Annotated in this window: 54 protein-coding genes and 1 pseudogene (2 of these 55 cut by a window edge); 24 read left to right on the top strand and 31 right to left on the bottom strand. The window is 66.6% G+C overall.

Annotated features, from left to right (window positions below; genetic code table 11):
- The 3 genes from AB4850_RS00525 to AB4850_RS00515 form a co-directional block, all read right to left on the bottom strand.
- Positions 1-598: the 5' portion of a 3-oxoacid CoA-transferase subunit B gene (locus AB4850_RS00525; protein ID WP_414440678.1), read on the bottom strand. It extends 59 nt beyond the left edge of the window; the window shows 598 of its 657 coding nt (coding positions 1-598); the start codon lies at positions 596-598; the stop codon falls past the left edge of the window.
- 17 nt (positions 599-615) lie between these two features.
- Complete coding sequence (locus AB4850_RS00520) at positions 616-1,317, bottom strand: 3-oxoacid CoA-transferase subunit A (protein ID WP_414440677.1); 702 nt, start codon at positions 1,315-1,317, stop codon at positions 616-618.
- A 146-nt stretch (positions 1,318-1,463) separates the two neighbouring features.
- Entirely contained in the window at positions 1,464-2,693 is a 1,230-nt protein-coding gene (locus AB4850_RS00515) for a 4-hydroxybenzoate 3-monooxygenase (RefSeq protein ID WP_414440676.1), read from the bottom strand.
- A 116-nt stretch (positions 2,694-2,809) separates the two neighbouring features.
- On the opposite strand from AB4850_RS00515, the gene AB4850_RS00510 reads away from it, so the two are divergent.
- The 3 genes from AB4850_RS00510 (at position 2,810) to AB4850_RS00500 (ending at position 5,326) form a co-directional block, all read left to right on the top strand.
- Positions 2,810-3,733: a LysR family transcriptional regulator gene (locus AB4850_RS00510; RefSeq protein ID WP_414440675.1), complete on the top strand. Its 924-nt coding sequence runs from the start codon at positions 2,810-2,812 to the stop codon at positions 3,731-3,733.
- A gap of 118 nt (positions 3,734-3,851) precedes the next feature.
- Complete coding sequence (folE, locus tag AB4850_RS00505) at positions 3,852-4,514, top strand: GTP cyclohydrolase I FolE (protein ID WP_414440674.1); 663 nt, start codon at positions 3,852-3,854, stop codon at positions 4,512-4,514.
- Positions 4,514-5,326 (top strand): SDR family oxidoreductase, encoded by an 813-nt coding sequence (locus AB4850_RS00500; RefSeq protein WP_414440673.1) that lies wholly within the window; start codon positions 4,514-4,516, stop codon positions 5,324-5,326. Before folE ends, AB4850_RS00500 begins: the two co-directional genes overlap by 1 nt.
- A gap of 103 nt (positions 5,327-5,429) precedes the next feature.
- On the opposite strand, the gene epsC is transcribed toward AB4850_RS00500, so the two are convergent.
- Both epsC and AB4850_RS00490 read right to left on the bottom strand, forming a co-directional pair.
- On the bottom strand, positions 5,430-6,362 hold the full coding sequence (gene epsC / locus AB4850_RS00495) for a serine O-acetyltransferase EpsC (protein ID WP_414440672.1): 933 nt from the start codon (positions 6,360-6,362) through the stop codon (positions 5,430-5,432).
- Between the two features lie 160 nt (positions 6,363-6,522).
- Entirely contained in the window at positions 6,523-6,759 is a 237-nt protein-coding gene (locus AB4850_RS00490) for a hypothetical protein (RefSeq protein ID WP_414440671.1), read from the bottom strand.
- Between the two features lie 437 nt (positions 6,760-7,196).
- Between AB4850_RS00490 and AB4850_RS00485 the strand changes: the two genes are divergently transcribed.
- Together AB4850_RS00485 and fnr are read left to right on the top strand one after the other, a co-directional pair.
- Complete coding sequence (locus AB4850_RS00485) at positions 7,197-7,661, top strand: universal stress protein (protein ID WP_414440670.1); 465 nt, start codon at positions 7,197-7,199, stop codon at positions 7,659-7,661.
- 133 nt (positions 7,662-7,794) lie between these two features.
- Positions 7,795-8,541 carry a fumarate/nitrate reduction transcriptional regulator Fnr gene (fnr, locus tag AB4850_RS00480; protein WP_414440669.1) on the top strand — a complete coding sequence of 249 codons (747 nt, stop codon included), beginning with the start codon at positions 7,795-7,797 and terminating at the stop codon, positions 8,539-8,541.
- Positions 8,542-8,646: 105 nt separating this feature from the next.
- On the opposite strand, the gene AB4850_RS00475 is transcribed toward fnr, so the two are convergent.
- Complete coding sequence (locus tag AB4850_RS00475) at positions 8,647-9,537, bottom strand: LysR family transcriptional regulator ArgP (protein WP_414440668.1); 891 nt, start codon at positions 9,535-9,537, stop codon at positions 8,647-8,649.
- Between the two features lie 101 nt (positions 9,538-9,638).
- Between AB4850_RS00475 and AB4850_RS00470 the strand changes: the two genes are divergently transcribed.
- Positions 9,639-10,262, top strand: a complete 624-nt coding sequence (locus AB4850_RS00470) for a LysE/ArgO family amino acid transporter (RefSeq protein ID WP_414440667.1) — start codon at positions 9,639-9,641, stop codon at positions 10,260-10,262.
- A 93-nt stretch (positions 10,263-10,355) separates the two neighbouring features.
- On the opposite strand, the gene AB4850_RS00465 is transcribed toward AB4850_RS00470, so the two are convergent.
- Together AB4850_RS00465 and AB4850_RS00460 are read right to left on the bottom strand one after the other, a co-directional pair.
- Positions 10,356-11,060 (bottom strand): SDR family oxidoreductase, encoded by a 705-nt coding sequence (locus AB4850_RS00465; RefSeq protein ID WP_414440666.1) that lies wholly within the window; start codon positions 11,058-11,060, stop codon positions 10,356-10,358.
- Between the two features lie 198 nt (positions 11,061-11,258).
- Positions 11,259-12,488, bottom strand: a complete 1,230-nt coding sequence (locus AB4850_RS00460) for an NADH:flavin oxidoreductase/NADH oxidase family protein (protein WP_414440665.1) — start codon at positions 12,486-12,488, stop codon at positions 11,259-11,261.
- A gap of 75 nt (positions 12,489-12,563) precedes the next feature.
- Here AB4850_RS00460 and AB4850_RS00455 point away from each other — a divergent pair, with 75 nt between their 5' ends.
- On the top strand, positions 12,564-13,004 hold the full coding sequence (locus AB4850_RS00455) for a MerR family transcriptional regulator (protein WP_414440664.1): 441 nt from the start codon (positions 12,564-12,566) through the stop codon (positions 13,002-13,004).
- Between the two features lie 326 nt (positions 13,005-13,330).
- Positions 13,331-14,212: a LysR substrate-binding domain-containing protein gene (locus tag AB4850_RS00450; RefSeq protein ID WP_414440663.1), complete on the top strand. Its 882-nt coding sequence runs from the start codon at positions 13,331-13,333 to the stop codon at positions 14,210-14,212.
- A gap of 12 nt (positions 14,213-14,224) precedes the next feature.
- Here the strand turns inward: AB4850_RS00450 and kdgR are convergent, their stop codons facing one another.
- From kdgR to AB4850_RS00425, 5 genes are all read right to left on the bottom strand, one after another.
- Positions 14,225-15,085, bottom strand: coding sequence for a DNA-binding transcriptional regulator KdgR (gene kdgR / locus AB4850_RS00445; protein ID WP_414440662.1), 861 nt, complete (start codon positions 15,083-15,085; stop codon positions 14,225-14,227).
- 86 nt (positions 15,086-15,171) lie between these two features.
- Entirely contained in the window at positions 15,172-16,209 is a 1,038-nt protein-coding gene (locus AB4850_RS00440; RefSeq protein ID WP_414440661.1) for an alpha/beta hydrolase, read from the bottom strand.
- A 69-nt stretch (positions 16,210-16,278) separates the two neighbouring features.
- A complete protein-coding gene (locus tag AB4850_RS00435) occupies positions 16,279-16,704 on the bottom strand; it encodes an organic hydroperoxide resistance protein (protein WP_414440660.1) in 426 nt (141 codons plus the stop codon).
- A 223-nt stretch (positions 16,705-16,927) separates the two neighbouring features.
- Positions 16,928-17,494 (bottom strand): TetR/AcrR family transcriptional regulator, encoded by a 567-nt coding sequence (locus AB4850_RS00430; protein ID WP_414440659.1) that lies wholly within the window; start codon positions 17,492-17,494, stop codon positions 16,928-16,930.
- A gap of 165 nt (positions 17,495-17,659) precedes the next feature.
- Positions 17,660-18,577, bottom strand: coding sequence for a LysR family transcriptional regulator (locus AB4850_RS00425; RefSeq protein ID WP_414440658.1), 918 nt, complete (start codon positions 18,575-18,577; stop codon positions 17,660-17,662).
- Positions 18,578-18,737: 160 nt separating this feature from the next.
- On the opposite strand from AB4850_RS00425, the gene AB4850_RS00420 reads away from it, so the two are divergent.
- Positions 18,738-19,685 carry a carbon-nitrogen hydrolase family protein gene (locus tag AB4850_RS00420; protein WP_414440657.1) on the top strand — a complete coding sequence of 316 codons (948 nt, stop codon included), beginning with the start codon at positions 18,738-18,740 and terminating at the stop codon, positions 19,683-19,685.
- Between the two features lie 166 nt (positions 19,686-19,851).
- Here the strand turns inward: AB4850_RS00420 and AB4850_RS00415 are convergent, their stop codons facing one another.
- The 4 genes from AB4850_RS00415 to AB4850_RS00400 all read right to left on the bottom strand — a co-directional run bounded on the left by AB4850_RS00415 (position 19,852) and on the right by AB4850_RS00400 (position 23,244).
- Positions 19,852-20,859: a S8 family serine peptidase gene (locus AB4850_RS00415; RefSeq protein WP_414440656.1), complete on the bottom strand. Its 1,008-nt coding sequence runs from the start codon at positions 20,857-20,859 to the stop codon at positions 19,852-19,854.
- On the bottom strand, positions 20,820-21,785 hold the full coding sequence (locus AB4850_RS00410) for a protease pro-enzyme activation domain-containing protein (RefSeq protein ID WP_414440655.1): 966 nt from the start codon (positions 21,783-21,785) through the stop codon (positions 20,820-20,822). Before AB4850_RS00410 ends, AB4850_RS00415 begins: the two co-directional genes overlap by 40 nt.
- A gap of 191 nt (positions 21,786-21,976) precedes the next feature.
- Positions 21,977-22,126 (bottom strand): hypothetical protein, encoded by a 150-nt coding sequence (locus AB4850_RS00405; protein WP_414440654.1) that lies wholly within the window; start codon positions 22,124-22,126, stop codon positions 21,977-21,979.
- A 248-nt stretch (positions 22,127-22,374) separates the two neighbouring features.
- The gene (locus AB4850_RS00400; RefSeq protein WP_414440653.1) at positions 22,375-23,244 is read right to left on the bottom strand and encodes a LysR substrate-binding domain-containing protein; all 870 of its coding nucleotides are present in this window, start codon (positions 23,242-23,244) and stop codon (positions 22,375-22,377) included.
- A gap of 131 nt (positions 23,245-23,375) precedes the next feature.
- Here AB4850_RS00400 and AB4850_RS00395 point away from each other — a divergent pair, with 131 nt between their 5' ends.
- A complete protein-coding gene (locus AB4850_RS00395) occupies positions 23,376-24,008 on the top strand; it encodes an FMN-dependent NADH-azoreductase (RefSeq protein ID WP_414440652.1) in 633 nt (210 codons plus the stop codon).
- Between the two features lie 82 nt (positions 24,009-24,090).
- On the opposite strand, the gene AB4850_RS00390 is transcribed toward AB4850_RS00395, so the two are convergent.
- The 3 genes from AB4850_RS00390 to AB4850_RS00380 all read right to left on the bottom strand — a co-directional run bounded on the left by AB4850_RS00390 (position 24,091) and on the right by AB4850_RS00380 (position 27,799).
- Complete coding sequence (locus AB4850_RS00390; protein WP_414440651.1) at positions 24,091-25,152, bottom strand: nickel/cobalt transporter; 1,062 nt, start codon at positions 25,150-25,152, stop codon at positions 24,091-24,093.
- A gap of 41 nt (positions 25,153-25,193) precedes the next feature.
- Positions 25,194-25,790 (bottom strand): DUF1007 family protein, encoded by a 597-nt coding sequence (locus tag AB4850_RS00385; RefSeq protein ID WP_414440650.1) that lies wholly within the window; start codon positions 25,788-25,790, stop codon positions 25,194-25,196.
- A 179-nt stretch (positions 25,791-25,969) separates the two neighbouring features.
- A complete protein-coding gene (locus AB4850_RS00380; protein ID WP_414440649.1) occupies positions 25,970-27,799 on the bottom strand; it encodes an amidohydrolase in 1,830 nt (609 codons plus the stop codon).
- Positions 27,800-28,249: 450 nt separating this feature from the next.
- On the opposite strand from AB4850_RS00380, the gene AB4850_RS00375 reads away from it, so the two are divergent.
- The 3 genes from AB4850_RS00375 to AB4850_RS00365 all read left to right on the top strand — a co-directional run bounded on the left by AB4850_RS00375 (position 28,250) and on the right by AB4850_RS00365 (position 34,828).
- Positions 28,250-29,959, top strand: coding sequence for a molecular chaperone HscC (locus AB4850_RS00375; protein ID WP_414440648.1), 1,710 nt, complete (start codon positions 28,250-28,252; stop codon positions 29,957-29,959).
- 10 nt (positions 29,960-29,969) lie between these two features.
- Positions 29,970-32,444: a TonB family protein gene (locus tag AB4850_RS00370; protein WP_414440647.1), complete on the top strand. Its 2,475-nt coding sequence runs from the start codon at positions 29,970-29,972 to the stop codon at positions 32,442-32,444.
- Between the two features lie 137 nt (positions 32,445-32,581).
- On the top strand, positions 32,582-34,828 hold the full coding sequence (locus tag AB4850_RS00365; RefSeq protein ID WP_414440646.1) for a hypothetical protein: 2,247 nt from the start codon (positions 32,582-32,584) through the stop codon (positions 34,826-34,828).
- A 43-nt stretch (positions 34,829-34,871) separates the two neighbouring features.
- On the opposite strand, the pseudogene AB4850_RS00360 reads toward AB4850_RS00365, so the two are convergent.
- Positions 34,872-35,023, bottom strand: a pseudogene (locus AB4850_RS00360) (S-(hydroxymethyl)glutathione dehydrogenase); the annotation flags it as partial.
- 206 nt (positions 35,024-35,229) lie between these two features.
- Between AB4850_RS00360 and AB4850_RS00355 the strand changes: the two are divergent.
- Entirely contained in the window at positions 35,230-36,144 is a 915-nt protein-coding gene (locus tag AB4850_RS00355) for a hypothetical protein (RefSeq protein ID WP_414440645.1), read from the top strand.
- A complete protein-coding gene (locus AB4850_RS00350) occupies positions 36,144-37,031 on the top strand; it encodes a nucleotidyl transferase AbiEii/AbiGii toxin family protein (protein ID WP_414440644.1) in 888 nt (295 codons plus the stop codon). The genes AB4850_RS00355 and AB4850_RS00350 overlap by 1 nt, the downstream gene beginning before the upstream one ends.
- 14 nt (positions 37,032-37,045) lie before the next feature.
- Here the strand turns inward: AB4850_RS00350 and AB4850_RS00345 are convergent, their stop codons facing one another.
- The 3 genes from AB4850_RS00345 to AB4850_RS00335 form a co-directional block, all read right to left on the bottom strand.
- Positions 37,046-38,302: a diaminopropionate ammonia-lyase gene (locus AB4850_RS00345; protein ID WP_414440643.1), complete on the bottom strand. Its 1,257-nt coding sequence runs from the start codon at positions 38,300-38,302 to the stop codon at positions 37,046-37,048.
- A gap of 166 nt (positions 38,303-38,468) precedes the next feature.
- On the bottom strand, positions 38,469-40,106 hold the full coding sequence (locus AB4850_RS00340) for a methyl-accepting chemotaxis protein (RefSeq protein ID WP_414440642.1): 1,638 nt from the start codon (positions 40,104-40,106) through the stop codon (positions 38,469-38,471).
- A gap of 224 nt (positions 40,107-40,330) precedes the next feature.
- Positions 40,331-40,468, bottom strand: coding sequence for a hypothetical protein (locus AB4850_RS00335; protein WP_414440641.1), 138 nt, complete (start codon positions 40,466-40,468; stop codon positions 40,331-40,333).
- 456 nt (positions 40,469-40,924) lie between these two features.
- On the opposite strand from AB4850_RS00335, the gene AB4850_RS00330 reads away from it, so the two are divergent.
- Positions 40,925-41,938, top strand: coding sequence for an alcohol dehydrogenase catalytic domain-containing protein (locus tag AB4850_RS00330; protein ID WP_414440640.1), 1,014 nt, complete (start codon positions 40,925-40,927; stop codon positions 41,936-41,938).
- A gap of 18 nt (positions 41,939-41,956) precedes the next feature.
- Here AB4850_RS00330 and AB4850_RS00325 read toward each other — a convergent pair whose 3' ends face one another.
- Positions 41,957-42,868 carry a LysR family transcriptional regulator gene (locus AB4850_RS00325; protein WP_414440639.1) on the bottom strand — a complete coding sequence of 304 codons (912 nt, stop codon included), beginning with the start codon at positions 42,866-42,868 and terminating at the stop codon, positions 41,957-41,959.
- A 96-nt stretch (positions 42,869-42,964) separates the two neighbouring features.
- Between AB4850_RS00325 and AB4850_RS00320 the strand changes: the two genes are divergently transcribed.
- Both AB4850_RS00320 and AB4850_RS00315 read left to right on the top strand, forming a co-directional pair.
- Positions 42,965-43,423 (top strand): ester cyclase, encoded by a 459-nt coding sequence (locus tag AB4850_RS00320; protein WP_414440638.1) that lies wholly within the window; start codon positions 42,965-42,967, stop codon positions 43,421-43,423.
- A gap of 26 nt (positions 43,424-43,449) precedes the next feature.
- Positions 43,450-44,370: an NADP-dependent oxidoreductase gene (locus AB4850_RS00315; protein WP_414440637.1), complete on the top strand. Its 921-nt coding sequence runs from the start codon at positions 43,450-43,452 to the stop codon at positions 44,368-44,370.
- A 251-nt stretch (positions 44,371-44,621) separates the two neighbouring features.
- Here the strand turns inward: AB4850_RS00315 and AB4850_RS00310 are convergent, their stop codons facing one another.
- Both AB4850_RS00310 and AB4850_RS00305 read right to left on the bottom strand, forming a co-directional pair.
- On the bottom strand, positions 44,622-45,335 hold the full coding sequence (locus AB4850_RS00310; RefSeq protein WP_414440636.1) for a pirin family protein: 714 nt from the start codon (positions 45,333-45,335) through the stop codon (positions 44,622-44,624).
- A 57-nt stretch (positions 45,336-45,392) separates the two neighbouring features.
- Positions 45,393-46,157, bottom strand: coding sequence for an SDR family NAD(P)-dependent oxidoreductase (locus AB4850_RS00305; protein ID WP_414440635.1), 765 nt, complete (start codon positions 46,155-46,157; stop codon positions 45,393-45,395).
- Between the two features lie 159 nt (positions 46,158-46,316).
- Here AB4850_RS00305 and AB4850_RS00300 point away from each other — a divergent pair, with 159 nt between their 5' ends.
- The gene (locus AB4850_RS00300; RefSeq protein WP_414440634.1) at positions 46,317-47,234 is read left to right on the top strand and encodes a LysR family transcriptional regulator; all 918 of its coding nucleotides are present in this window, start codon (positions 46,317-46,319) and stop codon (positions 47,232-47,234) included.
- A gap of 168 nt (positions 47,235-47,402) precedes the next feature.
- The gene (locus tag AB4850_RS00295) at positions 47,403-48,368 is read left to right on the top strand and encodes an alpha/beta hydrolase (RefSeq protein WP_414440633.1); all 966 of its coding nucleotides are present in this window, start codon (positions 47,403-47,405) and stop codon (positions 48,366-48,368) included.
- A gap of 91 nt (positions 48,369-48,459) precedes the next feature.
- Here the strand turns inward: AB4850_RS00295 and AB4850_RS00290 are convergent, their stop codons facing one another.
- Positions 48,460-49,419, bottom strand: coding sequence for a glycosyltransferase family 2 protein (locus AB4850_RS00290; RefSeq protein WP_414440632.1), 960 nt, complete (start codon positions 49,417-49,419; stop codon positions 48,460-48,462).
- Between the two features lie 403 nt (positions 49,420-49,822).
- Positions 49,823-50,008 (bottom strand): hypothetical protein, encoded by a 186-nt coding sequence (locus tag AB4850_RS00285; RefSeq protein ID WP_414440631.1) that lies wholly within the window; start codon positions 50,006-50,008, stop codon positions 49,823-49,825.
- Positions 50,009-50,416: 408 nt separating this feature from the next.
- Here AB4850_RS00285 and AB4850_RS00280 point away from each other — a divergent pair, with 408 nt between their 5' ends.
- The gene (locus AB4850_RS00280) at positions 50,417-50,935 is read left to right on the top strand and encodes a ferritin-like domain-containing protein (RefSeq protein ID WP_414440630.1); all 519 of its coding nucleotides are present in this window, start codon (positions 50,417-50,419) and stop codon (positions 50,933-50,935) included.
- Positions 50,936-51,010: 75 nt separating this feature from the next.
- Here the strand turns inward: AB4850_RS00280 and AB4850_RS00275 are convergent, their stop codons facing one another.
- Entirely contained in the window at positions 51,011-52,294 is a 1,284-nt protein-coding gene (locus AB4850_RS00275; RefSeq protein WP_414440629.1) for a sigma-54-dependent transcriptional regulator, read from the bottom strand.
- 123 nt (positions 52,295-52,417) lie between these two features.
- Between AB4850_RS00275 and AB4850_RS00270 the strand changes: the two genes are divergently transcribed.
- From AB4850_RS00270 to AB4850_RS00260, 3 genes are all read left to right on the top strand, one after another.
- Complete coding sequence (locus AB4850_RS00270) at positions 52,418-52,699, top strand: hypothetical protein (protein ID WP_414440628.1); 282 nt, start codon at positions 52,418-52,420, stop codon at positions 52,697-52,699.
- A 296-nt stretch (positions 52,700-52,995) separates the two neighbouring features.
- Complete coding sequence (locus AB4850_RS00265) at positions 52,996-53,481, top strand: PRC-barrel domain-containing protein (protein ID WP_414440627.1); 486 nt, start codon at positions 52,996-52,998, stop codon at positions 53,479-53,481.
- Positions 53,482-53,664: 183 nt separating this feature from the next.
- The gene (locus AB4850_RS00260) at positions 53,665-54,390 is read left to right on the top strand and encodes an MgtC/SapB family protein (protein ID WP_414440626.1); all 726 of its coding nucleotides are present in this window, start codon (positions 53,665-53,667) and stop codon (positions 54,388-54,390) included.
- A gap of 68 nt (positions 54,391-54,458) precedes the next feature.
- Here the strand turns inward: AB4850_RS00260 and AB4850_RS00255 are convergent, their stop codons facing one another.
- A protein-coding gene (locus AB4850_RS00255) for an efflux transporter outer membrane subunit (RefSeq protein WP_414440625.1) crosses the window boundary here: on the bottom strand, positions 54,459-55,625 show its 3' portion. 552 nt of this gene lie beyond the right edge of the window; 1,167 of the gene's 1,719 nt are visible here — the last part of the coding sequence; the start codon falls outside the window, past its right edge — the gene reads right to left on this strand; its stop codon occupies positions 54,459-54,461.

The following is a 55,625-nucleotide window of genomic DNA, read 5'->3' as shown; positions in this document are numbered from 1 at the left end:
CGTCGAACGACAGGTCGGTGAAGATCTCGCGCACGGCCAGGCCGTCGCGCGTCACGTCGAGCACCGCCAGATCGGTGTAGATGCGCGTCACGCAGCCGATCCCGGTGACGGGGTACGAGCACTCGGCGGCGATCTTGCTTTCGCCCTGCTTGGTCAGGTGATCCATCATCACGAACACCTGCTTCGCGCCGATCGCCAGATCCATCGCGCCGCCCACGGCCGGAATCGCGTCGGGCGCGCCGGTGTGCCAGTTCGCCAGGTCGCCCTTGGCGGACACCTGGAACGCGCCGAGCACGCAGTAGTCGAGATGGCCGCCGCGCATCATCGCGAACGAATCGGCGTGATGGAAATACGCGCCGCCCGTCAGCAGCGTGACGTGCTGCTTGCCGGCATTGATCAGTTCGTCGTCCTCATGGCCGGCCTCGGGCGCGGGGCCCATGCCGAGCACGCCGTTCTCGCTGTGCAGGAACACTTCCTTGTTGGCGTCGAGGTGGTTCGCCACCAGCGTCGGCACGCCGATGCCGAGGTTCACGTACGCGCCGTCGGGAATATCCTGCGCGACGCGCTGGGCCATTTCATCGCGGGTCAGTCGTTTCATCTTGATGTTCTCCGGGGTCAGGCGGCTTGCGCGGCGAGTTCGGCCGCATGCACGGCTTGCGGCACTTCGACGACGCGCTGCACGAAAATGCCCGGCGTCACGATATGTTCGGGATCGAGGCCGCCCAGCTCGACGACCTGCGACACCTGGACGATGCTGGTCTTGGCCGCGCTGGCCATCACCGGCCCGAAGTTGCGGGCCGTCTTGCGATAGACCAGGTTGCCCCAACGGTCGCCCTTGAACGCCTTGATCAGCGCGAAATCGGCGTGGATCGGCGTTTCGAACACATAGTGCTTGCCGTCGATCTCGCGCGTTTCCTTGCCTTCGGCCAGCTTGGTGCCGTAGCCGGTGCGCGTGAAGAAGCCGCCGATGCCGGCGCCCGCCGCGCGAATGCGCTCGGCCAGGTTGCCCTGCGGCACCAGTTCCAGCTCGATCTCGCCGGCGCGGTAAAGCGCGTCGAACACCTGCGAATCGGCCTGGCGCGGGAACGAGCAGATGATCTTGCGCACGCGCTTGGCCTTCAGCAGCGCGGCCAGGCCGGTTTCGCCGTTGCCGGCGTTGTTGTTGACGATTGTGAGATCACGCGCGCCGTGTTCGATCAGCGCGTCGATCAGCTCGGACGGCATGCCGGCCGTGCCGAAGCCGCCGATCATGACCGTCGCGCCGTCGTGGATGTCGGCAACCGCCGACTGGAGGGATTCGAAAATCTTGTTGACCATGGCTCATCCTGGGGGAATCCGCGTCGCAGCATGCGACGGTCGGACAGCGCGCCGGATTGTGCTCGGGCCGCGCCGCACCGGATCGTCTCCCGATCCGGTTTTGTTCGTTATTCGAACTCAGATTCGATTAGCGAACGATGCGGCGATCATAGAATCTCGCTCAATGCGTTGTCAAGGCGGGGTGGTACCAAGACGCGGGCATCGTCGAACGGCAAACCCACGTAGTTTTCGGCCAGCGCCTGCGCGGCGGCGGGCGAGCGCGTCACGTATTTGAGTTCGGCCAGCTTGAGGCGGTTGACGAACGGCGTGTCCTCGGCCGACGGATGCAGCATGTTCGTCATGAAGTACGAGAAATGCTCGGCGCGCCAGACGCGCTCCAGGCAGGTGGCCGAATACGCGTCGATCGGCACGTCGTCGCCGGCGTAGTGGGCCGCCAGCGCCCGCGACAGCGCGCGCACGTCGGCCACGGCCAGGTTCATGCCCTTCGCGCCGGTCGGCGGCACGATGTGCGCGGCGTCGCCGGCCAGGAACAGGCGGCCGTGGCGCATCGTCTCGCACACGAAGCTGCGCATCGGCGTGACGCTCTTCTGCGTGATCGTGCCCTCGGTGGGCGTCCAGCCGCTGCGGTTCGCGAAACGCGTATGCAGTTCGTCCCAGATCCGCGCGTCGGACCAGTCGGCCAGATCCTCGTCGGGGCGGCATTGCAGATACAGGCGCGTCACGCTCGGCGAGCGCATCGAGAACAGCGCGAAGCCGTTGTCGTGGTGCGCGTACACCAGCTCGTCGAGCGACGGCGCGGCGTCGGCCAGGATGCCGAGCCACGCGTACGGATACACGCGCTCGAAGCAGCGTTGCAGCGTTTCCGGGATGGTTTGCCGCGCGAGGCCGTGGAAGCCGTCGCACCCGGCGATGAAATCGCAATCGATGCGCTCGGCGCGGCCGTCCTGGCGCGTGAACGTCACGGCCGGGCGCTCGCCCGTCACGTCGTGCAGCGCCACGTCGCTGACCTCGAAATGCATCGCGTGGCCGTGTTCGACGCCGGCCGCGATCAGGTCGCGCACCACCTCGTGCTGGCTGTAGACGGTAATCGCGCGGCCGCCCGTCAGCGCCGACAGGTCGATACGGTGCCGCTCGCCCGAGAACAGCAGCTCGATGCCGTGGTGGACCAGCCCCTGGCGGCGCATCCGCTCGCCGAGGCCCGCCTCGTTCAGCGTATCGACGGTGCCCTGCTCCAGCACGCCGGCGCGAATCCGGTTCTCGCAGTATTCGCGTGAGCGCGCTTCGATCAGCACCGCGTCGATGCCTTGCAGGCGAAGCAGATGGGACAGCAGCAGCCCGGCGGGACCGGCGCCGACGATCGCGACTTGGGTACGCATTGTTCGTCTCCTGAACATTGATTCGATTAGTGAATCGGATGTTCGGGCTTCACCGACTATGCGGCAATCCCATTTTGGAGATATGTTTCATATCGATTTCCGATAGTGCGCCCCCCGTGTCCGAACTCGATCTGAACCTGATTCCCTACCTCGTCGCGCTCGACGACGCGCGCAACGTGAGCCGTGCGGGCGACCTGCTCGGCGTGAGCCAGCCGCGCGTGAGCGCCGCGCTCGGCCGGCTGCGCGAGCACTTCGGCGATCCGCTGTTCGTGCGCACCTCGCGCGGCATGGAGCCCACGCCGCGCGCGCTGGCGCTGGTGCCGGCCGCGCGCGACGCGCTCGCGCAAATCCGCCGCGGCCTCGACACGCCGCACGATTTCGATGCGGCCACCACTACCGGCACGTTCTCGATCGCGCTGTCCGACGTCGGCGAGATCGTGTTCCTGCCGCGCTTGCTGCAGGAGTTGGCGCGCCGCGCGCCGCATGCCAACTTGCGTTCGGTGTCGCTGCCGCACGCGGAGGTGGAGCGCGGGCTGGAGGCCGGCGCGGTCGATCTGGCGGTGGGCTATTTCCCCGATCTCGACGGCAGCAACTTCTTCCAGCAGCGTCTGTTCACGCATCGGTTCATCTGCCTGATGCGCCGCGAGCATCCGCTGGCCGGCGTGCCGCTGACGGTCGAGCAGTACCTCGCGTGCGGCCACGCCGTGGTGCGCGCCGAGGGGCGCAGCCAGGAAGTGCTGGAGCAGTATCTCGCGAAGGCGCGGCTGCAACGGCGCGCGGTGCTCGAAACCCCGCACTTCATGAGCCTGCCGTTCATCCTCGGCCGCACCGACCTGATCGCCACCGTGCCGCACGCAATCGGCTATGCCTATGCGGCCGAGCACGCGTCGATCACGCTGGTGGAGCCGCCGCTGCCGCTGCCGCGTTTCGATCTGCGTCAGCACTGGCATCGCAAATATCACAATGACGCGCGCGCCGCCTGGCTGCGCGGCGTGGTGGCCGGGCTGTTCAACGACGCGCTCGACGAATGGCCGAAATGAGCGGCCCGGCGTCCGATTTCGCCTGCTCGCGGCCGATGCGCCGGCCGGCGAACGCATCGAATCCATGAAACAATGCCCGGTCAGCCGCGCCAAGCGGCGCCAACCGGAGCCTTTCAGCATGTCCAAACGCAAGACCGCCAGCAAGGCGGCAGCCGAGCCGGTGGCCGTCGCGGCCGCCGAACCCGTCACGCGCCCGAGCCGCGCCGAAGCCGAAGATGCCGTGCGCGTCCTGCTGCGCTGGGCCGGCGACGATCCCGCACGCGAAGGCCTGCTCGATACGCCGGCGCGCGTGGCGCGCGCCTACGAGGAATTCTTCGCGGGCTACCAGCTCGAACCGCGCGACATCCTCGCGCGCACCTTCAGCGAAGTCGAAGGCTACGACGAGATGATCGTGCTGAAGGACATCCGCTTCGAAAGCTACTGCGAGCACCACATGGTGCCGATCATCGGCCGCGCGCACGTGGCCTATCTGCCGAACTCCCGCGTGGTCGGCATCTCGAAGCTGGCGCGCCTGGTCGACGCGTTCGCCAAGCGCCTGCAGATCCAGGAAAAGATGACGGTGCAGATCGCCGACACGCTGTTCGAGGTGCTGCAGCCCAAGGGCGTCGGCGTGATCCTCGAAGCGGCGCACCAGTGCATTTCCACGCGCGGCATCCACAAGCCCGGTGTGGAGATGGTCACGTCGCGGATGCTCGGCACGTTCCGCACCGATCCGGCGACGCGTCGCGAATTCCTCTCGATCGTGTCGAATTCGTCGGCGATCAACCTCGCCAATACGTGATGGCCGCGCCAGCGCCCACGCCGGATGGGCCGGACACCCCGGTCGTGCTCGTGACGGGCGCGGCGCGCCGCGCCGGCCGCGCGTTCGCCCGGCACTTCGGCGCGCACGGCTATCGCGTCGCGATCCACTACGACCGCTCGACCGACGCGGCCGCCGACGCCGCCGATGAAATCGGCGCGGCCGGCGGCGAGGCGGTGGCCTTGCAGGCCGATCTCGCCGACGCGAACGCCTGCGCCGCGCTGATCGATGCCGTCTACACGCGCTTCGGGCGGCTCGACGTGCTCGTCAACAACGCCTCGGTGTTCTGGCAGGATCACTTCCCCGGCTTCGACCTGGCCGCGCTCGACAGCGCGTGGACGATCAACTGCCGCGCGCCGATCCTGCTCGCGCGCACGTTCTACGCGCGCGCCAAGGCGCTCGGCCAGCAGGGCGTGGTGATCAACGTGATCGACCAGAAGATCAAGGAAAACTTCCACCGCGACCACTTCAGCTACACGGTCGCGAAGGCCGCGCTCGGCAACCTCACGCAGATGCTGGCGATGTCGGCCGCGCCGGTGCTGCGCGTGAACGCCGTGTTCCCGGGCCTGATGCTGCCGAGCGACGATCAGACCGCGGCCGATTTCGCGCACGCGAGCCGCGCCTCCACGCCGCTCGCGCGCATCGCCGGCCCCGACGACGTGGCGAACGCCATCCTGCTGCTCACGGGCAGCGCCTACAACGGCGTGGATTTCGTGGTGGATGCGGGGCAGAACCTGATCCGCGTGGATCAGGACGTGCTGTACAAGCATCGCTCGCCGGTGCGCGAGCACTGAGCCCTTCGCCGCATCGATCGATGCGGAATCCCAACGATTCGATGCCGGGCACCGGCCACGGCGCGGCTCCCGAAAACGCTCACCTTCGGGCGCCGCGCCGCGTTCAGTCCTGCCCGTTGTTCTCGGTCCGGCCGCCTTCGCGCACCTTGCCCTGCGCGACGCTGCTGCCCGGCGGCACGCTGTGCGTGAGCCACACGTTGCCGCCGATCACCGAGCCGCGCCCGATCGTGACGCGCCCGAGGATGGTTGCGCCGGCATAGATCACCACGTCGTCCTCGACGATCGGATGGCGCGCGTTGCCCTTCACGAGCGTGCCGTCGCCATCCGACGGGAAGCTCTTCGCGCCGAGCGTGACGGCCTGATAAACGCGCACGCGTTCGCCGATGATCGCCGTCTCGCCGATCACCACGCCCGTGCCGTGGTCGATGAAGAAGCTCGGCCCGATGGTCGCGCCGGGGTGGATGTCGATGCCGGTGGCCGAGTGCGCGATCTCGTTGACGAAGCGCGCCAGCAACGGCACGCCGAGCCGGTGCAGCGCATGCGCGAGGCGGTGATGCATCATCGCCAGCACGCCCGGGTAGCACAGCAGGATTTCGGTGATGTGCTGCGCGGCCGGGTCGCCCGCGTAGGCGGCATGGATGTCGCTGACCAGCAGCGCGCGAATCTCCGGCAACTGGCGGCCGAGCGTGTGAGCGATCGCGAACGAACGTTCGTCGAGTTGCGCGGCGGGCGCATCGGCGTATTCGGGCAGAAACGGCAGCACGCGGCGGATCTGCTCGTGCAGCACGCGCAGCGTCTTCTCGAGCGTGTGGCCGACGTAGAAATCGACGCTCTCGTCGGTCAGGTCCGGCGCGCCGTAATGCGTCGGAAACAGCGAGGCGCGCAGGCCGGTGACGATCTGGCAGATCGCGTCGCGCGAAGGCAGCTCGCGAATGCCGCGCGGGTGCCGCGTGCGGTGCAGCGTTTCGCGCGATTCGCGCAGTTCGGCGACGATCTGTTCGAGATCCCAGGTACGGACAGCAGACGAATTCGACATGGCACATGACACAGACAGCCGTGCCCGGCGCGCGAGGGGCCGGAGACAGCCGCGCTGGTGAAATAAGAGGGATGGCAGGATCGACAAGATTACCGCGTTTCGCCTGCGCCCGCGAAACCCGGCCCAGGCAGGCGAGCCGATGCGTATCCGCCTCGCCCGGCTAGACGGTCTTGTTGCTCGCGTCGATCCAGCGCACGGCCCAGTCGCGCGCATGCGCGATGGCGTCGCTTTCGTCGCCGAAATGGAGATCCGAAGGGAAAAAACGATTCGCGACCAATTCACCATCGCTCGATCGGGAGATCACCACATAGGGCTGGAACAAGCCGTCGCTGATTCGCGCCGGCGCGCAGTTCAACAGGTAACCGCGATGCGTGAATGCCGTTGTCGTCGAGTGCATGAGCTGCCCCACCTTAGGTCCCTTGCGTTCTTCTTCACTACACGTCGTTAGGGTGCCGCGGCGCCCGTTGCGGGCAGGATTCGCGCGGCCGGCGCGATCTCGCCGCGCCATCTCGAAAAAGCATCATACTCGGTCGCTCCGGCGTCATCCAACCGAAATAAAAGCGTTCGGATCGCCCGGCGGCGCACATGCCGCTACAGCCAAGCATTGCGACGCCGCAGCGCGGGTTTATCCCGATCGGGCAGCGCGATGTTGCGCCGTCGGCACGCAACACGGCCCAACCGCGCCGTCGCGCCGGCATCTCCACATCGTGAAAATGTCGCGGTCGCGGGCCGATGCAAGCGCCGGTGCGCTCGGTTATCCTCCAGACGGTCAGCCGCTTGCACGACACGTCCGGCGCAGGCCGGACGATTCCCTTACCGCACCCCGGAGCCATCATGTATCAGCGCATCTTCGTCGCCGTCGACGGCAGTGAAACCTCGCGTCACGCATTCGATTCCGCGCTTGCGCTCGCGCGCTCCGAACGCGCCACGCTGCGCGCGTTCTACGCGATCGAAAACGCCGCGCTCTATTACAACGTGCCGGGCTACGACCCGTCGGTGCTGCGCCAGCAACTGATCGCGCAGGGCGGCGACCTGACCCGGGAATTCGCGCGCCTGATCGCCGCGGCCGGCGTGCAGGGCGACGTGATCACCGGCGAGGCCACCACGCTGGCCGACGTCGCGTCGCTGATCCTCGACGCCACCAAGGAATACGGCGCCGACCTGCTGGTGCTCGGCACGCACGGCCGCCGCGGCTTCAAGCGGCTGGTGCTCGGCAGCATCGCCGAGCAATGCATCCGGCAGGCCACGTTGCCGGTTTTGCTGATCCCGACGGCCGCCGCGCATCAGGACGACGCATAAGACAATTCGGAAAACTGATTGCTTTGCCGTGGCGCAACGGGAATGCACGCTGCGTCGCGGCGTTTTGCCGCTCAGTTCGGGGAAACCCCGGTGGGAAAATGTTTCGGTTGCGATTCCTTGAGCGAGCACCACCATGCTGACCCCCATCACGCGTCAACCCGCCCGCCCCCGCGCCACCACTTCCTGGGCACCTCACCAGGCCGCCCATTGCTCGACCTGTTCGATGCGCCATCTCTGCATGCCACAGGGCCTCAGCAACGAGGCGGTCGAGCGCCTCGAATCGGTCATCGGCGCCGCGCGCCCGGTGCGTCGCGGCGAAACGCTGTTCCGTGAAGGCGATGTGTTCGACAGCCTCTATGCGGTGCGCTCCGGTGCACTGAAAACCGTCGCCACGCGCCAGGATGGCCGCGAGCAGGTGGCCGGCCTGCACCTCGCCGGCGAGGCGCTCGGCTTCGACGGCATCGCCGGCGATCAGCATCCGCGCACCGCCGTCGCGCTGGAAGACAGCACCGTCTGCGTGATCCCCTACTCGCCGTTGCGTTCGTTGTGCACCGAAGCCAGCACGCTGCAGGCGCGCGTGCTCAAGCTGATGAGCGAACAGATCGTGCGCGAAACGTCCCAATCCGTGCTGCTCGGCTCGCTGAACGCCGACGAGCGCGTGGCGGCCTTCCTGCTCGACATCTCCTCGCGCTACCGGGTGCGCGGTTATTCGTCGTCCGAATTCAACCTGCGCATGACGCGCGAGGAAATCGGCAGCTACCTCGGCATCACGCTCGAAACGGTCAGCCGCACGCTGTCGAAGTTCCAGCGCGCCGGCCTGCTGTCGATGCAAGGCCGCATCGTGCACGTGCTCGATCTCGACGGGCTGCGCGCCGTGTGAAGGCGGCAATGCATCACGGCTTCATCGGTTGTCCTCAGCAATACCGCGCGGCGCCCTTCGGGGCGCCGTGTCGTTGTATCACTACCTTCGCGCGCATCGATCGAATCAATCGAGCCAACGCGCCGCCTCGGTCTTCAAGGCCCGGCTGAATTCGTCGAGCCAGCCGATCGACAGCCGCCAGCTTTGCCAGTAAAGCTCCACGTCGATGCTGCGTCCTGCCGACAAATCGATCATCTCGCCTGCCGCCACCTGCCGCTCGATCATTCGATCGGGGCACATGCCCCAGCCCAGCCCCGTCTCACACGCGCGCAAATAACCGGCCACGTGCGGAATCCAGTGCTTCGGCGGATCGAGATCGGCGCGCGTGGCGCGGCGGATGAAGCGCGATTGCAGGCTGTCCTTCGGGCTGAACGTCACGCACGGCGCGCGGCGCAGCGCATCGCGCGTGAGGCCGTCCGAGAAATAGCGTGCATGGAATTCAGGCGAGCAAACCGCGTGATAGCGGATGCTGCCGAGCCGTGTCGAGCGGCAGCCCTGAATCGGCTCGGCCTGCGCGGTCACGGCGCCCTGCACGCTGCCGTCGCGAATCCGCTCCGCCGTGTAATCCTGATCGTCGATCACCAGATCGAGCAGCGTGCCGCTTTGCGAGCAGAACGGGCCGACCGCATCGATGAACCAGGTCGCCACGCTGTCGTCGTTCACCGCGATCCGCAAGGTCGGCCACGCGCCGCCGATACCGGGCAACTCGGGCGCCTGGCCCGACAGCTCCGCCTCCAGCAACTGCACGCGCTCGGTATGGCGGCACAGCAGCGCGCCCGAGGTGGTCGCCACGCACGGCTGCCCGCGCTTGACCAACACTGCGCCGACGCGCTCCTCCAGCAGCTTGATGCGCTGCGAGACGGCCGACGGCGACACGTTCAGGTCCTTCGCCGCGCGTTCGAACGATCCGTGCCGGATCACCGCCGCCAGCGCGTCGAGCAACGCATAGTCGAGCATCAGTTTTCCTTCATCCGCATTAGGGAAATTAGCTTTTCTTAGCCATACCGAAGCCGCAGACTAGCGCCATCCGAAGCCCAAGTCTACTGTCCCTTATCTATATGAACTGGATCGCCTTCTCCCACGGCGTGGCGCTGTGCGCCTCGCTGATCGTCACCATCGGCGCGCAGAACGCCTATGTCTTGCGCCAGGGTATTCAGCGCGCGCACGTCGGCAAGATCGTCGTGCTCTGCACGCTCTCCGACATGCTGCTGATCGCGGCCGGCGTCGGCGGCGCCTCGGCGCTGGTGGTGCGTTACCCGACCTTCATCCACGGCGTGCTCTACGCCGGGCTCGCCTATCTGGCGTGGTTCGGCCTGAGCGCGCTACGGCGCGCGCTGAAGCCCGGCCATGCCACGCTCGACACCGGCGCGGCCGGCGGCGTCGCGCCGCCGCCGCAACGCGCGTGGACGGTGATCGTCGCGACGCTCGCGCTGACCTGGCTCAATCCGCACGTCTATCTCGACACGTTCCTGCTGATCGGCACGGCCGGCGCGCGCGAAGCCGAAGGCACGCGCTCGGCCTTCGCGGTGGGCGCGATGGTGGTCAGCCTGGTGTGGTTCGTCGGCCTGGGCTACGGTGCGCGCCTGCTGGCGCCGTGGTTCAAGAAGGCGATCGCGTGGCGCCTGCTCGACGGCGCGATCGGCGGGATGGTGCTGTGCCTGGCAGCCGTGCAGTTGCGTTGATGTTCTCTTGCGGCGCGACGTACGCAGCCCCAAACGACCACGCCGGCGCGCGCACGAGGCGCCGCCGGCGTGGTCGATGCGACACGAGCTGGTTTATTGCGAGCGGACGATCCCGCCATCCACGCGAATGTTCTGCCCGGTGATGTAACCGGCGCCTTCCGACAGCAGGAACGCCACCGTCTTCGCGATTTCCTGGGTCTTGCCGAAGCGGCCGGCCGGAATTCGCGCGACGATTTCCGGCGTTTCCGGCCAACTGTCGATGAAGCCCGGCAGCACCGAGTTGATGCGGATGTTCTCGCTGGCGTAGCGGTCCGCGTAGAGCTTGGTGAACGAACTGAGCGCGGCGCGCAGCGCCGACGACACCGGCATCGACTGCTCGGGCGCATCGGCCGCGAAACTCGAGATGTTGACCACCGCGCCGCCGCCCTGCTTCTGGAACACCGGCGTCACGCGGCGCAGCACGCGCGCCACGTTCAGCACGATCAGATCGAGGCCGAGATGCCACTGCGCATCCTCGACGGCCAGCAGGTCGCCCTTGGGCGGATGGCCGGTGTTGTTGACCACGGCGTCGATGCGGCCGTACTTCTCGAGCGTGCCGGCAACCAGCCGCTCGATGTCGGCGTCCTCGGTCACCGAGCCGGCCAGCCCGAAGCCGCCCAGTTCCTCGGCCAGACGCACGGCGCTGCCCGACGGCGACATCAACGCCACGCGATAGCCTTGCGCGGCCAGTTCGCGGGCGATTTCGGCCCCCATGCCCTTGCCGGCGGCCGTGACGAGCGCAACTTTCTGTGCAGACATGATTTCTCCCGAGATTCCGAATGAATGGGAGGCGGCCGGTACGCCCGCCTCGTGCATTCGGCACTGTAGGACGGCACGGCACGCGTGTCGAATCATCAAATCTGCATTGATTCAGTAGATTTTCTACTGCCTTGCCGATTTTCGATCCTGCCAATTCGCGCTGAATCAGCCATCTCGTCGACAATTTTTCTACAGCCTTCAACCGCCCTTGGCCGACCAGCGGCGATACCGGCGCGTCAGGCAGGCATCCGCAAGCTGCTGGCGGATCAGCGCGCCGACCGGCCAGACCTGCGGATCGGTGCGCCGCCCGCGACTCAAGCGCACCAGTTGGTGCTTGACCATCGCCATATTGGCCATCGCGCCGAGCACCTTGTTCTTCAGCGTGACCGGGCGCAGCACCGGCGCGACGTCCTCGCCGGCCCGCCAGCGGCGCGGCAGGGCCGGATCGATCGACAGCGCGGTGGCGATGCCGGCCATCGCCACGCCGCTGGCCACCACCTGCTCGGCCACCGCGCGCCGCCGAATCCCGCCCGTCACCATCAGCGGCACGCGCGACACCGCCGCGATGTCGCGCGCGAATTCGAGGAAATAGGCTTCGCGCGCCAGCGTGCGCCCGTCGCGCGCCTGGCCCTGCATGGCCGGCGCCTCGTAGCTGCCGCCCGACAGCTCGATCAGATCGACCGCGTGCGCGCCGAGCATCTCGACCACCTGCCTGGCGTCGTCGGCATCGAAACCGCCGCGCTGGAAATCGGCCGAATTGAGCTTGACTGCCACCGCGAAGCCGGAGCTCACGCGCTCGCGCACGGCGCGCACCACCTCGATCAGCAGCCGCGCACGGTTCTCGATCGAGCCGCCCCAGCGGTCGGTGCGCCGGTTCGCCAGCGGCGACAGGAACTGGCTCAACAGGTAGCCGTGCGCCGCGTGGATCTGCACGCCCGTGAAACCGGCCGCCTCGGCCAGTTGCGCGGCGCGCGCGAAGCGTTGCACGACATCGGCGATGCGCGCCTCGCTCATCGCCTCCGGCACCGGAAAGCGGTTCGAGAACGCACCCATGTCCAGCGGCACGGCGGACGGCGCGACGGTCGGCTGGCCGAGCGCCGCCGGCATCTGCCGCCCCGGGTGGTTGATCTGCATCCAGACCTGCGCGCCGCCCGCCCGCGCGGCGTCGGACCAGCGCGTGAAGCGCGCCAGATGCACGTCGTTTTCGAGCACCACGCCGCCCGGCCCCGTCATCGCGCGGCGGTCCACCATCACGTTGCCGGTCAGGATCAGCCCCGCGCCGCCGTCCGCCCAGGCACGGTACAAGCGCACCAGCGCGGCCGAGGGCGCGTGATCGGCGTCGGCGAGGTTTTCCTCCATCGCCGCCTTGGCGAGGCGGTTCGGCACGACCGCGCCATTCGGTAAGGTTAACGAATCGAACAGTGACATGAGCGGCTCCCCGCATTGAATGAAGCCGACGATAAGATTAAAGTTCGCTTCAATGTCAAGCACGGGGGCATCACGATGAAAATCGGCGAACTGGCCAAACGCACCGGCCTGGCCGCGTCGCGCATCCGCTTCTACGAAGCCCGCGGGCTGCTGCGCGCAGCCATGCGCCAGGCCAACGGCTACCGCGAATACACGGCCGAGGCGCAACTGGTGCTGGCCGTGATCGTGCGCGCCCAGCAGGCCGGCTTCTCGCTCGACGAAATCCGCAGCATGCTGCCCGACGACCTGTCGAACTGGCAGCACGGCGACCTGGTGCCGAAGCTGCGCGCCAAGATCGCCGACATCGAGGCCATGGAGCAGCAGCTCGCGCTCAGCAAGGCGCGGTTGCTCGCGCTGATCGGCCAGGTGGAAAACAAGCCCGATACGATCGATTGCCGCGACAACGCGCGGCGCCTGCTCGGCGAACTGGCCGGCGCGCCATTGGCAGGGCTGGATCGCAAAACCGGCACGGCCTGAGCGGGTTCGGACCTTACAAACCGCGCCGAGGCCAATTGCGGAACGAGACGATCGCGAAGCTCACGGCGATCGAGCCGCTTGCCGCCGGCTGCGACGCCTCGCTCTCGACCGTCGCGAATCGCCCTCGCGCACGCTTGCCGGCAGGTGATGCAGGCTGCACCGGCAGCGCATCCGGCAATGCTTCGTCGGCGGGACAATAGGGGTTCGGGCGTCGGGCACGCATCGCGGTTCCTTTCCGGCATGCCGGCATCGAGAGAGATGTCATTGAACGCGTTCGCCATCGATACGTAAAATGAATGTTTCGATCGATCCGATAACCCTGCGGAATGGAACTGAAACTACTGCGTGCCTTTCTGACCGTCGCCGAACTGCGCCATTTCGGGCGCGCCGCCGACGCGCTGCACCTGAGCCAGCCGGCACTGAGCAAACAGATCGGCGCGCTCGAAACGAGCGTGGGCGGCCGGCTGTTCGAGCGCGGCCGCCACGGCGCGGAGCTGACGACGTTCGGCGAAACCTTCGTGACCGACGCGCAATCGCTGGTGCGCGATGCCGACGAGATCCTCGCGCGCGCCCGCGAAACCAGCGGCGGCAAGCGCGGGCATCTGCGCATCGGCATCTGTTTGTCGGTGCTGACGCTGGTGCCGCCGCTGATCGCCGAATTCCGGCGCCAGCATCCGCTGGTATCGATCACGCTCAGCGATCTGTCGTCGGCGGAGCAGACGCGGCGCATGCTGGCCGGCAAGCTGGAGGCGGGGTTCCTGCGGCTGCCGTCGGCGCCGGGCCTGGCTTCGTTCGGTGTCCTGGACGAACGGCTCGCGCTGGCGCTGCCACCGCAATGGCAGCAAGTGAAGGTGCCCGCGCAACTCGACGCACTCAACGATCTCGGTTTCGTGATGCTGCAGCGCTCGCGCGGCGCGGGCCTCGCGGCGCAGGTAGACCGCTGGTGCCGCGCGCGCGGCTTCGTGCCGAACGTAAGCCAGCAGGCGGAGGATGTGCAATCGGTGTTGGCGTCGGTGGCCGCGGGAGCCGGCGTGGCGTTCATCCCGTCGGGCGCACGGCATTTGCTGCGTGACGCCACCGTGCAGGAGCTGCGGGATCGCGATGCGAAATGGCGCGTGGGCCTCGGCTGGCCCGAGGCGCGTCACGATGCCGTGACGGCGCGCTTCGTGTCGTTCATGCGCGGTGCGCTGCGTAAAACAGCGGCCTGACGACGCGCGCGTTCAGCGCGGTGCGCCCGGTTTCGGCCCCGGCCACTCGCCGCGATAGCCGATCCGCGCCGAGATCGCCTGCCCCGCCTCGCGCAGCAGCGCGACGTAATGCGTGGTGGTGTTCGCGCCGCAGCGGATCGTCGGAAACGAAATCGACAAGCCCGCCACCGCATTGCCGAAGCGGTTGAAGATCGGCGCCGCGAGGCAGCGCAGCCCCTCTTCCTGTTCTTCGTCATCCTCGCCATAGCCTTGCCGGCGCACCTGCGGCAGCACCGCCAGCAAGGCCTCGGCCGAGGCCAGCGTGCGCGGCGTGGACAGCTTGAACTCCACGCGCGCGAGCGTTTCGCGTTGCTCGTCCTCGGGCATCCAGGCCAGCAGCACCTTGCCGATCGCCGTGCTGTGCAATGGATTGCGGCGGCCCACGCGCGACTGCATGCGCAGGCCGTAATCGGCGTCGATCTTGTGGATGTAGATGATGGCGTCCTCGTCGAGCGCGCCCAGATGGATCGCCTCGCGCGTGGTGGCCGCGATGCGCCGCATCTCCAGATCGGCCTCGCGCACCAGATCCACGCTCTCCAGCGCCTTCGCGCCGAGTTCGAACAGGCGGATGCCGAGGCGGTAACGTTCGGTGCCGGCCTCGCGCACCACGTAACCGAGCGTGTCGAGCGTGTGCAGCAGCCGCTGCACGGCCGTGCGCGACATGCCCAGTTGCAGCGACAGCTCGGCCGCGTCGCACGCGCCGCGCGCGCCGACGGCCGACAGGATCGTGAAGACCTTGCCGACCGCCGCGACCGATTCCGTGCGCTCGCCGCCGGCCTCTGCAGGCGCGGCGGCGTCGGGGCCGGCGCCGCGCGATTCAGGCGTTGATTTCATGGCGGGCATCCGTGAGATTCGAAACCGCCAAGGATAGCCTGTCGCGCGGCCCCTGCGTCAAGGTGCAGGGGGCAATGCGATACCGCTCAGTTCAGGCGCGCCTTCAACTGGTCCGCCATCGCCTTCATCGCCGAGCGGGTCGCCGGGTCTTCGGCCAGGGCGTTCAGCAATCCGAAATCATGGATCGTGCCGTTGTAGCGGGTGGTGGTCGCTTCCACGCCGGCCGCGTCGAGCTTGCGGCCGTAGGCTTCGCCTTCGTCGCGCAGCACGTCGAATTGCGCGACTTCGATCAGTGCCGGCGGCAAGCCCTTGAGCTCATCCGTCGAGGCGCGCAGCGGCGAGGCGTAGATCTCGTTGCGCTGGGCTTCCTGCTTCGTATAGGCATCCCAGAACCATTTCATCATCGGCCGCGTCAGGAAGTGATCCTTCTGATACGCGAGATACGAGCCGTCGTTGAAGTTGTGATCCGTCACCGGCCAGAGCAGGCCCTGGAAGCGGATCGCCGGGCCGCTCTTGTCCTTTGCCATCAACGCCACCACCGCCGCCATGTTGCCGCCCACGCTATTGCCCACCACCGCCAGGCGGCTGCCGTCCACGCCGATTTCGTCGCCGTGCGCGGCCACCCACTTCGTTGCTGCGTACGCCTGATTGATCGCCACCGGATAGCGCGCTTCCGGCGACGGCGTGTAGTTGACGAACACCGCCACCGCACCCGATTGCACCACGAGATCGCGCACCAGGCGTTCATGCGTCGGGAAGTCGCCGAGAATCCAGCCGCCGCCGTGGAAGAACATGAACACCGGCAGCGTGCCCTTCACGCCTTCCGGACGCACGATCGTAACCGGTACGCTGAGGCCGTCCTGCTCGATCGTGCGGTTCGTCACCTCGATGCCCGACAGATCCACCTTCACGCTGTTCTGCGCACCCACCAGCACCTGCCGCGCCTTTTCGGGCGACAGCGTTTCGAGGCCCGGCCCTTTCGAGCCGTTCAGTGCCGCGAGGAAGCGGCTCGTGACCGCATCCGGTTGATTGGCCGGCACGGCCGGGTTGGCCGGGCCGGCTGCGAAGGCGGAGGTGGCGGCGGCGATCGCGGTGGCGATCAGGGCGAACTTGACGATCTTCATGATGGATTTCTCAGCAATATGGGTGACGATGGCGATGGCGTAATGGTGAACAGCGTGTGCGGACGGCGCTCAGACCAGCGTGAGCGTGACGTCGATGTTGCCGCGCGTGGCGTTCGAGTACGGGCAGACGATGTGCGCCTTCTCGATCAGCGCCTGGGCGGCTTCGCGCTCCATGCCCGGCAACGCGATCTTCAGTTCCACCTCGATGCCGAAGCCATTCGGGATCGCGCCGATACCCACGCTGCCGTCGATCGCCACGTCGGCCGGGATCTTGATCTTGTCGCGCGCCGCGACGAACTTCATCGCGCCGAGGAAACATGCGCTGTAGCCGGCGGCGAACAGTTGTTCCGGGTTCGCGCCTTCGCCGCCCGCGCCGCCGAGCTCGCGCGGCGTGACCAGCTTGAAATCGAGCTTGCCTTCGGGCACCACGGCACGGCCGTCGCGGCCGCCGGTTGCGTGAGCGTGGGCACGGTAGAGAACGTTTTCGATCGACATGATGGGCTCCTGATTCCTGATGAGTAAGTGAACGGTTTTAAACCTATCTACTACAAGGTAGGCAATGCGACTCAAAAAATGCAGACCGGGTGGCCTGCGCTGGGTGTTGCGAACGACGTGTCCTGCTGGTGTTGCCTGTCAATTTTATCTACTCATAGATAGATAACCGGCTTCAATAAAAAGGCGGTGGACCGCCTTGTGTCTTCTTGTGTGACCTCCGCCGTCAGGCGCGTGCTTTCCACGCCTTTTCGACTTCATCCAGCCGTGCCTTCTGCTGGAACAACCGGCTTGCCAGCACCGCGCCCTGATAGGCCGCGTACAGCGTGCGGGCCGCGTGCTCCGGCTTGCCGCTGAATGCCAGCGTGCCTTCCTTCGCCCCTTGCGCCAGCAGTGCCGCCAACCAGCGCTCGTTCGCGCTGAAGAAGGCCTGCACGGCGTGCCGCACCGTTTCCGGCAAGGATTCGATGTCGGCTGCCAGCATGCCGCACAGGCAGATGAGGTTGCCATCGCCGAGCGTCTTGCCGAACAGCCTGGTGTAGCGGCTCAGCTTTGCGTCCGCGGCCAGCGAAGCATCGATCGTATCGATGCCGGCCATCACGCGCTCGCTGTACTGCTGCACCGCTTCGAGCACCAGGTCGTCCTTCGCGGGGAAGTAGTAGTGGATGCTCGAGGTCTTCACACCCACCCGCTCGGACAGATCGCGGTAGCTGAAACCGTTGAAGCCGCGCAGCATGATCAGCTCGATCGCGTGCTCCAGCAGTTGGTCTCGGACGGGTGTTTTCGTTTCCATGGGTCGTAATTTATCTACTAGAAGGTAGATAGTCAAGGGGATGTTGGAAATTTTTTTGGGGGGCGTCGCAGCCATGGGGGACAGAGTATGTGCGACTGGCGACACAGTTCTGCACCTGGATACTGCGAAAACGAGTTTCACCGTCTCACCCGTCGCTTGCTGAACTTACGAACCAGACAGCCTTTCCGTCAACCAATCGATCATGACCCGCACCTTCAGCGGCAGGAAGCGGTTACGCGGATACAGCAGCCAGACCGGACCGCTGTAGACGCGCGGTTCGAACGACCAGTCGGACAGCACTTGCCGCAACGAGCCCTCACGCAGGAAATCCTTGACGGCATAATCCGGCAGGCTGGCTATGCCCCAGCCCGACAAGGTGGCGTCGGTTCGCGCGCTCACGTCGTTGACGATGTAGCGCCCGTGAACTTCCACGGTATGCATTTGCGTGCCGCGCCGAAAAATCCATTTGCCGTCGTTGGCGTGATCGCCAAGCTGCAAGCAATCGTGCTGACGCAGCGCCTCGGGTTCTTCCGGTATCCCTCGCTCACGCAAGTAAGCAGGCGATGCGCAGAGCAACCAACGTACGGTGCCGAGCTGGCGCGCGATTAAACCCGGCGGCGGCGTGGGTGTGGGCCGAAGCACGAGATCGATCGGATCGCGCACCGGATCGACCTCGCGATCCTCGAAAAACAGCTGGACCTGAACCCGGGGGTGTGCCCGCAGAAACCCATCGATCAACGGATGCACCACGCTCTTGGCGTAGGCAATCGGCGCGCTGACACTGACCCGGCCGTGTGCCTCGGCGCTGAGATGCCCGGCGGTATCGACCGCATCGGCGGCCGAGTGAACCATGTTGTGGCAGTAGTGATAAACCTGCGTGCCGGATTCGGTCAGGCGGAGGCTGCGCGTCGAGCGTTCGAGCAGCTTGACGCCGAGCGCCCGCTCGAGCCGCTGCATTTGGCGGCTTACCGTCGAGGGCGTGGTACCCAGCAGCCGCGCGGCCGATGAGAAATTGCCGGCCTCGACCACGGAAGCGAAGGTGGCCAGATCGGGCAACAGAGAATGCAGCTCACTTGGGGTCATCGGTAGGCGGCCGTGTCATGGGTGCTCGTTTGTGCATTTCAAACATAAATCCTGTTCCGGCTCGGGGGATTATCGCGACACAAATCGATGATGACAATGCAAGTCAGTCAAAACGTGCATAAGTCAAAGGAGGGAAATTGCGATGTCGGATAGAGATAGCTTGACCGTCGGCTTGGCGCAGATCGCGCCGATCTGGCTCCAGCGCGAAGCCACCCTGGCCAAGGTAGAGGATTGGATCGGCCGCGCAGCACAGGCGGGCTGCGGCTTCGTGGCCTTCGGTGAAGCCTTGGCGCCCGGCTATCCTTTTTGGATCGAACATACGGATGGCGCGCGCTTCGAGTCGCCGCTTCAGAAGGAAATTCATGCGCATTATCTGGACCAAGCCGTTCAAGTGGAGGCAGGACATTTAGCCGGTGTCTGCGCCGCCGCCGCGCGGCATAAGATTGCCGTCATGCTCGGCGTGATCGAACGCCCCTTGGATCGGGGCGGCCACAGCGTTTATTGCTCGCGCGTGCATATCGGCGCCGATGGCCGGATCGCCTCGGTGCATCGAAAATTGTTGCCGACTTACGAAGAACGCCTAAGCTGGGCGCCGGGTGACGGCCACGGGCTGCAAACCCACCCGGTCGGGCCGTTCATGGTGGGCGGCCTGAATTGCTTCGAGAATTGGATGCCGCTCTCGCGTGCGGCGCTCTACGCGCAAGGCGAGGATCTGCACGTTGCCCTCTGGCCGGGCAATGTGCGCAATACGGAGAGCACGACACGCTTTCTGGCGCGAGAAGGACGCAGCTACGTGCTTGCCGTAAGCGGTCTGCTCAGGCGCGAGGATGTGCCGTTGGACAGCCCCGTGGCGGCCATGCTGAACAACGAGCATTGCCCCGAAATGCCGGCCAATGGCGGGTCGTGCATCGCGGGACCGGACGGCGCCTGGGTGGTGGAACCGGTCCAGGGACGAGAGGAGCTGATCGTCGCCACGCTGGATCATCGCGCGGTACGGCGTGAAAGGCAGAACTTCGATCTGGCTGGGCATTATGCACGCCCCGATGTCACGCGGCTGATCGTGGACCGCCGGCGCCAGAGCTTAGCGACCTTCGAGGATATGACCTGAGTCGAATCGTGCAGCCAAACGGCAAGTGAGTTCTCTTCTCCTATCGACCAAGGAGAACTCGACGAAGAAGCGGCACATCGACAAATCATCGATCAGCGGCGTTCAGCATTCCCTGCGCGGCTCACCCCGAGGCCACCTCAATGCGTACCCTCGGGGAATTACCGGCTTACTTGAATAAGGCTGGATTGGCGTTGATATAGTTCGCCAAATTGCCCACATTGATGCTGCCCAAGCCGGAGACGGAATTAAAGCCCGTCGTCAAGGGGTAGCCGTAGTTAACGCCGTTCCAAGTCACACCGTTACCAGTGCCGTTTGCTCCCGCAAGCTTTACCTCGTTAAGCAGCGCGAACCTGTCGAGCCCTGAGAACGCCGTATAAAGCCCACGCGCGGGGAAACCGAGCCGATTTTTGTTCTGAGTCTGCAAGCGTGCGAGAAACCCTGCGAGGATCGGTGCAGACAGGCTGGTGCCGCCGTATTGTATCCGCTTGCCTTGCTCGATTACGAACACACCCGACTGCGGATCACCATCGAGCGAGACATCGGGTACCGTTCGCATACGAGAACCGCCATTAACATGCTGTTGCCACGCGGGCGCGTTCTCGAAGTGGCTGATACCACCACCGCTTGCCCATACCGTATCCCAAATCTGGCTGCTTTCATTCCTCTGCAATCGGGGCGCCGTATTGCGGCCCAAGTACGTGTAGTTGTACCACCAGTTCATCGGCACTTCTTCCACATACTGGCTGTTAAAACGTGTATAGAGCGTAGTGGCCCCCACCGAAATCACATAAGGCGAGCTTGCCGGGTACTGGACGCTGTAGTTGGCGAGTTGGGCCGCTTCGACGTTGGTGTCGAGTATCGGCTGCTCGCCTTGATCTTGATGGAACAGTTTGTTGGCATTTGCACGCGAATAGACGCCATTGTCACCGGAAGAAATGACGAAAGTTTGGCCCTGTGCAATGCCTTCCTGGAAGATTTCGTCCATCAGCTGCTTCGCGGCCACGCCAAAAGTAAGTTCGTTGCCGCCGATCGACATGCTGATGATCTTGGCAGTGTTGTCCGAGACCGCACGGTTGAGAGCGACCGAGAGATCTTGCGGGGTCAATGAAGGGGCGTCATAGAGCAACAGGTTACTCACACCGCCAGAGACGCCGACAATGGTTTGGCTGTCCATGGCGTATTCATCGAGATCGTTGTTGCCGTTATAGTCCGACCGAAACGAGTCGGTCTGGATGATCTTCGTGTTGACGGGGGAAGATCGCTCAAGTTCGTGTAGGCACTCAAGTCGCTGACGACCTGTTGGATGTTGTCGCCAGCGCAAATCACGCCAACTGTCGTATCCGCACCGCTTGGCAGGTTGCCGGCGTGATAGATACCGACGAAGTCGCTCGGCCAATGGCCGGTCACGGAAGGAATAGCCCCCGCTGTCTCGGCCGACCGGCGCAGTTCCGCTGGTGACGGCACCGAATCATTGATGGGGTTGGGCGATCGCCGACCGTTTGTGTGCAGCAACGTGACATTGTCCAGCCCGATCACGCCGTCGACGATGGACGAGATCGAGGGCGGAAGCAGTGCTGCCGACGTATTCGCATAGACGGAGCGCCCATCATCCATGGCGAACACATGCATTCCAGTCTGAAAGGCGCTTTGAATGCTGGAGGAATTTCCTCGGGCGGAAACAAACAGCCTGTTTGGCGCGACTTCGATGCGCGTAAATCCGTGACGATTCAGATAATCCACAACGCGCCGCACTTGATCGTCGCTTGGTGCATAAATGGAGCGAAATTCTTCGACACTGAGATGGCGAGGCTTGCCATATCCAGAATCAGAAGTTAACGCATTTATCAGCTCATCAAATTGAGCCTTGTTGCGCAGCTTGAGCGGGAAAATAATTGGAAACGTATCGGCAGATTTCGGCTCTGCGCCGTGGGCGAAGGCGAGTGCTTCGCGCATCGACAGGTTATGCTCCGCCGGGAAGCGCAGGGTTTGAGATGTCGAATTATAAACTTCAGCAACCGATTGGTCCGCGTGTGCAAACACCGGAAGCATAACGAGAGCCGCCATCTGCAGGACGCGCAGGGGGAATTTTTTAACTTTCAATTAACTTCCTACAATCAATAAAATTGTCTGGATTGGTGAATCAGTTGGACGATCGGCCGTATTTTGGGCGAGAAGAATGAGCAAAGAATGAGCCGCCAGACGACCAACATCGATTCAATCGATGATCGCCCGAGGGGCTCGTCAGGATTTCCTGTCGATTGCCGGTGCCCGGACCACCCGGCCGCCTCGATTCAGGGGATGCGGGGGCCGATCGGCAACAACGCGCCCAGGGCCTGCGCGGTCAGTTCCGCCTCGCGGCGCACCCAATCCAGGAATGCTCGGATGCTTTCACGTCCGGCCGCGCGTTCGGCCACGACCGCGTGATAGGCGGCGCCCGGCATGGGACAACTGGGCCTGATGGTCGGGATGCGCCATTCGTTCTGATGAGGTGCGACTGGCCACCTGGTTTTGCGGCTCGATGACACGGTTGGAACCCCCGCGGTCGGAGTGGCCTCGTTGCCGGAATGTATCCGGCAGTCCTGATTACCGCGGCGTGGTGTGCGGAAGCGAGAGACCTCTCTGCCGATACCGGCGCATCGGCCTGCCAGTTCGCAATCCTTGCGCCGGATATCGGCTGATCCGGGAGCGTTCAGCGTTTGACGCTGCCCGTGCGACGTGCGATTTCGTCGAAAATCGTCTCGGCGAATTCCACCGCAGCCGGAATCTCGGCGTCGTACATCATGACGAATTCGATATCCGGCAGCACCGGCAAGCCGTCTGCCGGGCCGAGTTCGCGCAGCTCGCCGTCGATCGCGCTGCGCGGCACCGGTGCCACGGCAATGCCGGCTCGCGCGAACGCCCTGATACCCGTGACACTCGGGCTTTCGCACGCAATTCGATAAGGGGTGTCGGCCAACGCGAGCGCCTTGACGGCCGCCTCTCGAAACGGGCACGGGTCCGGAAAACACGCCAACGCCAGCTCGCCTTCGGGGAGCGGCTCATGACGCGCAAACGCCCAGGCGAGCGGTTCTCGCCACAAGGTCGCGCCCTTGTTCGAGGCGGAACACCGGCTGCCGATCACGAGATCGAAATCGCCCTTGGCGTGTCGTCGAAACAAGCTGTCGCCGATGTCGACCGTCAGTTCCAGTTGCAACCCACGGCGCGCGGCGCGAAAGCGGCGCATCGCGTCAGGCAGCCAATCCCCGGCGATGTCCTCCGAAGCGGCGATCCGAAGCTTGCCGCTGTAGATATTGCCCGTTCCCAATCGCGCTCTGGCTTCCTCGCTGAGATTGAGCATGGCGCGCGCGTATCCGAGCAGCGTCTGGCCATGCTCGGTGAGCGCGACGCTGCGCGTGTTGCGGACGAAAAGCGTGCGCGCGATTTGCTGTTCCAGCCGAACCACCTGGGCACTGACCGCCGACTGACTCAGATGCAGCCGACGACCGGCCCCGGTAAAACTCCGAGCCTCCGCAACGGCGACGAACGTGTGGAGGAGCGCGGTATCGAGCGGATGGCTCATTGATCACCAAATCAGGTTAATTCGACAAATTAATAGCGTTTCCGAATTATATCGTCGCCCGGTACGCTGCGAATCACGGTGAGCGACCGCGCATTCCGCCCGTCGCCACCACCCTGACAAGGACCGGTTGCATGACTCGCGTGCTCTATATCGAAGGTTCACCCAACAAGGCCCATTCGGCGTCGATCGAAGTGTGCAATGCCTTTCTGGATGCGTACCGGCTGGCGCATCCCGATCATGTAATAGAGAAGCTCGACATCTGGAATCTGAGGATTCCTGAGTTCGACGCCGACGCCCTGGCCGCGAAATACGCCGGGCTGAAGGGGGTGGCCCTGACGCCGGCACAAGCCGAGGCATGGCAAGGCATCAAGGAACTCGCCGCCCCCTTTCTCGCGGCGGACAAGCTGCTGTTCGGGGTGCCCCTGTGGAACTTCAGCATTCCCTACAAGCTGAAACATCTGATCGATGCCATCTCGCAGAAGGACGTGCTGTTCTCGTTCGACAGCTCGGGTTTTACCGGCATGTTGCGCGGGAAAAAGGCGGCGGTCGTCTACGCGCGCGGGCTCAACTTTACGTCTCCCGGTTCATTCACGCCGGCCAGCGAGTTCGACCTCCAGCGGCCCTACATGGAAACCTGGCTCAAGTTCGTGGGGGTGGAGGACGTCGTCGGGATTGTCGTCGAGCGCACGTTGCTCGGCGCGGAAGGGAAGGCCGATCGAATCGGTGCGATTGAAGAGGCGCGTGCGATCGCGCTCGAGTTCTAGTCGCACAGAGCTTCGGTGCGGCTTTGTAGCGGTGGGACGAAACGGCCGTGATGATTTGCGACGGCGCGCAATCGTAAAAAATTCAGGTCAACTCGGGTTGCACATAACCCGTCAAAATCAACGCCGCCTGCACCGCCCCGAACAACACGATCGCCACTGCCCCCGTAATCCCCACCACGCGCTGCGCCGTCTGCAGCCGCGCCCGCAAGCGAATGCCGCGCCCCATGATGAAGCGGTTCGCGCCGATCGCGCCGAGGCCGAACAGCGTCACCGTCACGGCCACGCCAGCAGCAATCGCGAACGCGGCCGCGATGCCGATCCACGGCGCGCGCGCCGCCACCGACGCGATCAACACGAAGATCGAGCCGACGCAGGGCCGCACGCCCGATGCGAAACCGGTCGCGAGGATCTGCAGTGTCACCGTCCACCTCGACGGGTTGGCCACCATCGCGCGGCGCGACGAACGGGCATGCACCCGCAGCTTCGCGCCGAGATAGGCGGGCGCGTCGTCCGAGGTGTCGCGCGCGTCGGGCACCAGCTTGATCGCGACCGGGTCCACGCAGCAATCGCGGCGCGTCAGCGTGTTGTAAAGCGTGAAGATGCCGGCCACGCACAGCAGCAGGTAGCTGACGACATCAAGCGAGGCCGCGTTGGACAGCACGTTCGACATGCCCTCCTGCGCGAACCACGCCGCACCGAACACCAGCACGATGGCGCTCATCGCCTGCACGGCCGCGCCCCAGCTTGCCAGGCCGATGGCCTGCGCCACGCGCGTGCGCCGCGAGCCCAGGTAAGCGCCGGCCACGAGCTTGCCGTGTCCCGGCCCGACCGCATGAAGCATGCCGTAGGCGAACGACACGGCGAGCAGCGTCAGCCAGGCCAACGGCGACGCGTCACGCCGCAATTGCGCGGCGACGTCGGCGATATGCGCATTGAGCTTGCCCTGCCAGATCAGCGTGGTGACCAGCAGCGTGCGCGCGAATTCCGGCAACACCACCGTGTGCTGCGGCTCCGGAACCGGAGCCGGCGCGGCAGCTTGCGTGGAGGGCGCCGACGACGCCGGCCGGATCGGCTGGCCGAATACATCGACGGTGGGCGCAGCGGCGTAACACGGCACGGCCAAACCGAAGCCCGCCAACGCCATGCAACACGCCAGGAAAAAGGCCATCGCGGGCCGTGAGAATCTCAGCATGACAAAGCAAATGCCTGCGGCAGATAGAGGCCGTTGAAGATGGGGTGCGTGCGATCCTGAAACGCCTTCGCGGTGCAACTGGCGGCGGGATGGCCTTCGAGCGTCACGGGCGTCGCGCCATTCGGTTCGTAGTCCACGAAAAACGATTCGTCCCAGATGCCGAGCGATACCTTGCGCGCGCTGCCGGCATCCACCGGCGCCTTGAGCGGCAGCATGAAGGTGTAGACCAGCTTGCCGTGATCGATCGACACGCGGAACCCGGTCGGCTCGCCGAACGGCTGCGCTTCGCCGTTGACGTAAAGGTGACTGAAATATTGCGCGCCCGCGAGCGAGGAAAACGCCTGCTTACGGAAGATTTCAGTTTGCTTGGCATCGAGCGGCCCGTTCTCGGGCAGGGAATCGATGCCGACGATCTGCACCGGGAACCCTTCCGAGAAGCGCCAGCTTTCGGCAATGGCGGTGACGGCCGTGCCCTGCATCTGCACGCGCGCCGCATAGCGAATCCACACATGCGGGTGCGCGGCGGCCACGCCCGATACGACCAAGGCGGCGGCCCCGGCGAGCCGCCTGACGACAGTAAGATTCCACATCGCTTTCGATTGTTGGTTCCGGCGGGCCGAGGCACGGTGCCTCGCAGCGCGCGACGACGCGAGTATAGCGGGGCTTCGGCCGGACGCGCCCGCTGAGATTCGATACGGCGGGGGCGGCCGGCCCGGCGCATTTCGCACGCCGCGCCGGCCGCTCGTTCGATTGGCGGCCGCCGTCGCGCTTACTGCGCGGCCGGATACACGCGCCGCCCGCTCACCCAGGTTTCCCGCACCACGATGTCGCGCATGCCTGCCGCGTCGAGCGCCTGCCACGTCAGCGGGTCCTGGTCGAGGATCACCAGGTCGGCCTGCTTGCCCGGCAGCAGCGAACCGATCTGCGTGTCGAGGTGACATTGCCAGGCCGCGTCGATCGTGACGGCGCGCAGCGCCTGCGCGATGCTCAGGCGCTCCGACGGGTTCAGCACTTCCACCGGCCCGGTCGCGGCGTCGCCGGTGGGCGGCACGCGCGTGGCTTCCATCACGCGGCCGACCGCCTGCTCCATGTATCGCAGCGGCCCGAACGGCGAGACGAAGTGATCGCTGTGCAGGCTGATGCGCATGCCGGCCGCCAGCGCGGACGCGCAGCGGTCCAGCAATTGCGCGCGCTCGTAGCCCAGGATCGTGTCGCAGAACGCCTTGCCCCAATAGCCGACGTGGCCGATCAGGAAGCTCGGTGAAATCGACATGCGCTTCATGGTCTGCAACGCGTTGTCGTGCAGCAGCGAGGCATGTTCGATCCGGTGGCGCGCCTTGATGGGCGCCGGGTCGCGATCGACGCCCGGCGGCGGCACCTTGTCGAGCGCCAGTTGATAGGCGGCCAGCACATTGACGATCCCGTCGTCGCCGTTGGCGTGGGTGAGGATCGGCCATCCCGCATCGGCCGCCCGCGCCATCTGTTTCGCCAGGCCCCGCATGGGCGTGAAATTGAACAGGCCGTACTTGCCGACGCCCGGCACCGCATGCTCGTTGCAGCATCGGTACGGGGCGCTCTGCAGCCCCGTCAAACCCTGATTCGACCCGTCGGCGATCAGCTTGATCGCGCGCAGGCTGAACAGCACGTTCGGATCGCTGTTGAGCTCCGGCCGGTAGAACGCGAGCCATCCACCAAGCGCGTCCGGATCGTTGCCGTACAACGCGGCGCCCACCCGCACCGTCAGCGCGGTCGTCTTGGCCAGCGCGCGCATCGTATCGACCTCGGCAGGCCCGCTCAACATGCCGAGGCCCGCGTCGAAGATCGTGGTGATGCCGCGCTCGTTGGCTTCCGCGAACACCTTCAGCAGATTCGCCAGCATGACGTTCTGATCGACCGGCAGCAGATTCGACACGAGCTTGGAATGTTCTTCGGTCAGGACGCCTGATTGGTAGATCTTCTCGATGCCCGCCCGCTTCAGCGCGACCGTGTTGACATAGCTGATGTGGCCGGACGCGTTGAGCAGGAAGATGCCGACGTCGTCGGGCGAACCGGTATCCGGCGCGAAGCCGTCGAGCCATTTTGCATCGGGCTCCTCCCACGTCTGCATCAGCGACGGATCCACGCCGAAGCCGCACACCCAGCGCTGGACATTGGGCGGCGAGGTCACCTCCTTCGCGGCCTTCACCGCCTCGACAAGCCGCGTGCCGATGACGTCCTTGTTGTACGGGTGCAGCAGTTCCTGGCCCTTGAACGGGCTCAGGTCGGTCCACGATTTGACGAGCGCACTCGTCATCAGGTGCGCATGCGGATCGATCAGGCCCGGCAGCAGGGCCTGGCCGACGGCGAGTGCGTACTCGGTCACCGGCTCGGCGAACTGCTGATCGTGCATCTGCGCGCGCACAGCCTCGAGGCTGTCGACCGCAATGACCTTGTGGTCGGCGATGCCGATCGCCTCGACACGCCATTCCGGCCGCTCGGGGTCCGGATAAATGGCGCCGCCGTAAAAGATAACCGGCTCCCGGCCATCGCCATCACGCAATGGCGGCAAACCGGCGATATGCGTTTTCCATTCCGGAGAGGCGTGATCGAACGACGGCATGATATGCGGACTGCAGCATGCGCAGCCAAAATGAACGGTTTCCGACATGATTCGTTTCCTTTTACGTTCTGTTTTATAACGATCGAATAAAATCCCATCGAATCAGGCAAACGACGATCGATGCGCCCCGGCCCACGGTGCGCATGTGTCCATGCCTGCCGATACGCGGAGCCGCCGTGACGGCCGTCGGTGCATCCCCGTAGACGGCACGACGTCGGCCCGCGCGCGTTCGACTATAAATGACCGGAATGACACGCGACACGCTTCGTCTTAATGACAGGCAGAGAATATTTTTACAAACGGCTTCAACCTAGTTTGAATCGCGAAACAATCGATCAAATTGAAGATCGAGCATTTCGCATTCCATGGTAGCCTCGCGCGTCAGGCCGAATACACGCGTGCCGCCACAGGCCATGCCGTGAATGAGAGAACATCGTGCGAGGGAATGGGGTGAATACGATTATCGGTATCGATCTCGGTACGACGCATAGTTTGGCCGCCGTATGGAAAGACGGCGCGCCGGTTCTGATTCCCAATGCGCTCGGCGAGTTTCTCACGCCGTCCTGCGTCGGCATCGACGACGACGGCAGCGTGCTGGTCGGCCGCGCCGCCTTGCACCGGCTGCATACGCACCCCGACCTGACCGCCGCCAACTTCAAGCGCTACATGGGCACGGCCCGCAAGCTGCGGCTCGGGCAGGCCAGCTACCGGCCCGAGGAATTGTCCTCATTCGTGCTGCGCGCCCTGAAGGCCGACGCGCAGGCGTATCTCGGCCACCCCGTCGAGCAGGCCGTGATCACCGTGCCGGCCTATTTCAACGACACCCAGCGCAAGGCCACGCGCGCGGCCGGCGACCTGGCCGGCCTGAACGTCGCACGGCTCATCAACGAGCCGACCGCCGCCGCGCTGGCCTACGGCGTGCACGAGCGCGCCGCCGAGCGCAAATTCCTGATCTTCGACCTGGGCGGCGGCACGTTCGACGTCTCGATCATCGACATCTTCGAAGGCGTGATGGAGATCCGCGCCAGCGCCGGCGACAACATGCTCGGCGGCGAGGATTTCACCGGCGTGCTGGTGGACGCGTTCCTCGCGCGGCACCGGCTCGACGCGGAACGGCTGCGCGCGCACCCCGTCGAACTGCAACGCCTGCTGCACGAAGCCGAAAGCGCCAAGCGCGCGCTCACGGCGGGCGGCAGCGCGCAGATGCGCGCGACGCTCGACGGCACCGCCTACGAGATGGCCGTCACGTCGGCCGAATTCGAAACGCTGTGCACGTCGCTGCTTGACCGGCTGCGCCAACCAGTGACGCGCGCCCTGCGCGACGCCCGGATTCCGCTGGCCGAACTCAAGGACGTGATCCTGGTGGGCGGCGCCACGCGCATGCCGGTGGTGCGGCGCATGGCGAGCCTGCTGTTCGGCCGGCTGCCGGCGGGGTCGCTGAATCCGGACGAGGCCGTGGCGCTGGGCGCAGCGGTGCAGGCCGGGCTCAAGCAACGCGACGCGGCGCTGGAGGAAATCGTGATGACCGACGTGGCGCCGTACAGCCTCGGCGTCGAGGTCGCCACACAGGTCACGCCGAATCACGTCAGCGAAGGCAGCTTCCTGCCGCTCATCGAGCGCAACACCACCGTGCCGGCGAGCCGCGCGAAGACGGTCTACACGATGCACGACAACCAGACGCGCGTGAACCTGAAGGTGTATCAGGGCGAATCGCACGCGGTGGCCGACAACATCCTGCTGGGCCGCCTGCCGATCGATGTGCCGGCCGCCCCGGCGGGCTCGGTGAAGATCGAGGTGCGCTTCACGTACGACGTCAACGGGCTGCTCGAAGTGATCGCCCGGCAATTGCCCGACGGCCAGGCGCACACGCTGGTGATCGAGGAAAACCCGGGCGTGTTGAGCCCGGACGAGATCGCGGCGCGCTTGCAGGCGTTGAACAAGATGAAGATTCATCCGCGCGAAACCACCGAGAACCGCACGCTGCTGGCGCGCGCCGATCGCCTGTTCCAGGAATTGCTGGGCGATCCGCGCCATTTCATCGGGCAGCAGATCGTGACGTTCCAGTCCGTGCTCGAAACCCAGGACCCCGAAACGATCGTCCAGGCACAGGCCGCGCTGAAGCGGGTGCTGGAGCACTTCGAAACCCGCCAGATCTTCTGACCCGGCGCGCATGAATTCTTCCGTACCATCGATCTGGGACACGCTCGGCGTATCCGCCAACGCGACCGAAACCGACATCCGGCGCGCCTACGCCCAACGGCTCAAGACCACGCGGCCCGACGACGATCCGGTCGCGTTCCAGGCGCTGCGCGAAGCCTACGAGCGGGCGCGGCAGATCGCTCAGGCGCGGGAAGCGCGCGATGAACCGCATCGGGATGACGCCGTGGTTCGGGCGGCTGCGAAGCCGGTACGGCCGGCAGGCCCGGATGAGGTTCAAGCGCCTGACGTGGCGGACGATCCCGAAGCAACTCGGCCGCCCGTGGCACCGGTCGTGCCGGAGGCGGTTCAGCCGCCTGCGGCATCGGTCGTTCCAGAGGCGATTCAACCGCCGGCGGCTCCGATCATCCCGGCAGTACCACACCCGCCCTCGCCGCCCCGGTTCGCGCCGCCGGAGTCGCCACCCACGCCCCCGGCCTCCCCCACCGAGATCGCCACGGCCGCGTGGCAGCGCTTCATCGCCTCGCGACGCGGTCCGCCAGCGCAACCCATCGCGCTGGCCGCCATGCTCCGCGACGACGCGCTGGCCCATCTGGCGGCCCGCGACGCGTTCGAACTGTTGTGCGCGCAGTACTGCGCCCGCGACAACGCCGACCCCGCGCTGCGCATCGAAATCGCCGACATCATGCAATGGGAGCGCGATTCGAGCTTCATCCTGCGCGCGCTGCAGACTGTCGGTCACCTCGCGATGGCGCGCGTGCAGGCCGATCGCCTGTCCCGCCGCATCGAACACGATCTGCCCAAGGCATTCGCACTCCTGAGCAATGCGCCCGTGTCGCCGCAACGCGCCCGGCTCATGCTGCTGTCGAGCCGACGCGCCACCCAGTTGAACAAGGCACTCGCGGCACTGCGCGGCCATCCGCGGCATGTCGTGGCGCATCGCTTCGATCTGGCCACGCTCGCGTTCTGGGAAGCGCAATACGACTCGCGCCTGAAGGCACCCGCCTGGCAGGCCGGCGTCGTATTGGCCGGCTGGTTTGCGGCGATCGTGTGGGTGGCCGCCGGCCCGTTCCGGCTGCTGATGTGGGCGCCGCCCTGGGTGACCTTCGCCGCGCTGCCGATTTTCGCCGCCACGGCGCTCGTGGTGCCGGCCCTCGCCCTGCTGTTCTGGCCCGACCGTGCCCGTCGATGGTATCGGCGCGTCGAGGATCGCCCGCCGTTCCGCTATGGATGGATAGGACTCTGGACGATCACCTCGATCACGCTCATGGAAGGGCGGCTGCACGACCTGCAGGGCATCCAGCTTGGCGGCCTGTTCGGCCTGATCGCCGCGCTCGGTTGGGCGATGGCCGCCGTGCCCGCTTCGCTCTATTCGATGTCGCTCGTCTGCAGCCTGATGCTGGCGCCGGTGCTGGGCACGCAGGCCTTTCATGCAGAGGTGTTCGGCGCGCGCAGCCTGCTCTGGAGCCTGATCAACGGCCCGTTGATCCTCGCGCTCCTGCCGGTGCAAACCTCGCTGTCCCTCGCGCTCAGGACCAACCGCCACAGCATGAAACTGGCGGCTGCAGCGTGGTGGATCGTGGCCGGGCTGCTGGGCGCGGCCGCATCGATGCTGGGCATCGCTGCGGTGGTTCACGCCGCCGCGCCGTTCGCCCTGCCGCTCCTCGTGGCGGCCGCGCTGACCAGCATCTCCATCGTGGAGTGGGGCCGGCCCCGCAAGCAGTGGTTGCTGTTCGCGGCGCTGATTCCGTTGAACCTGCTGGGTCCGGTCGAATTCGGCGTGCTGTTCGCGTGGCCCATCGTGGCGGCCATCAGCGTGACGTATGCGCTTGCACGCGGCTCGGCCGCGCACGCCGCCGAACTCCGCGCCCAATGGCTGGCCGGCCGCCCCTACCGGTATCGGATACGCAGCGGCTGGCATCGCCCCGTCACCTCGATGCGGCTGCGCCTCGGGGTGACCCTGCTGACCTTCATCGTGCTCTGGACGCTGACCGCCTTCGTCTCGTTCAATCTCGGCTACGCGTCGTTCAAGCCCGATGCCAACGCTCACCGGCCCGCACGCCTCGACACATCGGATGTGACGCAGCCCACGCAGAAGCTCGACATGCTGTTGCTGCATCCGGCCGCGACGGACGCCGCGAACACCCTCACGAGCCGCGCCTCGCCGGCTGGCGCATCGAGCGTGATCGACCTGCCCGCCGCCGCCGCGCTGAACCGCCCCGACTGCCACGTTCCGGCGCCCGAGTATCCGGCCTCCGCGCGCCGCCACGGCCTGAGCGGCCGCGTGGTGATTCGCGCGGTGCTGTCGCCCCAGGGCCTGCCGGAATCCGTCTCGATCGTGCAGAGCAGCCAGCACGACGACCTCGACGAGGCCGCGCGCCAGGCCGTGCTGGCCATGACCTGCAAGCCGTATCTCGTGAACGGCCGGGCGATGCGGGAGAAAGTCAGTATTCCTTTCATATTTTCACTGCGCAACGATCAGGGATGAGGCACCTGCCCGCCCGATCCTGACCAATCCTCAACACTTCGCAAACCCACCTCTCGTTTCGCCCCCTCGCCGCGCACCGCGGCGAGGCGCGCGTAGTGTTCGGGCCACGTTCGTCCTTCGCTTAACGCGCATTCACCATGCCCTCATCGATTCGTTCCGGCTCTCTCGCCCCGTCCACCCACGCCGCCCAAACCGATGCCCCCTCGCCCGACACCGCGTCCACGCCCGATGCCGGTCGCCCCACGGGCAAGCACGCGGAAGCCGCATCGGCTCAGTTTTCGGCCCTGAAATCGCGCCGCCCGAGCGACAGCGCCGGCTCCGATGCCGCCTCCACCGCAAGCAAGACCGCCTCGCGCCTGCGCAAGGGCCCGCTGCCGCCGCACCGCCCCGGCTCGCCGACCAGCTCGCGCGCGCACGGCGACAACTCATCGATCGAAATGGCGCGCCTGTCGCGCACGCACTCGGCGGCCGGCACGCATGCCAGCGCGGCGCCGAGCATCGCATCGAGCGACGATGAGGATGACGAAATCACGCTGAAGCTGCCGTCGCCGTGCGGCGGCGCACTGACCGTCGGCAGCGACGGCACACCCGTCTGCAAGGAAGATCACGGCGTGCAGAGCGTGCTGAACCTGATCGGTGAACTCGATCCCGAAGCGCTCGCGCATCTGAACATCGCGCCCGGCGCGCAGATTCATGTCGAGTGGGATGCGCAGTTGATGGAGAAGATGGGCAGCTTCCGCAAGCTTTGCGGCGGCAACATGCTGGTGGCCACCGATCTGCTGCGCGACGCGATCGCCAAGGGCGACAACGCGTTCACGCCCGAGGCGCGCATGCCGGGCACCGATCAGCATCCGAGCGCCTTCCTGCGCGAGGTCGGCATCCAGATCCGCGTGACGCCCGACAACGGCGCGAGCGCGCGCCTGCAGGCCGCACTCACGCACCAGCCGAACGATCCGGCCAAGCAGGCACGGCTCGCGAAATTCCGGGGCGATTTCGGCGCGATGTCGATGCTGTCGCTCGCCACCAACAAGGATTTCAACAAGGAGCTGGCCTACGGCCTCGGCGCGAGCCTGGTCGGCACCGGCGCGATCGGCGCGACGTTCGACTACGGCGTCTGGGCCAGCGTGAAGACGGCGATCGGCCCGGCCGCTGCCGCCAAGTACGGCCCGCTGCTCGATTCGCTCACGCCGCTGTTCGCCGAAACCTTCGACTCGATGGTCATCAAGCGGCTCATGGAAGTGATGAAGGGCGGCAGCTTCATGCCCGCTCAGTTGTCCGAAGCGCTCGGCGACCTCAAGGGCGCGGCGTTCTCCGGCTCGATCGCGGCGGTCGGCTCGCTGCCGAACAACTTCGTGCGCGAGCTGGCGAAGGCCGCAAAGGAAAGCGGCCACGACAAGCTGGCGGTCGGCCTGCTGGTGGCCAAGCAGGTCACCAACCTGCTCGCCACCTGGACCTCCGGCGCGATGGTGCCGCTCGAAGTGATGGAGGATCACCAGGCGCTGGTCGAGCAGAAGATGGCGATGATCGAGGCCGGCACCCTGCCGCGCCCGCAAGTGGACGACGTGCTCAAGCACGTCAGCGACGAAGCGCTCGCCACGTTGCGCGCCGGGCGCGGCACCGGCTCGGCGATCCGCTCGATGGCCACCGGCGGCGAGATCGCCGCGACGCTCGGCCTGATGCTCTCGCTGCTGTCGCACGCGGGCGTGCTGCCGGGCACGGTCGAGCAGTTGATCACGCTGATGTACTCCACGCCGACCGAAGTCATCAGCATGGTGTCGACGATGGCAGCCGAAAAATGGGTGGGCGCGGATTCGAGCCAGGAAGATGCGCGCATCACCACCGACGCCGCCAAGCAAAGCGGCATGCTCGGCCAGATCGCGAAATCGGACCAGACATCGCTGGCCGATCTCGACCATATCGCGCGGCCGTACGGCGAGCGCAACGCGCAACTCGGCTACGCCGTCACGGTGGCACTGGGCAGCGCGATGGGGCTGGTCGAGAAAAGCGCGGAATACGGCATGCATTACGCCGGCGCGGTCGGCCAGGGCGTGCAGGCGCTGCCGGGCGCGGCCTACGAACATGCGCTGAAGCCCGTGGGGCAGGGCATCGCGTGGACGGCGCAGAAGACGGGCGAGGCGCTCGCGCCGGTGCTCACGCCGGCCGGCCGAGCGATGCTGGCGGGCGCGGCGGCGGCCGGCACCTATGTGGTCAAGCCGACCGCCAACGCCACGGCGATGGCCGTCGACGGCGTGGTGCGCGCGCCGGGCGCCGGTGCGCGCCTGGTCGGCCAGGCGGTGGCGAGCGGCGCCGACGCGGTCAGCCGGCTCGCGCGGTCGCGCCATCGCGGCCCCGCAGCGGAGCCGACCGGCGACGAGATGGTGTGAGCGCGGCGTTCATGCCGCGAGACTGACGACGGTGCGGATCAACGCGGCCTTCGTGCATCAGCACGAAGGCCGCGTTGATGTCCGACAGCGGCAAGGAGGGGTGACGAACGGCGTGAGTTCGATCTTGCCGGGCAGCGCGTCCTCCACCGTGCCCGGCAGTTGCGAGCGGCCTTTGACGCCGCCGAATACGGGTCCAGTTACGGTCAGGACCAAATTTTTCTATCACGATGTTTACGATGCGTCCTTAGGACGCATCGTAAACATCGTGGTTAAATAAATCAACAAATTTCTCTCTATTTTTAACGTCTTATTTAGTTATTTTCTTGACGATTTGCGAAATTAATGATATTAAAGCACTGCTTGTCCTCAGGACAAGCAGTGCTTTTCTACATCCCATTCTCATGGAACCCACTCTCTCAGTCGTCGGTGCACTCACGTTGCGGCTCGGCAAAGAGCATCGCTCCGGTGTCGTGACGCTCTACGATCTTGGCGCGCTGCTCTGGCAGCTTCATGCCACGCGCGAGCATGCCGGGCACCGCATCAAGAATCCACGCAGCTCGCGACCGAGCCGTTCGAGCCTGTTCAAATACCGTGACGATCTGATCGAAAACGGTGTCCTCGAACACCGCAACGACCTGCCCGACGACACGTGGCTCATGACCTTGTCGCCGTTCAAGGACCCCTCCGACATCCTGTGTGGACTGGATCCATTCAGCTATCTCTCCCATCTGTCGGCCATGGAATATCACGGCCTGACCGAGCTGGTACCCCGGCTGATTTTCGCGACCACCTACCCGGCAACCGAGTGGCGCAAACAGGCAGCCGATCGAATGACTGCGGACCTGGGCGACAGCCTGGCCGATTACCAGGCGGCCCGCATGCCGCCCCTGCAAAGGCTTGCGTTCGATACGGCAGGCAAGCGCAAGCTCAACCTGTTTGCCAGCAAGGCAGCCGGCTCATTCATCTCGCTTCGCGATCGCCCGGTACGCGTCGCCAGCGTTGGCCGGACCTTTCTCGACATGCTGCGGCGCCCCGATCTGTGCGGCGGCATTCATCATGTAATCGACACGTTTGTCGAACATGCACGCGCTTATTTGCCCTTGATCATCGATGAGTTAGATCGGCACGGCGAACCGATCGAAAAAGTCCGCGGCGGATATATCTTGGAGGATCGATGCGAAATCCGAGGCAATCCGCGCATCGAGGCCTGGACGCAGTTCGCTCAACGTGGCGGCTCGCGCAAACTCGATCCCGCTGAAGCGTACTGGCCAGCGTTCTCGGAAAAATGGATGATTTCCCTTAACGTGAGCCGTTGATGACCACTGTAGAAGATTGGGTAACCGGCGCCGCCGACGCGCGCGAACAAGCCTTTCGCAACGTCGTCCACATCATGCTTTCCGCGATCGGCGCATCGCACGAATTGAAACCGGTGATGGTGATGAAAGGCGGCGTATTGATGGCGATCCGCTACGCCACGGGGCGCCACACGACCGACGTCGACTTCTCGACGCAGGCCCACTACCGCGAGTTCGCCGCTGGCCAGGACGCCTTCATCGAACGCCTGAACGCCGCCATCCGGCAAGCTGCGGAAGCGCTGAACTACGGCATCGCCTGCGGTATCCAGAGCACCGACCTGCAACCACGCGCCGAAGGCAATTTTCAAACGCTGAGAATTCGTATCGGCTACGCGCCCAAAGGCAACGCAAGCGCGATGAAGCGTCTGGCAGATCGGCAGTCTCCGCAAATTGTCCAGATCGACTACAGCTTCAATGAAATCATCGGCGACGTCGATTTCCTCGGAGTCGATGGCGAGCTCGAAATCCAGACATACAGCGAAACCACACTGCTCGCCGAGAAGCTCCGCGCAATCCTGCAACAGGAAGAACGGCAACGATCCCGGCGCCAGGATATCTACGACCTGCACTATTTTCTGACTCACTGGGGTGCCGATCGCGAACGTATCGAGCGGGTGCTGCGGTTGCTGATCGAAAAGGCGGAATCGCGCGGGCTTCGCATCGATCGCCAGTCGATGGCCGCTCCGGCGATCCGCGAGCGCTCGCAACGGGAGTATGCGGATCTCGCACCCACGATCGAAGGTGAGCTTCCGCCCTTCGACGTCGCGTTCACGACAGTGCGCCAGTATTACGAGTCGCTGCCGTGGCATCTCGTTGCAACGGCAGAAAGGTCGCACAGCAACACCTAGCCGGCGTGGCTCGATCAGCGGTCAGGCGCAGCGGGTGCCTCAGCCTCACAAGCCACCCGCGCCCAAGCCCCCTGCCGCCCCAACACATCCTCCGCCCGCTCCCCCACCAGTTCCCGGTACACCGTCGGCGCCGTCGCCCCCTCGGTGTTGATGACGAGAACCCGCGACGCGCGGCCGACACCCACCTTCGCCAGCGCACCGTCCGCCGCCAGCGCGCACAGCCCGGCCAGCCCCGCCGCCCCCGATTCGCCGGACACGATCGGGATATCGCGTCCCGAGCCGGCCGCCAGCACCTGCATCGCGGCGATGGCGTCGGCATCCCGAATCGTCATGAAGCAATCGGCGCCGGTCGCAAGAAAGCGCCACGCCAGCGGCGAGGTCTCCCCGCATGCGAGGCCCGCCATGATCGAATCGACCGAGCCGGTGGCCTTCTCTGCGACGCCGGTGAGAGCGCTCTGGTAAAGGCAATCGGCCTGCTCCGGCTCGACGATCACCACCGTGGGCCGCTGCTCGCCGAACACTTCCCAGAAGTAGCTGGAGATGCCGGCGGCCAGCCCGCCCACGCCGCCCTGCAGAAACACGTGGCTGAACGCGGGCGCCCCATCGCCCTGCGCGCGCGTGGCCTCGACGACTTCCGCCGCCACCGCGCCATAGCCCTGCATCACGTCGCGCGGAATGATCTCGTAGCCGGGGTAGGACGTGTCGGACACGACGTGCCAGCCGTTCACGTCGGCCAGCCGCGCCGCTTCCGCCACGGAGGCGTCGTAGTTGCCCGCGATGCGGACGATTCGTGCGCCCTGCTCCGCGATCGCCGCTTCACGCTCGACGCTGACGTTCGCATGCAGCACGATCACGCACCGGCAGCCAATGCTGCGCGCCGCCGCGGCGAGGCCCTTGCCGTGATTGCCGTCGGTCGCGCTCACCACCGTGAAGCCGTCGAGCCGGCTGCGGTAAGCACCCCGAAACAAGCCGGCCGGATCGAACTGCGCATCGGCGTTCAGCCGCATGACGAGCCTGACCAGCGCGATGGGCGCGCCGAGCGCCTTGAAGCTGCCGAGATCGGAGCGGACCGATTCGTCCTTCACCCACACCTGCGCCACGCCGATGCGCGCGGCCAGATCGGGCAGGTCGTACAACGGCGTCGCGTGGCACGACACACCGCTCCAGTCGGCGATCCAGTTGCGGCTCTCCTCGGCGCGTTCGACCGACATGAGCGCCTTCAGAGAGTCCGGGTAGGCGCGCCGTTCGGCGCGCGCGTTCACAACCAGCATGGTGAGGCTCCTTCACGATGAGTCGGCATCGCCGGCAACCCGGCGATTCACGACGCTCATGTTAAAAGCCCGGCCGATCAATTTTTGAGCGAAAGCGGCACGCGATTCGCAAGAAAAACTCGCTTTTATCGTTCTTTTGCCGCCGCTTTCGATACGCCGCTCGTGCTCAGGCGAACTGCGGCACGCCCGCCCGCATCCCGCCTCGCATCGCCGCCCCACCCTGCGCGAACGACGCCGCGCCGGCCTGCTGCTCGATCCGGAACACCGACACCGCATCGCCCAAGCGCTGCGCCTGATCGACCAGCGAAGCGGCGGCCGCCGCCGCCTCCTCGACGAGCGCGGCGTTCTGCTGCGTGACCTCGTCCATCTGCGACACGGCGATATTGATCTGGTCGATGCCATCGCTCTGCTCGCTCGACGCCACGGCGATCTCGTTCATGATGCCGCTCACGCGGCTGATCGCGGTGACGATCTCGTTCATCGTGGTGCCCGAGCGCTCCACGAGATCGGCGCCGGTCTGCACGCGCTGCGTCGATTCGACGATCAAGCCCTTGATCTCCTTGGCGGCGGTGGCGCTGCGCTGCGCGAGCGAGCGCACCTCGCTGGCGACCACCGCGAAGCCGCGGCCCTGCTCGCCGGCGCGGGCCGCTTCCACGGCGGCATTGAGCGCGAGGATGTTGGTCTGGAACGCGATGCCCTCGATCACGCCGACGATGTCGCCGATCCGGCGCGAGTCGCCGACGATTTCCTGCATGGTGCCCACCACGTCGCGCGCGAGCTGCCCGCCCTCGGCGGCCAGGCCCGATGCGCCCTCGGCCAGCGAACTGGCCTGGCGCACGTTGTCGGCGGTCTGCTTCACGGTGGAGGTCAGTTGCTCGATGCTGGCGGCGGTTTCCTCCAGCGAGGCGGCCTGCTCCTCGGTACGCTGCGACAGGTTGGTGTTGCCCGCCGCGATCTCGCCCACGCCCACGTTGATCGATTCGGTGCTGCTGCGCACCGCGCCCACCGTGGATGTCAGGGAGTCCTGCATATTGCGCAGCGCCTCGCTGAGCTTGCCCATTTCGTTACGGCTCGTGACCTCGACCTTGCCGGTCAGATCGCCGTCGGCGATGCGGCCGAAGCTCTCGACGGCGGCATCCACCGGCTTGACGATCGCCTTGACGAGCCAGATCCGCACGAACAGCGACAGCGCGAGCGCCAGCACCAGGCCCACCGCCACCGCCACGATGACCATCGAGAATTGCCGCTGCGCGGCCTCGTAGCGCGCCTCGCCGATATCGACCTGATGCTTCTCCAGCGCGAGCATCGCCTTTTCGTACGCGGAATACAGCGGCGACAGCTTGTGGCCCTGGATCTCGCCGAACGCGGCCTTGTCGCCGGCCTTCAGCGCGGCCATCGCCGGCTCGATGCCCAGATGGATGAAGTCGTCGCGGCGCTTCTGCATGTCGTCGATCAGGCCGCGTGCGCCCGGATCGTCGCCGACCTGCGCCAGATACGCCGCGAAACGCTCGTTCGACAGCTTGATGTATTGGTCCGAACGCTTGAACGCCGAATCGGCGCCGGCCGCGTCGCCGATGTTCGTCAGCGAGTCATAGGTGGCGAGCGACAGCCGCAGGCGCAGCAACTGGCCCGAGCTGCCTTCGAGATTGGCCACGGCCGGCGTATCGACCGTGTACATCTGCTTCAGGTCGTGATTCGCCGCGTTCAGTGACACCACCCCGAGCAACGCACCGACGATCAACGCAAGGCCGAACAGGCCGATGATCGCGTTCACACAATGGCGAATCGACAGATTTTTAAACATGTGAATGGATCGATTGGTCGAACGAAACCCGGACGCCGGACCCGTGCGGTTCTCATTCTTGGTCCGTGAAATGGTTCGATATACGAATGGTTGTTCCCATTCTCCGGCGCACGTCGTTATTACGGCCCCAAAAGATCAGACTTGATTCACACTTGGTAGAAACGCTGACGAGTGGTTTCCCTTAGTCGGTTCGCGCTCGCGGTAACAGCCGGGGGCGGCTCCGCTCAGGCGGCCTGCCCCGCGCGGCACAGGCCGATCAGTTGCAGCAAGCGCACGAACAGCGCGCGCTCGACGGGCGCGCCGCTGCGCGAGTTGTGCTGGAGCAGCAACAGCTCGGGTGTGAGTTGGGGCGATCGATACATCGGAGTCCTCCCGGTTCGGATCGGGCAGGCCGAAGCGGCCGCCGCGCCTTTTTGTTACGCAAGAATCGAACCAAAGGTGGCACGCCGTCCGGCAAGGCGGTCGGCGGCGCACGCTCGGGCCGCACGCCGCGCCGGTGCGCGGCCTGCACCGTTCGGGGGCGTGGCGCGACCGATTTCGTCCGTCAATTGATTCGCATAACGAATCGACTGACGCGGAACACGGCAAGCGACGGGTATTCGAGTGCTGCCCAGTCATAAGCAGAATTCATCGAACCAATCACGAAACCTGCATTTCCTTATGGCTCGCGGCCCCCTACCCTTGACGCCTTCTCTCTCGCAAGGAAAGCCAAAGGATGTCCGCCACCTACCGCCGTTCGTTCTCGCATACCGGCGCCGCCATTACGCTCCACACCGATAAGCCGAGCCGCTCGGCCAGGGCCTGACGCCGAGATGACCATGACCATGACCACAACTCCAACCGCAGCGGCCCCCGCGACCTGGCGCGCCTGGACCTGGGCCGGCAGCGCCGATCCCCTCGCGCTGCGTCTGACCGACGTGGCGGCCGAACCGCTCGCGCCCGGCCGGATGCTGGTGCGCAACGCCGCGATCGGCCTGAACCCGGTGGACTGGAAGGTGCTGGGCGGCGACCTGGTCGACTGGGCGCCCGGCAAGGTGCCCGGCGTCGATGGCGCGGGCACCGTGGTGGCGGTGGCCGACGACGTGCCGGCCGACTGGATCGGCACGCGCGTGGCGTATCACACCGAGCTGGCCACGCCCGGCAGCTTCGCCGAATACACGCCGGTCGCGGCGCGCGCGGTGTTGCGCGTGCCGGCCGGCGTGGATCTGGCGACGGCCGCCGGCATGCCCTGCCCGGCGCTGACGGCCTGGCTCGCGCTCGACAAGCTGCCGCTGCGCGAGCAGGGCCGCGTGCTGATCAGCGGCGCCGGTGGCGCGGTGGGGCTGTATGCGGTGCAGTTCGCCGTGGCGCTCGGCTTTCAGGTGGACGTGATGTGCCACCCGCGCCATGAAGCGCGCTTGCACGCGCTCGGCGCGCAACGCCGCTTCGACGGCCCGCTCGAAGCAAGCAGCCGCTGGCCCGACGCCCACGTCGGCCGCTACTTCGCCGTGATCGACAGCGTGAACGACGAGCACGCGGCGCAGCTCGCGCCCGTGCTCGGCGCGAACGGCCATCTGGTGTGCATTCAGGGGCGCGCCGCGACCTGGCCGAATGCGCCGTTCGGCCAGGCGCTGTCGATGCACGAAGTCGCGCTCGCCGCGCTGCATCCGCACGGCAGCGACGACGACTGGGCACGTCTCGTCAAGGCCGGCGAGGCGATCCTGCAGCAGATCGCGGCGGGCCGCCTCGCCACCGAGGCGCAGGTGGCCGTCGAGTTCGATGCGCTGCCGGCGCACCTCGACGCGCTGCGTCAGCGCGCGTTCTCCGGCAAGGCGCTCGTGACGCTCGGCTGACGCGCCGCACGCCTCGCCTCACAACTGCGCGGCGATCGATTCGATCAGCGCGCGCAGCCACTGCTGGGCCGGGCTGCCGTCGCTGCGGCGATGCCAGATCAGGTGAATCACGATCTCCGGCAGCGCCACCGGCGGCGGGAACAGCACCAGTTCCCGCCCGGCCGGCGAACTGAGCGCCACGCGCTTCATGACGGTGGCCGTCATGCGCGAGCGCGCCACCACCAGCGGCACGGCGAACATCTGCGGCAGCGTCAGCGCGAGCGTGCGTTGCCTGCCCTGCTGCGCCAGCACCTGATCCACCAGCCCGTGCCGCTCGCCCTCGGGCGACGCGAGCACATGCGGCAACGCCAGATACGTGTTCATGTCCATGCCCCGCCGCGCGGCGGGATGATCGCGCGCGACGATCGTGACGAACGCGTCGCGCAGGATCGGCCGCGCCAGGATCCGGCCGTCGGCGCGCGTGGGCGACACGCCGATGGCCGCGTCGATCGCGCCCGCATCGAGCAGGTCGACGGCGTGATCGCGATCGTTGAACGCGTGCACGTCCACCGCGATGCCGGGCGCCTGCTCGCCGAGCGCCTGCAACAGCGCGGGCAGCAGCACGAACGCCGGGTAATCGGCCAGCCCGAGGTTGAAGCGCAGCGCGGCGTGGCCCGGTTCGAACGCGGGCTTCCTCACCAGCGTGGCTTCGATCTGGCGCAGCGCCTGCGAAATCGGCTCGGCCAGATCACGGGCGCGCGGCGTGGGCAGCAGGCCGCCCGCGCTGCGCAGGAACAGCGGGTCGTCGAACAGCCGGCGCAGCCGCGCCAGCGCCGCGCTCATGGCCGGCTGGCTCACGCCAACCTGGGTCGCGGCGCGCGTGACATTGCGCTCGTTCATCAGGGCGTCGAAGGCCGCCAACAGGTTCAGGTCGATGCCATGAAAATCCATGATTCAAATAATCATTTATATCGTTCATTTGTTGGACGGATTTTACAGCCGCCAGCACACTTCAGTCACTCCAACCCTGAAGCGAAACCACACACCATGACGATCACCGCCAACCCACTTACCCTGTCCGACTCCGACCGCCTGAGCGCCGAGCGCCACGCCGTGGAAACGCTGTACCGCGCGTTCAGCGACAAGAACCCCGACCTCGTCGACGCCGTGCTGGCCCCCGACTGGGACGACATCCCGCTGGCCCCCGGCCAGGGTGCGGGCCCCGAAGGCATCAAGCCGATCATCCGCAGCTTCGGCGCAGCGTTCCCGGACGTGAAGATCGTGATTCACGACCTGATCCAGGTGCCCGGCAGGATCGGCGTGCGCGCCGAAATCACCGGCACGCACCAGGGCGAGCTGTTCGGCATTCCCGCCTCCGGCAAGCACGTCAGCTTCCGTCTGCACGAGTTCCACGAACTCGACGGCCAGCGCGTGACCACCACCTGGCACATGGAGGACTGGTTCGGCCTGTTCCTTCAGCTTGGCCAGTTTCCGCAGCAGTCCTGATCGATCGGCATAACGAGGAGCGCACCATGAAAGCAGCCATCGTCACCGCCTTCGGCGGCCCGGACGGGGTCGTCATCGGCAACACCGCGCAGCGCGAGCCGGGCCACGACGAGGTGGTCGTGCGCATCGAGGCCGCCGCCGCGAACCCGCTGGACCTGAAGATCCTGGCCGGCACGCTGCAAACCGTGTTTCCGATCGCATTCCCGTACGTGCCGGGCAGCGATTTCAGCGGTGTCGTCGAATCGGTGGGCCGGCAGGTCACGAGCCTGCAAGCGGGCGACCGCGTGTTCGGCCGCAGCGCGCCCACTGCCGGCGGCGCATTCGCCCAGCACATCACGATCGCGGCGGCGGATTTGCACGCGATTCCGGCCAGCATGAGCTTCGAGCAGGCCGCCGCGGTGCCCACCGCGTTCGGCACCGCGCGTCAGGCGCTGTTCGACAGCGGCCGCCTGCAACGCGGGCAACACGTGCTGATTCATGCCGGCGCGGGCGGCGTGGGCAGCATGGCCGTGCAGCAGGCGCATCTGGCCGGCGCGTACGTGATCGCCACGGCGTCGGCACGCAATCTCGAACTGATCGGGAGCCTCGGCGCGGACGAAGTGATCGACTACCGCACGCAGGATGTATCGGCGCTGCGCGACATCGACCTCGTGCTGGACATGCACGGCGGCGACACGCTGGCTCGGTCATGGCAGGTGCTGCGCGCGGGCGGCCGGATCGTGACGCTGGTGGAGTTCGGCATCGAATCGCGGGGCGACCTGACGGGCGAAGCCGTGTTCTTCGCGAGCGCCACGCCGTTCCTCGCGGAAGCCGCGCGCCAATTCTCGGCGGGGCAATTGCAGATCGTGACCGATTCGATCTTCCCGCTGGACGACACCCGCGCCGCGCTCGAAAAGCTGGCCACCGGCCACGCGCGCGGCAAGGTGCTGATCCGCACGCGGCCCTGAGCGAGGCGCGCAGGCGGAGCGGGCGCGAGCACCGTTTTCGACATCGGCACGCCCTTTAGCTGGCGCGGGCCGGGCATCGCGTACATGCCCGCATGCACGATCCGCTCGGCAGGAAACAGGTCGTGCGGGCACCGTTTTCGACATCGGCAAGGCACTCGCCCTGTCGCTGGCGCGGGCCGCACACGGCCTGCACGCCGGCATGCGCGACCCGCCCGGCAAAAACCGGGCGCGCAGCGGCACATGGAACGCATTCAAACCGGCGGCCACCACTCGACGATCAGCAGATCGGTATCGGCCCGCGCCGTCAGCACGAGCGCCGGGCCGCCGCGAATCGCCGCGCCGTCGCGCGCCGCGAGCCGCACCCCGCCCAGTTCGAGCGGCCCGTGATCGGCCACCAGGTAGGCCGCGCCGCCCGGCGGCACCTCATACGGCAGGCTCGCGCCCTCGCGCAGCGTGGCGATCCGCACGCGCGCATCGGCGTTGACCGCCAGCGCGCCCGCCTTCACGTCGTCGGGGCAGCCGCTGGCCAGCGTCACCAAGCGGCCCTCGCGCCGCGCCGGCGCGCAGCAGCAGGTCGCCCAGCGCGCCGCGCCGCCCGTGGTGCGCGGTTGCAGCCAGATCTGGAACAGCCGCGCCGGCACGTCCTCCTCGTTGCGTTCGGCGTGATGCACGCCCGCGCCCGCGCTCATCGCCTGCACGCAACCCGCCACGAGGCGCGCGCGATTGCCCGCGTCGTCCTCGTGCGTGATCGCGCCCGAACGCACCCAGGTCACGATTTCGACGTTGCGATGCGCATGCAGGCCGAAGCCCGCATGCGGCGCGAATTCGTCGTCGTTCCAGACATGCAGCGGGCCGAGCGGCCCGTGCTCGGGCCGCCCGATCTCGCCGTGGCGAAAATGCAGCCGCGCGGCGAGCCAGTCGCGCGAGATCGCACCGAGCTCGGTAAAGGGACGATGTTCGATCATGATGTGTCGCACTCCTGAAGAGCCGGGCAACGCTTGCTGCGTGCCCGGCCCCGGCCGTCAGATCTGCTGCTGGCCGCCGTCGACGAACAGTTCCGCGCCGTTCACGAAGCTGGCGTCGTCCGAGGCCAGGAACAGCGCCGCGCTGGCGATTTCCTCCGGCTCGCCGAGGCGCTCCAGCGGGATCTGCGCCGCGAGGTAATCGGCCAGGCCCTGGCGTTGCGCGGCGTCGTCGCCGGCCAGATCGAGCAGGCCAGGGGTGCGCGTCGCGCCGGGGCTGATGGTGTTGACGCGGATATGGCGCGGCTTCAGGTCGAGGATCCAGCTACGGGCGAACGCACGCACTGCCGCCTTCGAGGCCGAGTACACGCTGAACGCCGCGGTGCCCGCGCTGCCGGCCGTCGAGCCGGTCAGGATCACCGACGCGCCATCGGCCAGCAGCGGCAGCGCCTTCTGCACCGTGAACAGCACGGCCTTCACGTTGCGGTCGAACGTGTCGTCGAAGTGCGCTTCGGTGATCTCGCCGAGCGGCAGCATCGAACCGCCGCCGGCGTTGGCGAACAGCACGTCGAGGCGGCCGTGCGCTTCGCGAATCTGCGCATACAGCGCGTCGAGCTGGTCGAGCCGGGTGGAATCGACGCGCAGGCCGGTGGCCGCGCCGCCCGCTTCGCGGATCGAGGCAACCGCCGCATCGAGTTCGGCCTGGCGGCGGCCGGTCAGGTAGACGTGCGCGCCTTCGGCGGCGAAACGTTGCGCGGTGGCCAGGCCGATGCCGCTGGTGCCGCCGGTGACGAGGGCGATTTTGTTGTCGAGCTTGCGTGCCATGATGTTTCTCCTGAGTTCGGTCGAATCGGTTGACGCCACCGGTTGGCGGCGTTCGCGGCGGGTTGTGTGCTGCGATGGATGAAGCTTATCGACGGCCTCGAACTTCCGAAATAGAATGGATCGCAAACCAACGTTGCAAAATTGAAATGATGAATGCCCATGTCGAAACTGCCTGATTTCGAAGGACTCGCGATGTTCGCCAAGGTGGCGGAGGAAGGTTCGTTCGCCGCCGCCGCGCGGGCGATGGGCGTCTCGGTGGCCACGGTGTCGCGCGGCGTGGCGCGCCTGGAGGACCGGCTCGGCGCGCGCGTGTTCAACCGCACGTCGCGCCAGCTCGCGCTCACCGAGTTCGGCCGCACGCTGTGCGAGCGTGCCGGCGACATCTATCGGCTGGCCGAGGCGGCCGAGGGCGCGGCGCGCGAGTTGTCGGTGCAGCCGCGCGGCCTGGTGCGGCTCGCGGTGCCGATGTCGTTCGGGCTGCGCTGGGTCGCGCCGCTGATGCCGGGCTTCTTTCGTCAGTTTCCCGACGTATCGGTGGATCTGCACCTGGCCGATTCGACCGTCGACCTGGTGGCCGACGGTTTCGACGCGGCGCTGCGCATTGCGGCGCTGCCCGATTCGTCGCTTGTCGCGCGGCGGCTGTGCGCGGTCACCCAATACGTGGTGGCGTCGCCGGCCTATCTGAAGCGCGAGGGGCGGCCCGCGCATCCGCGCGATCTGGCCGAGCGGCCCTGCATGTCGTATGCGTATCGCGCGCGCAGCGATGTCTGGCGCTTCACCAACGAGGCCGGCGAAGAAGAGCCGGTGATGCCGAACGGCCCGCTGCGCGTGACCAACTCGGATGCGCTGCTGCCGATGTTGCTGGAAGGCATGGCACTCGCCGAGCTGCCCGAATTCATCGCGGGCGAATATCTGGCCGACGGCCGGCTCGAAGCGGTGCTCACCGATTGGTCGCTCACCAAGGGCGGCCTGTACTTCGTCACGCCGTCGGCGCGCGCGCGGCCGGCCAAGGTCAGCGCGCTGTCCGACTACTTCGCCGAACATCTGAGCGAGCCGGCCTGGCGCTGGCCGAAATAACGGCGGCCCGCATCGGGTGCCGCCGCGCGGCGCCTGCGATCATTGCAATACTGAAACGATGGGTTGCGAACACTTCTATTTTCGAAACCCGGCGCGCTCCGTATTCTCCACTCCATCGACAGCCCGCCTTCTCCGGGCCCCAGACACCCACCGAATGGAGTGATGAACATGACCACGCAAGCCACCGCCGCTACCCCGAACGCCGCCACCACCGCACTGCTGAACGTGCTGAATCAGGATCAAGGCCCCGGCCTCGAAACGCTGTCGCCCGCCGCGGCCCGCGAGGTGCTGGCCGGCGCGCAACGCGGCGTGGCCGTCGACGTGTCGGGCATCGACGTCACGCAACGCACGATCACGCACGACGGCCTCGGCGTGCCGCTGACGATCGTCAAGCCGCAGGGCGCGAGCGGCGTGCTGCCGGTGTTCATGTTCTTCCACGGCGGCGGCTGGATCCTCGGCGACTACCCGACGCATGAACGGCTGGTGCGCGATCTCGTGGTGCAATCGGGCGCGGCCGCGGTGTTCGTCAACTACACGCCGTCGCCGGAAGCGCATTACCCGGTGGCGATCAATCAGGCGTACGCCGCCACGCAATGGGTGGCCGAGCACGGCGGCGAGATCGGCGTGGACGGCAGCCGCCTGGCGGTGGTGGGCAACAGCGTGGGCGGCAACATGGCCGCATCGGTCAGCCTGATGGCGAAGCACCGGCATGGCCCGGCGATCCGCTTCCAGGGCCTCATGTGGCCTGTCACCGATCACGACTTCGGCAACGGTTCGTACGACGCCTACCCGGCCGGCTATTTCCTGAGCCGCGCGATGATGCAGTGGTTCTGGGATGCCTACACCACCGACCAAGCGCAACGCAGCGAGTTCTACGCCTCGCCGCTGCGCGCCTCGCTCGACGCGCTGAAGGGCCTGCCGCCCGCGCTGATCCAGACGGCCCAGTTCGACGTGCTGCGCGACGAAGGCGAGGCCTACGGCCACCGTCTCGATCAGGCCGGCAACGAGGTCATCACCACGCAATACAAGGGGACGATCCACGATTTCGGCCTGCTGAACGCCCTGGCCAACGATGCGCCGACGCGCGCCGCGATGAAGCAGATGGCCAACGAACTGAAGGCGCGCCTCGCCTGACGCATCGCGGGCCTTTGCGGGCCGTTACGGGCCTCCACCGGCCACGCCGCCGACCTTCGGGTCGGCGTTTTTTTGCGCGCGCGGCGCGCCGTCAGGGCAGGCTTGTCGCCACCGGCCCGTGCCGCCCGCGCCACATCATCAGCAAGTGGTAATAGAGCCGCGGGCTGAAGCCGAAGCGATACGCATCGAGGTTGCCCAGCGCGATCTCCAGGCTCGTGCGCGGCTCGTGATTGCGCGCGTACAGCGACACCACGATCGGCACCAGCCGCCGCAACGCCAGCCGCCGCGCCGGTTCGAGATCGGGCGGCAGATCCAGTTCCGTGACGAAGTGCCAGGCCATCAGCGAGGCCGAGCGCATCGTGTGGCGCGTGGCCTGCGAGATCGACGCATCGGTTTCGCGATAGCACGACACGAACGCATCGACGAAGCTGATGCGCCGCGCGACCAGACACAGCCGCGTATTGAACACGTAGTCGCAGCAGGACCCGTAGGTATCCTCATAACCGATCCGCTTGACCAGTTCGGCGTTGGCGAGCCAGCCGTTGTTCGGGAACATCTGCACCAGGCCCACGCGGCCCGGCGGCGCCTGCAAGCCGGCCGTGGCGCGCGAGCGATGGAACATCTGGTTGAGCCGGCGCGTGGCCGCGCGGTTGATGCGGCCGTCGTGATCGACCACGTACTGGTTGCCGAACGCGGCGTCGAGATCGGGGTGGCGCGTCCATTCCGCAAGCAGCCGCTCCACACCGAAATCGAGCAGGAAATCGTCGTCGTGGATCAGCAGGATCTTGTCGCCGGTCGCGCGCTGGAACAGGTTCGTGACGTTGTGCGCCTGGCCGAGCCCCGGCTGGTTGCGTGCGTAGCGAATGCGCGGGTCGTCGCCGTAGCGGCGGCGGATCAGGCGTTCGGTATGGTCGTCGGGGGAATCGTCGCCGATCACGATCTCGATGTTGCGATGGGTCTGCGCCAGGCAGGAATCGAGGCACTGGCCGATCAGATGGGCACGCCGGTAGGTAGGAATGCAGATTGAAACTTTGAGATGGGAGAGACTCATCATGCACATCCGCTCGAAAGGAAAACGATGGCCTTCTGCAAAGAAGCTTTCTATCGGACGACATGATCGGGAGAAAAAAATATAAAAAAATCCAAAATAAGCGGACGTAAGGGAAGCTCCGGATGCCGCGCCGGGCGTGCATTTTCGGTTTGAGCGGGAAACGGTCGAAGTGACCGGCAGGCGGGAGAATGGCGAGGCGGCGGGCGGCAATTCCGCCCGGCAGTTTTTGCCGCGCAAACGGCAATGCAGCGACGCGGCGGCGGTAATCCGCGTGCCGTGCAAAAAACTACGCAGAACGAACGGCTGGCAATCCTGAGGGAACGGGGCCATGCCGAGCGCGACGCAAGACGCGCGAGAGCATCGAAAGGCGCGCTCGGCAGCCACCCGGCGTGGCGTCATGACGTTACAGCGTGATCGCGCCTCGAACCGGCGGCACCGGATCGCCGTCCGGCTCGCGATACGGCGGAGGCGCGTCGTCGGGCTGCTGGCCGGGGTCGGGCGACGGCTCGGGATCGGTTTCGGGAATCTCGGGAATGCCAGGTTCGGGGCTGTGCAGGCGGCGGCCCAACGGCAATGGGTTGGCGGTCATCGATGCTCCTGTGCGTGAACGGGATCGGGGATGGCGGTCCGGCGATTCGCGCGGCGCAGGCGGCCATCCATCATCGTCGGCATGCAGGCGGACGCCTTCATCCGCGCGCGGCCATCCTCCCTGGCCGCATCGGCCATGCCCGGGCTGCCGGCCCGGCCCGCAGGCCCCGCGCACGCCGGCCCCGCCGGGAGACTTTGACAAGCGATTGCAAAAAGCGCCGGCCCGATCGCGCGCTCGCCGCGTGCCGTCGTCGGGCCCGCCGCTTGCGTCCCTTCACGCGTGGCGCGCTTGGCGCTTTCCCGGAGGAGCCGGCATGTCCGATCACGTTGCGCACGACCGGCCGATCCCGCCTCGCCGCGCTTGCCGGCGTCCCTCGCCGCCCTGAACCTCAATCGACAGGAGTCCGACATGGCCCAAACGAAGCGCTCGGTCGACGAGCATCTGGACGAATGGCTGCGTGACGCGCACGCGATGGAAGAACAGGCCGGCACGATGCTGGCCGCCATGGCGCGGCGGCTCGAACACTATCCGGCGTTGAGAGCGCGCCTCGAGCAGCATCTGCGCGAAACGCAGGAACACGCTCGCCTGATTCGCGAATGCGTGGGGCGGCGCGGCAGCGACGTCTCGGCAATCAAGGATTTCGGCGCGCGCAGCCTGGCCGCGCTGCAGGCCTTCACGGCGATGTTCTCGTCGGACGAGCCGATCAAGAACGCGATTTCGTGCTTCGCCTTCGAGAACTTTCAGATCGCCGCGTACCGCACGCTGATCTCCACCGCGCGCACGGCCGGCGACACGGCCACGCTGACCGTGTGCGAGCGGATCCTGCCGGAAGAAATCGCGATGGCGCACTGGCTCGAGCAGCACCTGCCCGAGATCGTCAACGCGTATCTGGCGCGCGCCCACGAAGACACGCCGGCGCAGCCTTGAACGCACGCGGCGCGGGCGCGCCGCTGGCATCCCGACGGATGCCGACAAATGCCGACGAAGGCGGCGCGGCAACGCTCAGTCGCGCTCGCCGCCGCCGCGATGCGCCGCGGCCATGCCGTCCTGCACGGTACGCAGGCCCTCGCCGAGGATCTCCTCGGCCTGCGCCTTGACCGTGCCGTCGTGCTCGTGCTTTCCGCCCGCGTTCATGACGGGCGGCGGCAGCACGTCGATCTGCGCGCCGTCGCTGAAGATGCAGGCGCGCTGCACGAAATTGCGCAGCTCGCGCACGTTGCCGGGCCACGCGTACTGCCGCAACGCGGCCTTCGCGCCGGCGCTGAACGCCATCTCGCGCCCGCTATCGAGGTTGAGCTTGGCGAGAAACGTATCGGCCAGCAACACGATGTCGTCGCCGCGCTCGCGCAGCGGCGGCATCGCCAGCGGGAACACGTTGATGCGGTGATAGAGATCGGCGCGCAGCGTGCCGGCCTCGACGGCCCCCGACGGATCGCGATTGGTGGCGGCCACGATGCGCACGTCCACCGGCGTTTCGCGCGACGAGCCGAGCCGCATCACCTGCCCCGTTTCGAGCACGCGCAGCAGCTTGACCTGCAATTCCACCGGCATTTCGGTGATTTCGTCGAGGAACAGCGTGCCGCCGTGGGCACGCTCGAAGAAGCCCTTGTGCTGGCGGTCGGCGCCCGTGAAGCTGCCGCGGTCATGGCCGAACAGCTCGCTCTCGACCAGGTTGGCCGGAATCGCGCCGCAGTTGACGGCCACGAACGGGCTGCGGCTGCGGTAGCTCAGCTCGTGGATGGTCTGCGCGGCCACTTCCTTGCCGGTGCCCGATTCGCCGGTCAGCAGCACCGAGGCCTCGGTGGCGGCCACGCGCGCCAGCGCGTCGTACATGGTGCGCATTACCGGCGAATTGCCGATCAGGCGGCCGAAGCGCCCGGCGCGCTCCAGTTCGGCGCGCATCGCCTCCACTTCGTCGAGCCGCGCCTCCACGTGCGCGACGCGCTTGAACAGCGTATCGAGGCGCGCCATGTTGAACGGCTTGATCAGGTAATCGGACGCGCCCTGGCGCATCGCGTTGATCGCGGTGTCGAGCGTGGCGTGGCCGGTGGCGAACACCAGCTCGAACGGCTTGTCCTGCTTGGGGAAATCGTCGAACAGTTCGATGCCGTTGCCGTCGGGCAGCACGAGGTCGCAAAGCACGAGGTCGTAGCGCTGGGTCAGCATGCGCGAGCGCGCCTCGCCGAGCGAAGCGGCGGCGTCGCACGGCAAATCGCGCGTCTGCGCGAGCGCGACGAGCATTTCACGGGTGTCGGCATCGTCATCGACGATGAGCAGACGGGGCATGAGATCTCCTTGTCCGATGCATGACGGCCGGCCCGCACGACGACGCGGCAGGCACGAACGCTCGGGGAAGCCAGTGGAACAGGCGGTACGGACAAATGGGCATCGCGCCGAAAGGCGCGATCGGTGAAAGAACAAGCACAGCCTCAAGGAAAGCAGATCGCGCCGTGGCTTGCGATCAGTTATTTCTATTTGAGTAGCTCGAACGCATTGCAAAAATCAATTCCCGATCTGCATCCTTATATGATCATGCCGGCCGGCAAAACGATAAAAGCCACGCGCAGCACATCATTTCGAGATAGTACCGGATCACCCGGCGGCGGTTTCCGCGCGATTCGGGATGCCAAGCATCGCACGAAAACTTATCGGCGTCTTGGCCGATTTCCCATCATGCGGCATCCGAAATAATCCGCCCCCGTATCCGGCGGCACCACGCAATCCTTACCATCGCTTGTAAATCGTTCGTGCCGTTGTGCCCCTGTGCGCGACGGTTGAAGGTTTTTCAAGGCGATTCATGGCGTTTCGAAGCATTTCGCTGCCCGGCACGGCCCTTGCATGAATCCACCGTTCGCAAGCCCGACAACGGAGACCGCGATGCAACGCATCCGCCAGATGGTGTCGCAGGACATCGTGCACATCGCGCTGATGCGGCCGCGCCCGAGGCAACTCCACCCCGTCATCGTTGATTTGAACAGGAGGCCCGCATGATTCCCCTTGGTCCCGAACCCGAACGCGACGCCGTGCATCCCGACGCGCGCTACGCCCACCGCGGCTCCGCGCTGGCCCATCTGCTCGACGGCGCCATCGCGCGCACCTCGGATGGCGAGGCGATCGGCCATGTCAGCGACGCGATCCTCGACCTGCGCACCGGCCGCATCGCCTACGCGCTGGTGGCGCTCGCGCCGACCACGGAGCAGGTGCACGTGCGCCAGCTCGCGGCCGTGCCGTGGGATTACGTGACGCTCGACACCGAGGCCGCCACGCTGATGATCGCGGCGCCGGCCGCCACCGTGCGCAGCGCGCCGCAACTCGACCTGAACGGCTGGCTGAGTTCCGCCGATGCGGTGTGGGAGGCGCAGGTGGTGCGCCACTACGAAGGCCTGAACGTGGCCCCCGCCTCGCGCGCGCGCAGCTTCGCCGAGGAGCTGGGCCTGCGCTCGCCGGTGCGCAACCCGCGCGGGCCGAACTAGTCTCTCAGGCGGCGCTCCGGCGCCGCTGCCGCCTCGTGTCGACAGCGAGGCGTTCGATGGGCGTCGTCTTGCGCGGCGCCCTTTTTCGTGGGCGGCTGCCGTGCCGGCAAGCTTCGAGGCGAAGCCACGATGGGCATGCCCCTTGCGCGAACAACGCTATCTCTTCGCAACAGGTTCTCGCCCATGCATCCGATGCCGCTCGTCCTCGATTTCGCCGATATCGCCGCCCGGCTTGCCGTCTGTCTCGTCGCGGGCCTGTTGATCGGCCTGAATCGCGGTGAATCGGGCAAGGCCGCCGGCCTGCGCACCACCATGCTGGTGTGCCTGACCGCGTGCCTGGCGATGCTGGAGGTCAATGCGCTGCTCATGCAATCGGGCAAGGGCGCGCAGTCGTTCGCCGTGCTCGACCTGATGCGCCTGCCGCTGGGCATCCTGTCGGGCATGGGCTTCATCGGCGCGGGCGCGATCCTGCGCCGCGACGGGCTGGTGAAGGGCATCACCACCGCCGCCACGCTGTGGTTCGTGACGATGATCGGCCTGTGCGCGGGCGGCGGCCAACTGGTGCTGGCCGGGCTCGGCACGGCGCTGGGGCTGGTGGTGCTGGTCGGCCTGAAGCGGCTCGAACTGCACCTGCCGCACCGGCGTCACGCGTGGCTGTCGATCGACGAGACGCGCGGCGACGCAGGCGACACGCCGCGCACCACGATCATGCTGGATCGGCTCGGCGGCCTGCGCTGCCGCATCCGGCTGACCGGCACGCAATGCCACGCCGCCACCGGCGCGATCTGCCGCCGCTTCGAACTGGTCTGGACCGCGCGCGCCGGCAACGGCCCCGATCCCGTGGAAAACGCCATCGACGCCTTCGTGCGCGACAGCCACGGCGGCGCGAGCTGGTCGGTCAAGGAGTAACGGGCGGAAGCGGGCGCGGGCCGTCACGCCAGGCCTCCGCTTCGAACGAGCGGCCTGGCGCCTGACGGTCAATGCGCCGCCGCATCGCCCCCGGTCCCGCTTCCGTCTCCGCTCCCGCTTCCGGCCGCCTCGGGCGGCGCGCCGCCGGTCGCCACCTCGCGCGTGTCGTCGGTGCGCCAGCCGCCGCCGAGCGCCTTGTACAGCGCGACCAGATCGGTGGTGGCCTGCAATTCGCCCTGCACCGCCTGCTGGCGCGCTTCGGACCACTGACGTTCGGCGTCGAGCACGTCGAGATACGTGACGATCCCCTTGCGATAGCTGTCGTTCGCGAGATCGAGCGCGCCGCGCTCGGCCCGCGCCGCGTCGTCGAGCGCGGCACGCCTGCCTTGATCGGTGCGATAGACGGCCAGCGCGTTGTCCACGTCGCGCAGCGCCACCAGCACCGCGCGCCGATAGGCCAGCGCCGCCTCCTTCTGCTGCGCCTTCGACAGCCGCAGGTTCGAGATCAGCGCGCCGCCCTGGAAAATCGGCAACGAAATCGCCGGCCCGGCCGAGTAGAACAGATGCGACCACTGCGCCAGTTCGCGCGCGTGCGTGGAGCGCAGGCCGATCTGCCCGGTCAGCGAGATGTCCGGATAGAACTGCGCGACCGCCACGCCGACCTCGGCGGTGGCCGCGTGCAGGTCGAGTTCGGCGCGGCGCACGTCGGGCCGCCGGCGCGCCAGCGTCGACGGCATGCCGACCGGCACCGTGGGCGGCAGCGCGGGCAATGCGCCCGACGCGTCGAGCACGTCGTCGAGCGCCCCCGGCGCGCCGCCCACCAGATAGGCCAGGCCGTTGCGCAAGGTCGCCAGTTGCTGCTCGTATTGCGGCAGTTGCGCGCGAATCTGCGCGAGCCGCGCGTCGGCGCTGCGCACGTCGAGCTGGCTGGTCAGCCCGTGCGCGGCGCGCTCGCGCGTCAGGTCGAGGAACTGCTGCTGCGAATCGGCCAGCGACAATGTCAGCGTGCGCAACGCCTGCGCGCCGCGATACTGGAGGTAGGTCTGCGCCACCTCGGCCTCCAGCGAGAGCAGCGCGTCGTCGCGGCCGGCCACCGCGGCCTGCGCCTGCGCGCCGGCCGCCTCCACCGAACGCCGCACGCGGCCGAACAGGTCGAGTTCCCACGACGCATCGAAGCCGGCCTGCCAGAGATTGGTCGGCGACGAGATCGAATCGAGCGCGCTCTGCGCACCCTG

This window comes from Burkholderia sp. 22PA0106 (assembly GCF_047497155.1).
In the GTDB taxonomy this organism is placed as follows: Bacteria; Pseudomonadota; Gammaproteobacteria; order Burkholderiales; family Burkholderiaceae; genus Burkholderia.
Note: the sequence above shows the minus strand (reverse complement) of the source record. Positions and strands in the feature narration are given on the sequence as shown.

Excerpts from the sequence above, each read along its gene's own strand:
- AB4850_RS00520 (WP_414440677.1), bottom strand. The coding sequence starts at position 1,317 with ATGGTCAACAAGATTTTCGAATCCCTCCAGTCGGCGGTTGCCGACATC.
- AB4850_RS00515 (WP_414440676.1), bottom strand. The coding sequence starts at position 2,693 with ATGCGTACCCAAGTCGCGATCGTCGGCGCCGGTCCCGCCGGGCTGCTG.
- folE (WP_414440674.1), top strand. The coding sequence starts at position 3,852 with ATGTCCAAACGCAAGACCGCCAGCAAGGCGGCAGCCGAGCCGGTGGCC.
- AB4850_RS00500 (WP_414440673.1), top strand. The coding sequence starts at position 4,514 with ATGGCCGCGCCAGCGCCCACGCCGGATGGGCCGGACACCCCGGTCGTG.
- epsC (WP_414440672.1), bottom strand. The coding sequence starts at position 6,362 with ATGTCGAATTCGTCTGCTGTCCGTACCTGGGATCTCGAACAGATCGTC.
- AB4850_RS00490 (WP_414440671.1), bottom strand. The coding sequence starts at position 6,759 with ATGCACTCGACGACAACGGCATTCACGCATCGCGGTTACCTGTTGAAC.
- AB4850_RS00485 (WP_414440670.1), top strand. The coding sequence starts at position 7,197 with ATGTATCAGCGCATCTTCGTCGCCGTCGACGGCAGTGAAACCTCGCGT.
- fnr (WP_414440669.1), top strand. The coding sequence starts at position 7,795 with ATGCTGACCCCCATCACGCGTCAACCCGCCCGCCCCCGCGCCACCACT.
- AB4850_RS00475 (WP_414440668.1), bottom strand. The coding sequence starts at position 9,537 with ATGCTCGACTATGCGTTGCTCGACGCGCTGGCGGCGGTGATCCGGCAC.
- AB4850_RS00470 (WP_414440667.1), top strand. The coding sequence starts at position 9,639 with ATGAACTGGATCGCCTTCTCCCACGGCGTGGCGCTGTGCGCCTCGCTG.
- AB4850_RS00465 (WP_414440666.1), bottom strand. The coding sequence starts at position 11,060 with ATGTCTGCACAGAAAGTTGCGCTCGTCACGGCCGCCGGCAAGGGCATG.
- AB4850_RS00460 (WP_414440665.1), bottom strand. The coding sequence starts at position 12,488 with ATGTCACTGTTCGATTCGTTAACCTTACCGAATGGCGCGGTCGTGCCG.
- AB4850_RS00455 (WP_414440664.1), top strand. The coding sequence starts at position 12,564 with ATGAAAATCGGCGAACTGGCCAAACGCACCGGCCTGGCCGCGTCGCGC.
- AB4850_RS00450 (WP_414440663.1), top strand. The coding sequence starts at position 13,331 with ATGGAACTGAAACTACTGCGTGCCTTTCTGACCGTCGCCGAACTGCGC.
- kdgR (WP_414440662.1), bottom strand. The coding sequence starts at position 15,085 with ATGAAATCAACGCCTGAATCGCGCGGCGCCGGCCCCGACGCCGCCGCG.
- AB4850_RS00440 (WP_414440661.1), bottom strand. The coding sequence starts at position 16,209 with ATGAAGATCGTCAAGTTCGCCCTGATCGCCACCGCGATCGCCGCCGCC.
- AB4850_RS00435 (WP_414440660.1), bottom strand. The coding sequence starts at position 16,704 with ATGTCGATCGAAAACGTTCTCTACCGTGCCCACGCTCACGCAACCGGC.
- AB4850_RS00430 (WP_414440659.1), bottom strand. The coding sequence starts at position 17,494 with ATGGAAACGAAAACACCCGTCCGAGACCAACTGCTGGAGCACGCGATC.
- AB4850_RS00425 (WP_414440658.1), bottom strand. The coding sequence starts at position 18,577 with ATGACCCCAAGTGAGCTGCATTCTCTGTTGCCCGATCTGGCCACCTTC.
- AB4850_RS00415 (WP_414440656.1), bottom strand. The coding sequence starts at position 20,859 with ATGGACAGCCAAACCATTGTCGGCGTCTCTGGCGGTGTGAGTAACCTG.
- AB4850_RS00405 (WP_414440654.1), bottom strand. The coding sequence starts at position 22,126 with ATGCCGGGCGCCGCCTATCACGCGGTCGTGGCCGAACGCGCGGCCGGA.
- AB4850_RS00400 (WP_414440653.1), bottom strand. The coding sequence starts at position 23,244 with ATGAGCCATCCGCTCGATACCGCGCTCCTCCACACGTTCGTCGCCGTT.
- AB4850_RS00395 (WP_414440652.1), top strand. The coding sequence starts at position 23,376 with ATGACTCGCGTGCTCTATATCGAAGGTTCACCCAACAAGGCCCATTCG.
- AB4850_RS00390 (WP_414440651.1), bottom strand. The coding sequence starts at position 25,152 with ATGGCGTTGGCGGGCTTCGGTTTGGCCGTGCCGTGTTACGCCGCTGCG.
- AB4850_RS00385 (WP_414440650.1), bottom strand. The coding sequence starts at position 25,790 with ATGTGGAATCTTACTGTCGTCAGGCGGCTCGCCGGGGCCGCCGCCTTG.
- AB4850_RS00380 (WP_414440649.1), bottom strand. The coding sequence starts at position 27,799 with ATGCCGTCGTTCGATCACGCCTCTCCGGAATGGAAAACGCATATCGCC.
- AB4850_RS00370 (WP_414440647.1), top strand. The coding sequence starts at position 29,970 with ATGAATTCTTCCGTACCATCGATCTGGGACACGCTCGGCGTATCCGCC.
- AB4850_RS00365 (WP_414440646.1), top strand. The coding sequence starts at position 32,582 with ATGCCCTCATCGATTCGTTCCGGCTCTCTCGCCCCGTCCACCCACGCC.
- AB4850_RS00355 (WP_414440645.1), top strand. The coding sequence starts at position 35,230 with ATGGAACCCACTCTCTCAGTCGTCGGTGCACTCACGTTGCGGCTCGGC.
- AB4850_RS00350 (WP_414440644.1), top strand. The coding sequence starts at position 36,144 with ATGACCACTGTAGAAGATTGGGTAACCGGCGCCGCCGACGCGCGCGAA.
- AB4850_RS00345 (WP_414440643.1), bottom strand. The coding sequence starts at position 38,302 with ATGCTGGTTGTGAACGCGCGCGCCGAACGGCGCGCCTACCCGGACTCT.
- AB4850_RS00340 (WP_414440642.1), bottom strand. The coding sequence starts at position 40,106 with ATGTTTAAAAATCTGTCGATTCGCCATTGTGTGAACGCGATCATCGGC.
- AB4850_RS00335 (WP_414440641.1), bottom strand. The coding sequence starts at position 40,468 with ATGTATCGATCGCCCCAACTCACACCCGAGCTGTTGCTGCTCCAGCAC.
- AB4850_RS00330 (WP_414440640.1), top strand. The coding sequence starts at position 40,925 with ATGACCATGACCACAACTCCAACCGCAGCGGCCCCCGCGACCTGGCGC.
- AB4850_RS00325 (WP_414440639.1), bottom strand. The coding sequence starts at position 42,868 with ATGGATTTTCATGGCATCGACCTGAACCTGTTGGCGGCCTTCGACGCC.
- AB4850_RS00320 (WP_414440638.1), top strand. The coding sequence starts at position 42,965 with ATGACGATCACCGCCAACCCACTTACCCTGTCCGACTCCGACCGCCTG.
- AB4850_RS00315 (WP_414440637.1), top strand. The coding sequence starts at position 43,450 with ATGAAAGCAGCCATCGTCACCGCCTTCGGCGGCCCGGACGGGGTCGTC.
- AB4850_RS00310 (WP_414440636.1), bottom strand. The coding sequence starts at position 45,335 with ATGATCGAACATCGTCCCTTTACCGAGCTCGGTGCGATCTCGCGCGAC.
- AB4850_RS00305 (WP_414440635.1), bottom strand. The coding sequence starts at position 46,157 with ATGGCACGCAAGCTCGACAACAAAATCGCCCTCGTCACCGGCGGCACC.
- AB4850_RS00300 (WP_414440634.1), top strand. The coding sequence starts at position 46,317 with ATGTCGAAACTGCCTGATTTCGAAGGACTCGCGATGTTCGCCAAGGTG.
- AB4850_RS00295 (WP_414440633.1), top strand. The coding sequence starts at position 47,403 with ATGACCACGCAAGCCACCGCCGCTACCCCGAACGCCGCCACCACCGCA.
- AB4850_RS00290 (WP_414440632.1), bottom strand. The coding sequence starts at position 49,419 with ATGAGTCTCTCCCATCTCAAAGTTTCAATCTGCATTCCTACCTACCGG.
- AB4850_RS00285 (WP_414440631.1), bottom strand. The coding sequence starts at position 50,008 with ATGACCGCCAACCCATTGCCGTTGGGCCGCCGCCTGCACAGCCCCGAA.
- AB4850_RS00280 (WP_414440630.1), top strand. The coding sequence starts at position 50,417 with ATGGCCCAAACGAAGCGCTCGGTCGACGAGCATCTGGACGAATGGCTG.
- AB4850_RS00275 (WP_414440629.1), bottom strand. The coding sequence starts at position 52,294 with ATGCCCCGTCTGCTCATCGTCGATGACGATGCCGACACCCGTGAAATG.
- AB4850_RS00265 (WP_414440627.1), top strand. The coding sequence starts at position 52,996 with ATGATTCCCCTTGGTCCCGAACCCGAACGCGACGCCGTGCATCCCGAC.
- AB4850_RS00260 (WP_414440626.1), top strand. The coding sequence starts at position 53,665 with ATGCATCCGATGCCGCTCGTCCTCGATTTCGCCGATATCGCCGCCCGG.